Raw genomic sequence first — 57,671 nt, 5'->3', positions numbered from 1 at the left:
GGAATGCTGGTCAGCGTTGGCGCGTATATGTTGGGCGTCTGGCTGAAAAAGAAGACCGGCTGGGCGATTTTAAATCCGCTGCTGGTTGCAATTATAGTTGTGATTGCATTTTTATCTGTTTTTCATATAGAATATAAGGAGTATAACCGCGGTGCGGTGTATCTGGGCTATTTCCTGACACCGGCAACGGTCTGTCTGGCGATTCCGCTGTATAAGCAGCTGGAGCTTTTGCGCCAGCACCTGATTGCGGTTGCTTCTGCAATTGTGGCAGGGGTAGCGGGAAGTGTCGGCAGTATCTATGTGATGTGCCGTTTCTTTCAACTGGAGCATACGCACTATGTGACATTGCTTCCGAAGTCCATTACGACGGCGATTGGCATGGGCGTCAGCGAGGAAGCGGGAGGTATCGTGACGCTGACGGTTATCAGCATTATAATTACAGGAATTTTGGGAAATATTATAGCCGACTGGCTGTTTCAGATATTTAAAATTGAAGAGCCAATCGCGAAGGGTCTGGCACTTGGAACAGCAGCCCATGCGATTGGAACGGCAAAGGCGCTGGAATTAGGCGAGATCGAGGGTGCGATGAGCAGCTTGTCAATTGCGGTCGCCGGTCTTTTGACCGTAGTGGTAGTACCACTGATGTCGGGACTGATTTAAAGGTGGTGCTGAAACGGTCAGAATTTGTATAGAAATTGGAATGCACATAGAGAGGCAGAGAAAAAGATACTGCGGGTCATGCGCATGATAACGGCAGCAAAAAGATAGGAGGGGAGCAGGTATGATGAATTTGTATGAGGCGATAGGATGTCGCCATTCAGTTCGAAAATACACCGATCGGGAGGTCACGGAGAAGCTGCGTGGGCAGATCCTGTCCTATTTTGATAAGACCTCCCGGTTAAATGACCGGATCCGGGTTGAGGCAGTGATATTCGACAATACAAAGAAAAAAGCCGATGTCCACGGACTCTGGAAGGTGGATGCTCCCTACTATCTGGCGATCTATTCGGACCAGGAGGAAGGCTGCGAGCGCAATGCCGGTTATCTGATGGAGCAGATGGTGCTCTATATGACGGCAAAAGGGCTTGGAACCTGCTATTTGGGCAGCGTGCAGCCGGCGCAGAAGGTGCGCGGCGGCAAACGCTGCCTGATGATGGTCGCATTCGGCTACCCGGAGGGCAAGCTCTACCGTGAAAGCCCGCTGGCAAAGCGCCTCCCGCTCAATGAACTCTGTATTTTCAAGGAAGAAGCCGGAGAGCAGATGAAGACGATTCTCCGTGCGGCGCGTCTCGCACCGTCCGCGATGAACACCCAGCCGTGGCGCTTCATCGTCTATTCCGACCGAATCTATGTGTTCGCCCTAAAAACCCGCTTTCCGGGCAAGAGCTTCCATGCGATGCGCGAATTCAGCATCGGCATTATGCTCTCCCACATTATGCTCGCCGCCGAAGAACTCTGGATGGAACTTCAGACGGAGACGGAGGAACATTTTGCGGCTAAAAGTTACAAAAATGGAGATTATGTGGCGACGTTGACGCTGCATTAGATGCATTGATTCATTGTGTTAAATGTTGAAATAGTTTATATTTAAGCAAGAAAAACCAATTTTGCAATTTTAAAACCAATTATTCAAAGAAACGATACACTCAAGAAAGAAGCGCGCCAGCCGTCCGATGCCGTGACAGCTGGCGCGCTTCTTTCGGGGCAATCAAAAGGGCATAAGCAAAAACCCTTTTTTCCTTGCTCCGTGCCCTTGAAAGCGCCCTCCACTTATGATAAAATAAGTTGATTATTTATGAGAGATACTCTGGAGGAGAACGTGATGGTTAGTAAATTGATTGAGAAGATTCAGAAGACAAAGGCACCGATCTGTGTAGGACTGGATCCGATGCTTGGATATATTCCGGAGCACGTGAAGGAAAAAGCATTTGCGGAGTTCGGAGAGACCCTGGAAGGAGCGGCAGAGGCGATCTGGCAGTTTAACTGTGCGATCGTGGATGCGACGGCTGATCTGATTCCGGCGGTCAAACCGCAGATTGCGATGTATGAGCAGTTTGGCATCGAAGGCCTGAAAGCGTATGACCGGACTGTCAAATACTGCCAGCAGAAGGGCTTAATTGTCATCGGAGACATCAAGCGCGGCGACATCGGTTCCACATCGGCTGCCTACGCAACCGGTCATCTCGGCAGCGTGAAGGTTGGAAATACGACCTGTTCCGCGTTCAATACCGAGTATGTGACGGTCAATCCGTATCTGGGAACCGACGGCGTGAAACCATTTGTGGACGAGTGCAACGCATCCGACCGCGGTATCTTTGTACTGGTAAAGACTTCTAACCCATCCAGCGGCGAGTTCCAGGATCGTCTGGTGGACGGCCGCCCGCTTTATGAGCTGGTAGCGGAGAAGGTCGTTGAGTGGGGGGAGGCTTCCATGGATGGCGACTACAGTAATGTAGGCGCAGTTGTGGGCGCAACTTACCCGGAGATGAGCAAGATTCTGCGTAAGCTGATGCCGAAGACTTACTTTCTGGTTCCGGGTTATGGCGCACAGGGCGGTACGGCCGAAGACTTAAAATACTGCTTCAACGAGGATGGACTGGGCGCGATCGTCAATTCTTCCCGCGGTATCATCGCGGCATACAAGAAAGACGCATACGCCAAATTCGGTCCGGAGCATTTTGCGGATGCATCGAGACAGGCTGTCATCGATATGATTGCGGACATCGGACGCGTACTGTAAGGAGGAGCTCATGGCACAGAAGAAAGAGACAGCAGTTGTATATAGTCAGGAAGAACTGGCACCTGGCATTTTCAGTATGTGGATCGTGACGGACATAGCGGACGAGGCAAGACCGGGACAGTTTATCTCGGTCTACAGCCAGGACGGTTCCAGACTTCTTCCGCGCCCGATCAGTATCTGCGAGGCAGATCCGGATGAAGGACGCCTGCGGATCGTATACCGGATTGCCGGTAAAGGAACGGATGAATTTTCCAAATATGTTTCCGGAGACCCGATCGACATCATGGGACCTCTGGGAAATGGTTTCCCGCAGGAGGGCGAAAATGTATTTCTGATCGGCGGCGGTATCGGTGTTCCGCCGATGCTTGAGATGGCGAAACAGTTAAACTGCGAAAAACAGATCATTTTAGGATACCGGGATGAAAATCTCTTCCTCCGGGATGAATTTGAGGCATATGGAGAAGTCTTTGTGGCGACCGAGGACGGAAGCGTCGGCACGAAGGGCAATGTCCTGGACGCGATCCGGGAGCAGAACCTGACGGCGGATGTGATCTACGCCTGCGGACCGACTCCGATGCTGCGCGCCATCAAGGAGTATGCGGCAGAAAAGGGAATCAAGTGCTATATTTCCCTGGAGGAGAAGATGGCATGTGGAATCGGCGCCTGTCTGGCATGTGTCTGCCAGTCGAAGGATGTAGACCACCACAGCAATGTACACAACAAGCGGATCTGCAAGGATGGTCCCGTATTTTTAGCCGAGGAGGTAGAATTATGAGACAGATGGCAGTCAATCTTGCGGGTGTAGAGCTTAAAAACCCGGTCATGACGGCATCCGGAACCTTTGGTTCAGGGGCAGAGTACGGCGAGATGGTCGATCTGAACAAGCTCGGCGCGGTTGTGACCAAGGGTGTGGCAAATGTGCCGTGGCCAGGCAATCCGACCCCGCGTATTGCGGAGGTGTACGGCGGCATGATCAACGCGATCGGCTTACAGAATCCGGGGTATGATTTATTTGCATCGAGGATATCCCGTTTTTACGTCAGTATGATACGAAGATTATCGTCAATGTATGTGGAAAAACGACGGAAGATTACGTCGATGTAGTGGAAAAACTGGCGAGCCAGCCGGTCGATATGCTGGAGATCAACATTTCCTGCCCGAACGTCAAGGAGGGCGGCATCGCATTTGGACAGGATCCGAAAGCAGTGGAGGCGATCACCCGCGAGGTAAAACGCCATGCGAAACAGCCGATTATCATGAAGCTCAGCCCGAATGTTACCGACATCACGGAGATGGCGAAGGCAGCCGAGGCAGGCGGTGCGGATGTGCTGTCCCTGATCAACACACTGACTGGCATGAAGATCGATATTAACCGGAGAACCTTTGCGGTAGCCAACCGTACCGGCGGTCTGTCCGGTCCGGCAGTGAAACCAGTGGCAGTCCGCATGGTTTACCAGGTGGCGCAGGCGGTCAAGCTTCCGATCATCGGCATGGGCGGTATCATGAATGCGGACGATGCGATCGAATTTATTCTGGCAGGCGCAAGCGCGGTGGCAGTCGGTACGGCGAATTTCCATAATCCGTATGCGACGGAGGAGATCGTGAAGGGCATCGACGCCTACATGGCAAAATATGGCATTGAAGATATACATGAACTGATTGGTGCGGTTCGGTAAGATAGGAGAGTATGATGGAACAGTATAAGCAGGAATTTATCAATTTCATGGTAGAGAGCGAAGTGCTCAAGTTTGGCGAATTTACCTTAAAGAGCGGACGTAAATCTCCGTTCTTCATGAACGCGGGTGCATATGTAACCGGTACGCAGCTGCGCCGTCTGGGCGAGTATTACGCAAAGGCGATTCATGACAACTATGGTCTGGATTTCGATGTCCTGTTTGGACCGGCTTACAAGGGAATCCCGCTGGCAGTTGCCACCTCGATGGCGATCAGTGAGCTGTACGGCAAAGAAGTACGTTACTGCTCCAACCGGAAAGAGGTCAAGGATCACGGCGATACCGGCATCCTTCTGGGAAGCAAGTTAAAGGACGGCGACCGCGTCGTTATCATCGAGGATGTAACCACTTCCGGTAAATCCATCGAGGAGACCTTCCCGATCCTCAAATCCCAGGCAGATGTGGAGATCAAAGGCCTGATGGTATCTTTAAACCGTATGGAGCGCGGCAAGGGAGAAAAGTGTGCGCTGGATGAGATCAAGGAACTGTACGGCTTCCCAACCGCAGCGATCGTATCGATGTCAGATGTCGTAGAGTGCCTGTACAACAAGGAGTGCCAGGGCAAGGTCGTGATCGATGATACACTGAAAGCAGCGATCGACGCATACTATGAGCAGTACGGTGCAAAATAGAGATTTGGTTCACGGAGCGGCATGCTTGAAATGGGAAATGCCATGCGACGGAGTGTAAGAAGGAGCGGATCGATATGGAAAAGATCTACAAAACGATGCAGGGAACCGGTGTGATTAATATCGTGATTGGAAGCGTGATCATCACGGTAGGGCTGGCAGCCGGTGTGATGGCGATCGTCAGCGGTGCGTTTTTACTGAAACGCAAATCAGATATTACATTCTAAAAATTGGATTTGAAACAGGGCAGATATGCCCAGTCGAAAGAGAAAAACCGTATGACCGGGGACGGTGTACGGTTTTTCTCATTTCTGGCAGTTTATGTGGGGAATTATGTGGAAACGGACAAAAACGCATCAGAAGGTGTGCTGGATATTCTTTGTCGCATACCTGGTGCTTCTTATATATTTTATGTTTTTTTTCGGACGGATTCGGGCGCGCGCCGCATGTGGAGTATGCCTATAATCTCGTTTTATTTAAGGAAATCAAACGGTTTTATATTTATCGTGATATAGTGGGGACGGAAGCGTTCCTGTTAAATACGGCTGGCAACGTGGTGTGCTTCATGCCGTTTGGATTTTTCCTGCCGATCATCAGCCGAGATTTGGAAAATGGTACCTGATGTTGATTTTGAGCTTCCTTCTGACTTTGAGCATCGAGACGATTCAGCTCGTATTCAAGGTGGGAAGTTTTGATGTGGATGATATGTTTTTAAATACGTTAGGTGGAATTGCTGGCTACCTCTGCCAGTGGATTACACGTGCAATTGGGAGGTGTCTGCGTGGGACGTCAAACAGATAACCGGATTTCTTATATCCGCAAGCCGATGGCAGAACACGGCTATCTCTGCCTGGGACTGGCGGGAGTCGGTCTGCTGCTGTGCGTGGCAGGGATGGCATTCAGTGTCCGCAGCCAGGGCAATACGCCGGTCGGCGCGCTGTCGATGTGTTTTTCGAGCATATTATTTTCCGTGGCGTCGCTGATGTACGGATGGAAATCTTTTAAAGAAGAAGAAAAAAATTATATATTCGCGAAAATTGGTACGATTTTGTCGGGGCTTCTGGTCATCTGGTGGATTGTGACGATTTTGATTGGCATCCGGGGCTAAGAATGAATGGTTTTTATGCGTGGCTTGCCTGGAATGCCGGACCAATGGAACGCCGGTAAGAGCCTTTGCGGCGGGCGTGGTTTGAAAGTAAAATTTGGCGATGGCAGAAGGAGGGAAATATCTGAACATGGAATATTGGGAACTTTTGAAAGAAGAAAATGAGGCGGTTGCGGAGCGCCATGAGCTCGCGATGGAGCGCATCGGCCATATGAAAGAAGAAGCGACGGTTGGCGAGCCATACCGGGCATTTTTTGAGCGCACCGTCCAGTTTATCGAGCTGATAGAAGAAACCTTCCAGAAACAGATGGATGGGACGCTGGCGGCGATGAGCCAGAAAGAGGCAACAGAATTTAACCGGACGCTTTATGCGGATATACTTTCTGGGGCGTATGGAAAGAGCTTTGCGAACCCGGACTATGCGGCAAAAGAGCTGGGAGAGAACTATGGTCCGTGGCTGTCATTTCTCTATACGGAGATCCGCAGCGCGATCGTTTACGCCTATGAGAGCCGTCTGGTGGATGTGACGGTGTTGGAGGAACTGTTTATTGAGGTTTACAACCTGTTTGAGGACGGGACGCCGGAGGTGGCGGAGCTTCGCGAGCCGCTCTACTATTTTGTCAGTGATTATTGTGACAGGATGCTTCCGTGGCGGGTGCGTGAGACGCTGGATCCGTCGCTGGATTTTGGAAAATCGATCATTATGGACAGTGATTTAAACGATCTGCGTTATCTGTACCGGTTTGGCGAATATATCTCGGAGACAGAGCTTGCGACAGCACGTTTTATGAATGAGCTGCCGGAGGAGACGGTACGCCGGATGGCAGATACCTACACAGAAGGCTACCGCAAGGGATTTGCGGCGACCGGACGCAGCTATGAGGGCAAGAAAACGGTGCAGATCCGTTACCACATCGGATTTGAGCGCATGATCCGGATGGCAGTGGAAAATTTCCGCGAACTCGGTCTGGAGCCGATCATTGCCCGCGCCTCCATCGGCACGGTGAACCGGATGGCGGCGCGCACGAACGGTTACTATGGCACACCGGCGAACCGCCAGTACGAGTATGATCACCGCTACGACAATGCGGTTTACCTGGACAAGGCCTTTCGTGAGCGGAAATTGTCTATTTTAAAGGTGGCATATGAGACATACAAGGATCTGGCGTCGGTATATGCCGGTCCGGCAGTTGTGGAAACCTTCGGCGAGACCGGATTTGAGCCGGTCAATGCAGCAGCAGCCTTTTCTTTAAGTGAAAAACAGGAGAAACTGCTGTTATCCTACAGCAATGAGGCGATGCAGATTGTGGACGCGTATATTCCGGGAACGGAGACGAGCTTCACAATCATTGCATTCCCGCTTCCGGAGATCGGAGCGGAGTTTGAGGCGGTTTTTAAGGAGACGATCCGCATCAATACGCTGGACTATGAGCTGTACCGCGACATCCAGCAGATCATGATCAACGAACTGGATCAGGCATCGCAAGTCCACATCAGCGGACGCGGCGGCAACCGCACCGATCTGACCGTACAGCTTCACACGCTTGCTGAGCCGACGAAACAGTCGAATTTCGAAAACTGCGTGGCGGATGTAAATATTCCGGTTGGAGAAGTCTTTACCTCCCCGCAGCTTTCTGGGACAAACGGGCTTCTGCATGTCGGCAGCGTCTATATCGGAGAATTTCAGTTCAAAGATCTGGAAATCCGGTTTGAAAATGGTATCGCTGTCTCCTATACCTGCAAAAACTTTGAGACGGAAGAGGAAAATAAGGCGTTAGTGAAACAGATGATCCTCAAAAACCATGAGACGCTGCCGATGGGCGAGTTTGCGATTGGCACCAACACAACTGCGTATGAGGTAGCGCTGCGCTACGGCATTCTCGACAAATTCCCGATTCTGATTGCCGAGAAGATGGGACCGCACTTTGCGGTAGGCGATACCTGCTACAGCTGGATGGAGGACTGCCCGGTCTTCAACCCGGATGGACGCGAGATGGTGGCGCGTGAGAATGAGATTTCAGCAAAACGCAAAGAAAACCCGCAGGAGGCATATTTTGGCTGCCATACGGACATTACAATCCCGTACTCCGAGCTGGATACGATCGAGGCGATTCATCCAGATGGAACGAGTGTAAAGATCATCGCGGGCGGACGGTTTGCGCTGCCGGGGACGGAGAAGCTGAATGAGCCGCTGGAAAAATAAAAAGAAAAAGTCATAGAAAACAGGTTTATTCTCATATAATCTCCTGAAAAGGGATTCCGGAGCAGCCGGATGGGAGATAGAATCAGAAAATGGATAGCCGTTCTGCTGGCAGGAAGTATACTGGCGATGATTCAGTTGGTTCCGGCCGGCGGGGCGGTTTTTGTTCGTGAAAACATAGAAAATAAAGAGATTCTGGGAGAGAAAGAGGCTTCTCTACAACAGCCCCTTCACGCCCGCGCCTGGGTTCTCATGGATGCGGACAGTGGGCGTATTCTGGCGGGGAAAGATGCGGATATCGCTTATCCGATGGCAAGTACGACGAAGATTCTGACCTGCATTCTCGCACTGGAACAGGGAAATCCCGATGACTGGGTCAAGGTATCAGAGAAAGCGGCCTCCATGCCGGATGTCCAGCTCAATATGCGGGCGGGGGAGCGGTACCGCCTATCGGATCTACTCTATTCCCTGATGCTGGAATCCCACAACGACAGCGCCGTGGCGGTGGCGGAGCACATCGGGGGAAGTGTGGAAGAATTTGCGGAGAAAATGAACCGGAAAGCGCGGGAGATAGGATGTAAGAATGTTTGTTTCGTGACACCGAACGGTCTGGATGTTGCGGATGCGGATGGAAACGAACACAGCGCTTCGGCGGCGGATATGGCGCGGATCATGCGTTACTGCGCGTTCCAGTCGCCGTGCCGCGAAATATTTCTGGAAATTACCCGTACGGCATCACGGACGATTCAGGATGAGTCGGGAAACCGTTCATTTTACCTGGCAAACCACAACGCGCTTTTAAGCCAGTGCACGGAGGTGCTGTCGGGCAAGACAGGATTTACCGGGAAAGCCGGGTACTGTTATGTAGCGGCGTTAAAAAAAGAGGGAAAAGCATTTACGGTGGCGCTTCTCGGCTGCGGGTGGCCGCCGCACAAGACGTACAAATGGGCGGATATGCGGAAACTCGATCAGTATGCATTTGATACATATAACTGGTATGATATATTTGACCGGGAGAAAACATTTCCGGAGGTGGAGGTGAGGCGGGGCGTGAAAGGAACGACGGCGCTCACACTGAATCTGCCATCGGAAAAACAGACGTTTCTGATGCTTCTGCGCGCGGACGAGAAGCCAGACATCCGTTATGAATACCCGACCGAGCTGGAAGCACCGGTTCATGAAGGACAGGAGGTCGGGCAGGCATCCTATTATATTAATGACGAGCAGGTGGCTGCTTATCCGATCTATGCGGCAGAAACAGTGGAGAAGATTGATTATGGGTGGTGTTTAAGACGGTGCATTTCGTATTTTGAAACAGAATTCAGATCAATATGGCAAATTCCTGCTGCCACCACGTTTTCTTACGGCACTTTCGATTCCAAAAGTGCCTACCCGTGAACAGTAGCGATTTGTTCATAATAGTTTTACAAAAATCTGCTTTATTTTGCTGGTTAATTTTGTTATAACTATAGATAGTGTGAATTACTGAGAATCATGAAAAGGATGTATTTTTTGCATAGAAAAATATTTCCAATCAGGACTCAAACAAGGATCCGGACACGGAAACGTGGAAGGAGAAAGAGAGGCACGGAGGATGAAACAGACATCACTGAGCAGAGAACAGGGGCTTGCGCTCCTTCGCAAGTATAATAAAGAACCATTTCATATTTTACATGGACTGACCGTGGAGGGCGTCATGGAGTGGTATGCTGAGCAGCTGGGATACGGGGACGAAAAAGCATTCTGGGGCATGGCGGGACTGCTGCATGACATTGATTTTGAACTTTATCCGGAAGAACACTGCCAGCGGGCACCGGAGCTTCTGCGCGACGGAGGCGCAGAGGAAGATTTAGTCCATGCGGTTGTCAGCCACGGCTACGGCATACGGGTGGATGTGGCTCCGGAACATGAGATGGAAAAGGTGTTGTTTGCAGCCGATGAGCTGACAGGGCTTATCTGGGCGGCGGCGAAGATGCGCCCGTCCAAGAGCACCAAGGACATGGAGCTTTCAAGTCTTAAGAAGAAATTTAAGGACAAGAAATTTGCGGCTGGATGTTCCAGAGACGTGATCCGCCGCGGGGCTGATCAGCTTGGCTGGGAATTAGACAAACTGATGGAACAGACGATTCTCGCCATGCGCTCCTGTGAGGATCGGGTCAACAAAGAGATGGAGGAACTGGAGTTTTGAGAGAAAATAAACCAATGAAACTGTTGTCGGTAGCGATTCCGTGCTACAATTCGGCGGCATATATGCGTAACTGCATCGAATCCCTGCTGCCGGGCGGCGATGAGGTGGAGATCCTGATCGTGGATGACGGTTCCACAAAAGATAATACGGCGGAGATTGCCGATGAGTATGAGAGAAACTATCCGGGGATTTGCCGGGCGATTCATCAGGAAAACGGTGGTCACGGTGAGGCCGTCAATGCGGGACTGCGCAATGCGACGGGCGTCTATTATAAGGTCGTGGACAGCGATGACTGGGTCAACGAAGAGGCATATATGGAGGTTCTGGATACGCTGCGCAAATTTGTCCATGACAATGTGACGCTGGATATGCTGATTACCAACTTCGTTTATGAGAAACAGGGCGCAAAACACAAAAAGGTCATGAACTACAACATGGCGCTCCCAAAACGCCAGCTCATCGACTGGAACGGTGCAAGAGGCTTCCGCCTGGGACAGTATATCCTGATGCATTCGGTCATTTACCGTGTGGAAATGCTTCGGAACTGCGGCTTGGAACTGCCAAAGCATACGTTCTACGTGGATAATATTTTTGTATATCAGCCGCTTCCACACGTAAAATCCATGTACTACCTGGATGTGAATTTCTACCGCTATTTCATCGGACGCGACGATCAGTCGGTCAATGAAAAAGTCATGATCAGCCGTATTGATCAGCAGATACTCGTCACGAAGCTGATGCTGGGATATTACGATGTGACCAAGATCAAGAATCCAAAGCTGCGCCACTACATGGTCCGCTATCTGGAGATCATGATGACAGTTACTTCAATTCTGGCGATCCGCTCGGAGACAGAGGAGAATCTGAAGAAGAAAAAAGAACTGTGGCAGTATCTGAAACAGCAGAATTTCACGCTGTATATGCGCCTGCGCTGGGGCTTCCTCGGACAGGGCGTAAACCTGCCGGGAAAAGGCGGACGGAAGGTGTCGATCGCCTGCTATAAGATTTCGCAGAAGTTTTATGGGTTTAACTAAAAATAGGGCGGATTAGAAAAGAAAATCAAATCTGTCAAAAAATGCAAATTAAAAATCCGATCGTCTGGAAAATGGAGTGTTTCCAGATGGTCGGATTTTCTGATTCTTTGTCAATCATTAGATATGATTCGATAAGGGATTACCACGTGATGAATGTTAGAGACCTAGTTTTCGTAATGGCTGCGGCAAGGGGGATTTATCGCAGATAAAAAGCTGGCACCTGTCATACTTTGGCGCCAGCTTATGTTTACTTGTCTTGAGAAATCCTTTAGCGAATATATTCCGGTTCGTTCTCTGTCTCTTCCTGCGTGCTTCCCGCATATACTAACGGATAGATAGCTGCGCTTAAAAGAATCGCGCCTGCGACGTCCAAAACCGAGTGCTGCTTCAGCGAGACAGTTGCCATGCAGATAGCGGCCATCAGGATACCGGAAAGAATCCGGATTACTTTGTGCTTTTTCAGAGACTCACTCTTCATGACCGCGATGTGGGTTCCGATGGAATTGTACACGTGGATGCTTGGAAATACATTCGTGTTCGTGTCAGCCTGGTGGAGCATATAGACCAGACGGGAACAGAGGTTCTTGTCCGGGTCTACGGCGGTCCGCAGGTCAGTTCCATTCGGAAACAGGGTGCAGATTAAGAGTGACAGCGTCATGCCGGTAAATAAAAATGCACATAACCGGTAATATTCTTCCTTGTTCTTGAAGAACAGGTATGCAATCGCAGCGGTCACATAGGCGAACCACAGTAAATATGGGATGACGAAGTATTCATTAAACGGAATCATATCATCCAGCGATGAGTGCATGATATGGTAATTGGAGGTCACGGTTTTTTCCAGATGCATAAACCACGGAAGATAGATAAATCCGTATCCCAGAATCCATATATGCCCGTATTTCTTCAGGAGTTCCTTCAGAAAATGTTTCATATCAATCAACCTCGATTTTCTTTTTATCATAAATAAATTAACATTATTTTAACATCTCTCCAAGTTCGTCTGATTATAGCACACTCACCCGCCAACTTCAAGGCTAAATAGGGATTGTTATAAATATTAAGAAAAAGGTTATGGAATGTGAAATTTGTTAAACAAAAATTTTATGGATGGACAGGGACTTTGGATTTATATATTTTATGCGGCTGTATATATGTGTCAACCGTGAGGGTATATGCGCTATCGCCTTTCACATAGGAAGTTAGTTTTAGAGTGAATTTAGGCAAAATAAAAACAGCTTGCTCAACTGCAAGCTGCTTTATCAATAGCGAGAGGGGGATTCGAACCCTCGACACCGCGGGTATGAACCGCGTGCTCTAGCCAACTGAGCTATCTCGCCATATTAAATTTTAAAAAGTGGGACCTACAGGGCTCGAACCTGTGACCCTCTGCTTGTAAGGCAGATGCTCTCCCAGCTGAGCTAAGATCCCAGATAAAATAGCGAGAGGGGGATTCGAACCCTCGACACCGCGGGTATGAACCGCGTGCTCTAGCCAACTGAGCTATCTCGCCATATTAAATTTAGAAAAGTGGGACCTACAGGGCTCGAACCTGTGACCCTCTGCTTGTAAGGCAGATGCTCTCCCAGCTGAGCTAAGATCCCGCTGACACTCGCACAAATCACGACTGCTTTGCAAGTATAATATAAATTTTCAAGATTGTCAACACTTTTGAGAAAATAATTTATAGAAATTTTCTTATCATTTAAAAGGAAGTATGGTATACTTATCTCATGCAAAATTGTAATGGCGCTGTATCCTGTGACAGGTATTCTGGCAGGGTAAAAGATAAAATATAACGCCCCAGCAGGGGAGTTTCTGTATTTTCGGAAAGCAGGGGACGTTATGGCAAAATATGAGGATGGAGTAATGTATTATTTCATTATTAATCCCGCTTCACAGAGTGGCCGCGGCTATAAGATATGGAAGAAAATAGAGCAGCGGCTTGTGCGGGACGGGGTTGAGTATCAGCATATTTGACAGAATATGCGGGGCAGGCGACAGAGTATGCAAGGAAGCTGACGTCCCACTGCAAGGAGGCACGGGTGATTGTGGTCGTGGGCGGTGACGGGACGATGAATGAGGTCGTGGACGGAATCGTTTCCTGCGACATGGTGACGCTGGGCTATATTCCGGTGGGGACAGGCAGTGATCTGGCGCGCGGGCTCCGGCTTTCGAGAAGACCGATGCGCGGACTGCGCCGGATTTTTAAGGCGCGGCGGATCCGGCAGATCGATTATGGTGTGATTGCATATGGCGATGATGTGCTCCGACATCGACGTTTTATCGTCAGCGCGGGGATTGGGCTGGATGCGGAAGTATGCCAGCATATGCAGCGTTCGGCGATCAAAAATATCTGCAACCGGATTCATCTGCGGCGATTGTCGTACCGGATACTGGGATTTATACAGTATTTGAAGGCGAAACCGATCCGGGGGTATATTTTGCTCGATGGAACGCGCCGGGTGGAATTTAATTATATTTATTTTATCAGTACACAGATTCAACCCTGCGAGGGCGGCGGATTCTGGTTTGCGCCGAAGGCGGACAGTAGCGACGGCAACCTGGAGGTCTGCATTGTCAGCCATGCCTCGAAGCAGCAGGTGCTTGGAACCCTGCTCCGGGCGTTGTTCCGGCGCTCCCACAACCGGGGGCTTCGGTGCTTCAGCTGCCGGGAGGTCCAGATCTACACGGAACGCCCGATGGCAGTTCACGTGGACGGCGAGGGCTGTCAGTACCAGAGCAATCTGGAAGTCCGCTGTATTGAGCGTAAATTAAAAATTGTTGGATAAGTGTATATTTTTCAAAAGTATAAAATAATTTATCAAATAAAGTAACTGCGGGCAGTCCGGACAGTTACAAAATGACCAAGAAAGGAACTGGAATACGATGAGAATAGGACAGGGATATGATGTGCATAAACTTGTTCCAGATCGGGAACTGATTTTAGGCGGCGTGACGATCCCGTATGAGAAGGGGCTGTTAGGACATTCGGATGCGGATGTGCTGGTGCATGCGGTGATGGATGCGCTCTTAGGGGCGGCGGCACTGGGCGACATCGGACAGCATTTTCCGGACACGGATCCGGAATATGAGGGTGCGTCGAGCATCGAGCTTCTGAAAAAGGTAGGGAAACTTCTGCAGGAACGCGGCTATGTGATTGAAAATATCGATGCCACGATCATTGCGCAGCGCCCGAAGCTGGCTGCATACCGCCCACAGATGGCAGAAAATATTGCAGATGCGCTGGGGCTTCCGGTCAGCCGCGTGAGTGTCAAGGCGACGACCGAGGAAGGGCTTGGTTTTACAGGCAGCGGCGAGGGTATTTCCTCACAGGCGATTACCCTGTTGACGGAAGTGGAGAATTACTGTTATGATAGTGAAATGATGACGCAGGCAGCGGCTTGCGGTGGATGCGGCGGCTGTGGCGGCTGTCAGGCAGCACCGGAAGCAGATTTAAAATAGAAGAGGAGTAATGAGGTTATGAAAATTTTCAACACATTGTCCCGCAGAAAAGAGGAGTTTGTGCCGATCGAACCGGGCAAGGTTAAGATGTATGTGTGCGGACCGACTGTTTACAATTTTATTCATATTGGAAATGCAAGACCGATGATCGTATTTGATACGGTCCGCCGGTATTTTGAGTACAAAGGATACGAAGTAAACTATGTATCTAACTTTACTGATGTGGATGACAAGATCATCAGGAAAGCCATCGAGGAGGGCGTGGATGCGGAGACGATCTCCAAGCGCTATATCGCAGAGTGCAAAAAAGATATGGAGATGATGAACGTCAAACCGGCGACGAAGAATCCGCAGGCGACTCAGGAGATCGGCGGTATGATCGAGATGATCAATACGTTGATCGAAAAAGGACATGCGTATGTGGCAGCTGACGGCACGGTTTATTTCCGCACCAAATCCTTTAAAGAGTACGGAAAACTGTCCCATAAAAATCTGGACGATCTGCAGTCCGGCTTCCGTGAGATCAAGGTAACCGGCGAGGAAGGCAAGGAAGATCCGACCGATTTCGTTCTCTGGAAACCGAAAAAAGAAGGAGAGCCGTTCTGGGAGTCTCCGTGGTGCCAGGGTCGTCCAGGCTGGCATATCGAGTGCTCCGAGATGTCCAAGAAATACCTTGGCGAGTCCATCGATATCCATGCAGGCGGAGAGGATCTGATCTTCCCGCACCATGAAAATGAGATCGCGCAGAGCGAGTGCGCGAATGGCAAGACCTTTGCCAACTACTGGATGCACAACGCATTCTTAAATATTGATAACCGCAAGATGTCCAAATCTCTTGGAAACTTCTTTACCGTGCGTGAGATCAGTGAGAAATACGATTTGCAGGTTCTGCGTCTCTTCATGCTGAGCGCCCAGTACCGCAGCCCGCTCAATTTCAGCGCGGATTTGATGGAAGCTTCGAAAAACAGCTTAGAGCGCATCCGCACTGCGGCAGAGCATCAGGCAGACTGCCTGAAAGCAGCGAAAGAGGGCGAGATGACGGCAGAGGAGAAGCAGAATCAGGCAGCAGTCGAGGAGTTGGTTCAGAAGTTCGAGACGGCGATGGACGATGATTTCAACACCGCAGATGCGATTTCAGCTATTTTTGAGATTGTACGCCTGAGCAACTCCACGATTTCGGAAGCATCGACGAAGGCATACGTTTCCTATGTTAAAGAGACGATGGATAAACTTTGCGATGTGCTCGGTATTATCACGGAGAAGAAGGAAGAGATTCTGGACAGCGAAGTAGAAGACTTGATCGCAAAACGCCAGCAGGCGAGAAAAGACAAGAATTTCGCACTGGCGGATGAGATCCGTGGACAGCTTCTCGATATGGGAATTATTCTGGAAGATACGAGAGAGGGCGTCAAATGGAAACGGGCTTAAATGCGTTTAAGGAAGCGCTGCATTTAAAACATGTTGAGGCGGGGGAGTATTCCCCGCTGGCGCTGGCGTATATCGGCGATGCGGTCTATGAGCTGGCGATCCGCACCCTTGTCATGAACCGCGGCAATATGCAGGTCAACAAGATGCACAAGAAGACGGCGAACCTGGTCAAGGCGGACGCACAGGCACATTTTTATCTGCTTCTGGAGGAAGAGCTGACGGATGCGGAGAAGGCGGCATACCGACGCGGACGCAATGCGAAATCTTTTACGATGCCGAAGCACGCGACGATGAAGGATTACCGGATGGCGACCGGATTTGAGGCGCTGATGGGCTATCTCTATCTGACCGAGCAGTTTGACAGGATGGCAGAACTTCTGGGAAAAGGGCTGGAACAGATGGGAGAATTAATATCGTTATAAATCATGATGAGGAAAATAGATGGAACAGGAAAATAAGCAGGAAAATAGATTTGAAGAGACGATGATCGAAGGCAGAAACGCCGTTTTAGAGGCATTCCGTTCGGGCAAGACGGTGGATAAGCTGTTTGTGCTGGATGGCTGCCAGGATGGACCGGTCAAGACGATCACGAGAGAGGCAAAAAAGCAGAATACGATCATCCACTATGTGGCGAAGGAGAGACTCGACCAGCTTTCTGAGACCGGCAAGCATCAGGGCGTGATTGCACAGGCAGCGGCATACCGCTATGCAGAGGTGGAAGATATGCTAAAGCTGGCAGAAGAGAAAGGCGAGCCGCCGTTTCTCTTTATTCTGGATGGCATTGAGGATCCGCACAATTTGGGTGCGATCATCCGTACTGCCAATCTGGCAGGCGCACATGGCGTGATCATCCCGAAACGCCGCGCAGTGGGACTGACATCGACGGTTGCGAAGACCTCGGCGGGAGCGCTGAATTATACGCCGGTAGCGAAGGTAACCAATATTTCAGCCACGATCGAGGAACTGAAAGAGAGAGGACTCTGGTTTGTCTGTGCCGATATGGGAGGAGAGAGCATGTACCGCCTCGACTTAAAAGGACCGATCGGTCTGGTGATTGGCAATGAGGGCGAAGGTGTCAGCCGTCTGGTGCGGGAAAAATGTGATTTCATCGCATCGATCCCGATGAAGGGAGATATCGACTCCCTGAACGCATCGGTGGCAGCTGGCGTGCTGGCATATGAGATTGTGCGTCAGAGAATGATGTAGGGTAAGTGAAGGTTATCGGTCAACTGATTCCGCTGCTCCCCTCCCCGTTGGAATCATATAGAAATATGAAAAGATAGGAAATGAGAATCGGATGTCTGCGAATGAAAACGGAGGCATCCGATGAAAAAAACGGGAAATTTAAAAAAATAAAAAAAATTCAAAAAAACCGTTGACAAAACGATTGTATCATGATAAACTAATCGAGCTTAGAGATGAGCCAAAAACAAAAAGATGCTGCTGTAGCACAGTCGGTAGTGCGTCGCATTGGTAGTGCGGAGGTCACGGGTCCGATTCCCGTCAGCAGCTCTGCTAGAAAAGAACGGAAGCCTTTGATTTACAAGGGTTTCCGTTTTTTTTATTCTCTACTTGCAATTCATTCCAGTTGTGCTATAATGATAACAGTTTGGACGGGGACATAGCTCAGCTGGGAGAGCGTTGCGTTCGCAACGCAAAGGTCGCGGGTTCGAATCCCGTTGTCTCCATGATAGAGAAAGCCTTGAAAACACTGGTTTTTCCTTTGTTTTCAAGGCTTTTTTGTGTTTTTAAGATTTCAAGCGGAACAAAATATTCCGTTATAGGTACAAACTTTTCGGTACAAGGATCACACGAAAGATCACACGGACTTTCAGTATCGATGAATTTGCCGCACATTTTTTAAAAAAGAACTTTCGAAAAAATTCAAAAAAATAAAAAAAAACTCTTCCATTTTGAACTACCCTATGTTATAATAAACTCACTTGTGAGTCAGAAAGACAAGCAAGCGGGCATGGCGGAATTGGCAGACGCGCCAGATTTAGGTTCTGGTACGAGAGTGTGCAGGTTCAAGTCCTGTTGCCCGCACTAGAAATTACGCAGAAGTGGCGGAATTGGCAGACGCGCACGGTTCAGGTCCGTGTGATGGCAACATCATGAGGGTTCAAGTCCCTTCTTCTGCATGATTAGCTGCAGAACCTGAGTGCAGCGTGGAACTCCCAGAGATGATTTCTCCGGGAGTTTTTCTTTTTCTATACAAGGAATCAAAAAGGGGCAGACGCGCAAGCGAAAGCCCCTTTTGTAATTCGAATTTGTAATATAAATCAAAAAATTAGAATTTCTGAAATTCTTCTACATTTATTACAAATACGGTTGCTCCGCCGACTTTCATGTTCATCGGAACGGTCATATTAACGGTCGGGCAGCAGTTTCCGGCCATGGTCGGCGGCGTGTATACAAGCTGCTCGCGGGCACCGGACATTTTTTTGATGATGGAGATGGCGTCCTCGACGCGTTCATCTTCGACACCGAGCATCAGGGTTGTACTTTTCTTTTTCAGAAAGCCGCCCATCGTGGAAAGCTTGGTGACAAAGAAGGAGTGCTGGTTTAATTCATATACTAAATCATCGGCGTCCTCACTGCCAATGATTGCGATAATCATTTTCATAAGCGGTACCTCCTGAAAAATTTTCTATTATTGTACCATTAATTTATGAAAATGGAAATAAAAAAATGAGAAATTTATGTTAAAATATAAATGATTATGATTGCTTGCAGGTGAGAATTTTTTGGACTGAAAATTCCATCTGCCGCAGGAATGGCGGCAGATTTGCGGGATGAGAGAAAGGCAGAAGTATGATTCGAAATATAGTATTTGATATGGGAATGGTTTTACTGGAGTATGATCCGGTCAAGGTGTGCTGGGAGTACACAGATAATCCGGAGGATGTGGAGTGGATGCACCGCGAATTGTTTGATTCGAAGGAGTGGTCGCTTTTAGACGAGGGAACGCTGACGGATGCACAGGCGCTGGAGCGGGTGCAGAAACGCCTGCCAAATGAACATCTGCGCTGGCTGGCGAAGGAAAGTCTGGAACACTGGCATGAGTACAACATCTGGCAAAGCCGGGGATGGGAGAGCTGGTGAAGGAACTGAAAGAAAAGGGCTGCGGCATCTACCTCTGCTCGAATTGTTCCGTGCGCCTGCGTGTGTTCGAGTATGAGATTCCGGGCATTGAATATTTTGATGGCACGCTTGTCTCAGCGGAGGAGAAGCTGGCGAAGCCGAATCCGGCGATCTATGAGAGATTGTTTGAAAAATTTCATCTCAAAGCGGAAGAATGCTTTTTCATCGATGACCGTCAGGATAACATCGATAGCGCGAAGGGCTGCGGCATGGATGGTTACTGTTTTGCGGACGGGAATGTGGAGAGGCTGCGGGCGTACATGGAGGAGATGGAAATATTATAGAAAAGCAGTGCAAGGTGGCCGATAAAAAGATTATTTTCCTAAAAAACACCGGGAGAGTCATAAGCTGATGAAAAGAAAGTGAAAAGGTTTTGGAATCAGGCACTTATGGTCTAAAAAAAATACAAAATCAGCAAGAAATTTGATTGATAATAATATCACAATATGAGATAATGAAGAAGAATGGGGAAAGATGCATTTTTAGTAAATTCCCCTGGAAGATGCATGTGAACAGGCAGTTTTTTGACCGGGAATCTCCGGTGAAAGGCTGCGTCTGTTTTATAACGGATAGTGAGGAGGTCATTATATGAGAGTATCGATTTGTATCGGAAGTGCCTGTCATCTGAAAGGATCCCGTGAGGTAATCCAGAAGCTGCAGAAGCTGGTTTCAGAGAATCATCTGGACAGTGAGGTAGATTTAAATGGAGATTTCTGCAGCGGCAACTGCCGTAAAGGTGTCTGTGTGACGATAGACGGAGAACTGTATTCCGTAAAACCGGAGACAACCGAAGAATTTTTCCAGAAGGAGATTCTGGGACGCCTGAACGCGTAATCGTTTACATATAACGGCAAAAAGAGAGGGAGAGTCTATGCCGATTATTGATTTTAAGGCGACGATGTGTAAGCATTGTTATAAATGTGTGCGGGGCTGCGAAGTGAAATCAATCATGATCCGGGATGGTCATGCATATATCATGCCAAATCGCTGTATTCTCTGTGGGCAGTGCCTTTTGAACTGCCCGCAGTCGGCAAAACGTGTTCCGAGCGAACTTTCCAAGGTCAAAAAGCTGATTGAGAGCGGCGCACCGGTCATTGCATCGCTGTCGTCTTCCTATATGGGGGTTCTGCCGTATAAAAAGCGGGGGCAGGTCAAGTCAGCATTAAAAAAGCTGGGATTTACGAATGTTTGTGATGCGGCGGAGGGCGCCGCGCTGGCGACGGAAGAGTATGTCCGTTTATTAGAGCAGGGCGAGATGAAAAATATCATCACAACTGCCTGTCCGAGTATCGTGAACCTGATTGAGATTCATTATCCGGAACTCATCAAATATCTGGCACCGGTGCTGATTCCGTCGGGGATCCATACGCGCATGCTGCACGCGGAGTTCGGCGAGACGGCGAAGGTAGTTGTGATCGGACCGTGTATCGCGGAAAAAGAGAAAAACAGGGTTGTGAAGCCGGATGCAGTCCTCACATTTGAGGATTTAAAACAGTGGCTGTCAGAGGAACAGATCGAGATCGAAGCATGTGAGGAAGAACCGTTCGAGGATCGTGAACCGGGCGCGAACCTGCGTTATCCGGTCAGCGGCGGACTGCTCACGGCGGTGACGGCGACCCAGAAGAAACCGGACAAGTACCGCAAGTTCTACGTCAGCGGCGTGAAGGACTGTCTGGATGTCTGTGAGGCGATGAAAACCGGCGAGGTGGCTGGCTGTTTCATCGAGATGAACGCCTGTCATGGAGGCTGTGTCAATGGACCGTCCACGGCGACCTCGGTGTCGAGTTTTAAAGTTAAGCTGGATCTGGAAGCGATGCTTCCGAAGGAACCGGCAGATTTGTCCCTGATGCATGAGGCGGCGCGTCAGGTAGAGATTCACCGGACGTTTGCGGACCGTTCTCAGAAGGAGCGGATTCCGACCGAGGAAGAGATCCGGGAGATCTTGAAAAAGACGGGCAAGACGACACCAGAGCAGGAATTAAACTGTGGTGCGTGCGGTTATCCGACCTGCCGGGAGAAAGCGATCGCCGTTTTCCAGAAAAAGGCGGAGGTCGATATGTGTATTCCGTACCTGCATGACCGGGCGCAGTCGCTGTCTCATCTGGTGATGGATACGTCCCCGAACCTGATCATGATCATCGACGATGATATGCGGATCCGGGAGTGTTCGGTGGCGGCAGAAATGTATTTCGGCGTCAAACCGGAGGCGATCAAGGGAAAACCGCTGGAGGACTTTATCAACGCCGAGGATGTACGCGAAGTATTCCGGACGCACACAAGCGTCCACAGCCGGAAGGTGATCTATCCGGATCGGAATCTTGTGACGCTTCAAAACATTGCGTATATCGATGACGGCAATTTTGTCATTGCCACGATCATTGATGTGACGCGCGAGGAAAAACAGGCAAAACAGGAATATGCCAAGAAAAAGGCGACCATTGATCTGGCACAGAATGTCATTTACAAACAGATGATGGTTGCACAGAATATTGCCGGACTCCTGGGTGAGACGACGGCGGAGACGAAGACAACCCTGATGAAGCTTTGTTCCCTGATTGACGATGAGAGCGAAAGTGAGGTCCGATAAATGGGAGTAACCGTAGATGTCACGTTTAAAAGTCTGAATAAGTATTCAGAGATCCTGTGCGGCGATACGGTAGAGTGCCTGAAAACGGAAGATTCGGACGTTATCATTCTGGCGGATGGCATGGGAAGCGGCGTCAAGGCGAATATTCTTTCGACGCTGACGGCAAAGATTCTGGGTACGATGTTTTTAAATGGAGCCACGCTGGAGGAATGTGTGGAGACGATTGTGCAGACGCTTCCGATCTGTCAGACGAGACAGGTGGCGTATGCGACGTTCTCGATTCTCCAGATTTTCAACAACGGCGAGGTATATTTAGTTGAATATGATAACCCGCGATGCATTTTTTTGCGCTGTGGTCATGTGGTGGAGCTGCAGAAATACAAGCGTCTCGTCAAGGACAAGGAGATCAGCGAGTGCCGGTTCCAGGTTCAGAAGGGTGATGCGCTGGTACTTGTCAGCGACGGCGTGACGCACGCGGGAGTCGGAAAGAGCGGCAAATATAAATTTGGCTGGCCGTGGGAGTCGGTGGCAGAGTTTGTTTCGGAACAATGCCTGACCTCTCTTTCGTCGGCACGTATGGCGGCGGCACTCTGTGCGGAATGCAGCCAGATTTACGAGGGAAAACCGGGCGATGATACGACGGTTGTGGTAGCCCGGATCATTGACCGGAAACCGGTCAACCTGATGACGGGACCGCCGCTCGACCGCAACGACGATGAGACGATCACGGCGGATTTTATGAAAGATGAGTCGGCAAAGCACATTGTATCGGGCGGAACCAGCGCGACGATCCTGTCGCGGGAGCTGGGACGACCGCTGCGGGTATCAATGGATTACAGCGACCCGGATATTCCGCCGATCGCTTTTATGGAAGGCATCGATCTGGTGACGGAGGGAGTCCTGACGCTGCGAAAAGCGATCGAACTTCTGAAACGCTATCTGATCGAATGCGATTTAAGTTCTGAGTTTTTCAGCGAGTTGGACAAGAAAAATGGTGCGTCCATGATCGCGAAGATTTTGATTGAAGACTGCACGGAATTACATATGTTTGTGGGAACGGCGGCGAACAGCGCCTACCAGAATCCAGGGCTGGCGTTTGATCTGGGAATCCGCCAGAACCTGGTCAAACAGCTAAAAGAAGCAGTCGAAGGTATGGGAAAGAAAGTTACGGTAACGTATTATTAATAAGGAGGATAAACCATGGTAACGAATGACGCGACAATTCTGCGCATCAAACATGAGATACTTTACGAGGTAGCAAAGCTTGCCTGGAATGATCAGTTAGAGGACGGAAGAGACGATATTCCGTATAAAATCAGTCCTGGTCCGCAGGCACAGTACCGCTGCTGTGTATACAAGGAGAGAGAGATTGTCCGCCAGAGAATCCGTCTGGCAGAAGGTAAGTGTCCGTCTGACCGCAATACAAACAACGTCGTACAGGTTATCAATGCAGCCTGTGAGGAGTGCCCGATTGCGTCCTACACAGTCACCGATAACTGTCGTAAATGTATGGGTAAAGCCTGCCAAAACTCCTGTCCGTTTGGAGCGATCAGCATGGGAAATACCAAGGCGCACATCGACCCGGATAAATGCCGCGAGTGCGGAAAGTGTTCCCAGGCATGCCCATACAATGCGATTGCCCATCTGGAGCGCCCGTGTAAGAAGGTCTGCCCAGTGGATGCGATTACCTACGATGAGTATGGTGTATGTGTGATCGATGAGAAAAAATGTATCCAGTGTGGCGCCTGCATCCATTCCTGCCCGTTTGGTGCAATCGGTTCCAAAACCTTCATGGTCGATGTGATCCGCCTGATCAACGCAGGCAAAAAGGTCGTAGCGATGCTGGCACCGGCGACCGAAGGCCAGTTTGGACCGGACATCACGTTTGCAAGCTGGAAAACAGCTTTAAAGAAGATTGGATTTGCAGATATGATCGAGGTTGGTCTGGGCGGCGATATGACCGCGGCAGCCGAGGCAGAAGAGTGGGCGGAAGCTTACAAAGAGGGCAAGAAGATGACGACCTCCTGCTGTCCGGCATTTGTCAACATGATTAAACAGCATTTCCCGCAGCTGCTTGACAATATGTCCACGACGGTTTCCCCGATGTGTGCGGTCTCCCGCATGCTGAAGGCTCAGGATCCGGAGGTTGTCACCGTCTTTATCGGACCGTGTATCGCGAAGAAGAGCGAGACGCTGGATCTGAATATCCAGGGCAATGCGGACTATGCGATGACTTACGGAGAGATCCGTGCGATGATGCGGGCGAAAGATGTAAATCTGGAGCCGGAAGAGAACAGCATGCAGGAAGCCAGTGTATTTGGAAAACGCTTCGGCAATGGCGGCGGCGTAACAGCGGCGGTATTAGAATGTCTGAAAGAGTCTGGTGAGAATACCGATATCAAGGTAGCGCGCTGCAACGGTGCGGCTGAGTGTAAGAAAGCCCTTCTTCTTCTGAAAGTGGGACGTCTGCCGGAGGACTTCATCGAGGGTATGGCGTGCGTCGGCGGCTGTGTCGGCGGACCGAGCAAGCACAAAGCCGAGATGGAGGCGAAGAAGTCGAGAGACAAACTCATCGCCGAGGCAGATGCAAGAGAAGTACATGAGAACCTGAAGGCGTATGATATGTCGTCGTTCTCGATGCATCGGCATTGATGCGGGATGTTCTTGGGAGAATGTGCGTGTTCTGAGAATTTGGCTGAGATAAAATAAACTAAAATTTATATATGAGTTAGTGGGAAAGTGCCTGCTCTGGAAAATGAAATTTGGAATGTGAATTTGACTTTCTGGGGCGGGCGTTTTTCGTTGTGAAAATTCCAAAAGAGTTCTTGCATTTAGAGAATAGATGTGTTAGACTCAATATATCTTATCGAAATGAACTGCGGTCGCAGGTGGTTTCGTTCTAATTTATCTTTTTATTCTGGTAATTTGTGAGGTGCGTTTCGCACAGAATTCGATGATTTAGGAAAATTTGGGAGAATCGGATAACTGTATCGTTATAAAAAATGTGCAATATATTATATGATATATGCAATGCAAAATGAAAGCTTTTTATATACAGAAAGAACCGCTGTCTGACTCAGAGTGAGAGTGTGTTTTGAATCAAATTAGAACTTATATAGTTACTGTTCACAGGTAGGCACTTTTGGAACCGAAAGTGCCGTAAGAAAACGTGGTGGCAGCAGGAATTTGCCGTATTTAAATGCGAAGCCACGGCAAATTCCGTTACTGGGCACGTATGCGTGAACAGTAACCTTATATAACTTGCGAAAGAGGATAAGAAAAGAGATGTGAAAAAGGTTTGAGGGGGGAGGTTTGAGTTGTTAAAAATAAACATGGGGGCTCATAAAGGGCGTCGCTGCCGGAATGGTACCATTTTGGGAATATCACTGATATTGATATTTTCATCCGGTAGAATGGCGCTGGCAGCTGAAAATGCAGTGAAACAGGCAGAAACAGCTGTCATAGTCGGCTACAGCGTCTCATTTATAGATGCTGAGAATGCAAATCATCTTATATTTCATACGCAGACGGGCAAAGTTTTGGAGGGAACTTCCCTGAACGTATCTTTCCCAGAGCAAATCATAGGGAGCGACGGGCATATCTGGAAATCAGCGGTACAGTCACCGCAAATATTTGAATTGTATGGAACAGGAACTGAAAAAATTTATATCAAATATGAAAGAGGCGGCAAGGCTCCAGAAATGGGAGCAGAGGAGGATGCCGCCATGCTGGCACTTCGGAAACGCCTGGAACGATGGAAACAGAGTGCATGGGAGGCGGAGTGCGCCATATTTGGGCGCGAGGATGCGGCGGTATCGGGCAGCGGTTCCGGTCTGACCGTTCAAAATCAGTCGGAAAATGATGCCAGGATCCGGAATCTGGTATCTGCGATCGGGGATGCAGCGTGGCATGAATTTTATCTGATTGGTCAGGATTTTACACCGTCGGCAAAAACAATCGGGGTGGAATACGACGCAGTTTATTCTGAGGTGGAAGAGGATTCCTTTTCGGTGGATGGAAAGGAATATATCATCACGCGCATCCGGGTGCGGAGAAACTGGGATGACCGTACTTGTACGCATCAGTGGAGCCAATGGGAGTGGGAGGAAAATGATTGCTTAAAGAATGGGCGGGCAGTGTATGTCTGCGGACGATGTCAGAAAGAAAAGATAGAGCGCCTTCCGGCGCTGGGGCACCTGGATGAAAACGGGGATCAAATCTGTGACCGCTGTGGAAGCGTGGATTGGAGTGAAAGTGAAATGCCCGAAAAAGTGATCTGGAAGGAGGGCGATGTCCAGCTGCGCGAGGTGGGCGGAGAGATTTTGTCATTTACCTGTATCGACGACGATTACCATGACTGGCAGAATGAACACCGGAAAGCAGCGCTGTTTCTCTGTGACCGCGTGATCCGGGCGGATGTGGACACGGCACCGGGAAAAAAGATGAAGATTTTCTCGTTTGGCAAAGACAATAATTATAAAACTTCGCAGGTGCGCGCATGGCTGCAGAAAAACAGTCAGAACAGCAGCTTCTGTCTGGAACCGATCCATACGGGAATCCAGACCGCGTACATGGGAAGCACGGCGGCTGGTGCATTTTCGCAAACGTCCGGGCGGGAACTGGCGCGTCATGATATTGGTTTTCAGCTTATGAACGACCAGCTTTTCTGCCTGTCATTGGAAGAGGCACTTGCGTACCGGGAATATCTATGGCGGTTTGATTCCGGGGATGATAACCCACAAAGTCAGGTCAGTGCCTATTCACAGGGATATTATCTGCGGACGCCTTTTTATTTGCAGGATGAAAACGGGAAATTCATTTATAATCAGCAGATTTATGGCGTTGATCTGGTAAATGGCTGTCTGCGTCCGGTGAGGACGGACAGTGAGACATATGGAGTACGTCCGGCATTTGCACTGTCACAGATGTAAAAAAGAATACTTGTTGAGCTTGGAAAGTGGGAGTGAAGCTGTTTGGCAGTTTGATTAGGAGAAGAGATTGGACAAGGGGAAATCAATCTAATGTTTGGGGAAAGAGGGGAACGTGTATGGGGAAAAAGAAGATGAAAAAAGTGATTCCATTTGCGGTGATGACGACGATGCTTTTGTCGGCGACGCTGCCGGCGTTTGCGGCGAGCGGGTTTGTGTTTGAGGATTGGGATTTGGGGATTGTTTCGGAAAGAAAGGAAAAGTTGGATGATACAGACGATGCCATAAAAAGGCAGAAAGAATGGCAGAAACTGGCTGCATCGTCCAGTGAGCTTATGAATGCGGATGTGAGGGCAACTCCCTCAGAATTACGTTCTTCCAAAGTCATAGAGGCAACTCCTTCACAATTAATCATGCCGCGCGTTAGCGTCAGCGCCAGCCTCGGAAATCTCTGGGAAAACTGGGATGTGGCGGATTTGAGCTTTCTGGATGGAACACATGGACTTGGAACGAAACAAAAACCGTATCAGATACGCACGAAACATCAGCTGATGGGACTTAGCTTCCTGGCGGCGTTTGGCATGCAGCCGGATTACGGCGAGGTGGAAGAAGAGATAGTGGGGGATTACCGGGGCGCATGGTTTGAGCTGACGGCGAACATCGATCTGGGAGGAATGGACTGGAATCCGATCGGTTATTACCGGGATGATTCGGAATTTTCAGGGGAGGTGACGCACCCGTTTACGGCAAATCTGGATGGAAACGGTTATAAGATTTCAAATTTCCGGTTTGCAGGAGGCAGTTCGCCGAATGTTGGATTTTTTGGTGCGCTGGATGGGGCGGAGATCCGAAATCTGATGCTGGAACCAGGAAAGCCGGTCAAAGGAGTGCGTCAGGTGGGAATTTTGGCAGGAAATGCGAAGAATTCCAAGATTTTTAATTGTCAGGTAAAAGGCGATGTGGAAGGAACCGGAGCGGTCGGTGGAATGATCGGGCACATGGAAGGCAGCACGATGGAAAACGGAATGGCACAGGTAACCGTCCGAACGACGGGACGTGCAGCTGGAGCGCAGGCGTTTGCGGGCGGAATCGCCGGGGAAGCGGCGGATGATTCTCGTATCATTGACTGCCAGGTCCGCACCGGGGATAACAGTACCTCGCGGATTCAGGGAACGGATGCGACTGTCGGCGGAATCGTGGGGCTTCAGAATGGGGCGGCTCTCTACAATACCTATGTAAATGGCACGATCGGCGGTTCTGGCAGCCAGAATGTCGGAGGACTCGTTGGAGAACGAATCAGCGGAGACTTGAAAGTGGGGCGGTTTGAGGGAACGATCGGTCAGTCGGGAACCGGGGCTGCCGGACACAGAGGAACCTTCATCGGATACCGCGCACCAGCTAATTATTTTAAATATGGGGATGACATCGCGTACCTGTTTGCGGATACGGAGGCGAAAATCGCAAACAATGTCTGTGGAAGCGGCATTTCAGATGATAACCAGTATACATATGCGGCGCACATCGGATATTCCCACGCGAAGGACAATTTCTTCACGCTGGTATCCGGCGGTGTCACGCGGGATGTGGACGAGCGATATTTTTATGAAGAACTGGAACAGGGGATTCTCTCGATTGTGGATGAAGAGCTGGGCGGGGAGATGGATGCGGAGTCGGTCGGGTATGATCTTGACCATTTTGCACCAAATGATGCGGGACGCCCGGTCCGTGGTTATCTGATTACAATTCCGCAGGTCGATACCGTTTCCAATGGAACGAATTATTACGATGTGGCAGTGCTGGAAGCACGGGGAAATGGCGCGTATTACCGGACACTCGATAAAGAACACCGCGGTGCGGTGGCACCGGGAAAGACGGTGACGGTCAGCACCTCGGCAAAGCAGGCGGAAAAAGCATGCTTTCAGATGGAGGGAGTTCCGACGTACACGCGTGGGAAGAGCCGGAAAGATACTACTTATGTAAATGGCGGCGAGTATTGTTTTACGATGCCGGAGGAAAATACGCAGGTGTCGGCGGTTTATAAAAAGGTGGCAGTTTCGGTCGGTCTGACGCCGGGCGTGACGAAATTCCAGGTGGTGCAGGAGCGGACCGGAAACCGGAAACATCCGACGAAAGTCACACGCGTGATGGATGGAAATGGAAAATTAATTGCGACGTACATCCATGGAAATCTGCAGGAGGGAACACAGGTGCAGCCGGTGACGGTGCGGGCGATTGTGGATCGGAATAATGATGTGGCGGATGCATCGGTGCGCTGGAGTATCGATGATTCAGATTTGATTACGTTACTTCCAAATGACGATGAGGAAAGTGGTTATACGAAAAAGAGCGCGTCAGTCCAGGTAAATTTAAATAGTTCGTTTATCACTGATATAGTCCGGAAACTGGAAAAAGAGCAGGCAGACCGCGGATACCAGTATGCGATCGGAAGCGACATATACGGAGCAGGGTATCAGAACGGCGGCGTAGCGGTGCTGACGGCAGAGACGAAACCGGCGGCGAGCTTTGATGGGAAGCCGTGCCGGGGAAATGCGCGGATTGAGGTTACGTTCCAGATCAAGGATCAGACCTATGTAGCCAATGAAGGTGCGGCACTAAATCAGGATCAGTTGAAATTTGAGGTGGTGCGGACATTAAACGGAAATCGGAAACATCCAGATGAAACGATCCAGGTTACGGCACCGCAGGTTTTGAGTGCGTCTTTCACACCCGATTATTTTGACCGGAAAGATATATCGTGGACCGTAGGTGACGCAGCACTGATTTCGGTGGACGGCGAGGACAAGTCGGCCGGTGTGCAGGCGAAAAAGGATGCAAAATGGATCCGGGATCTGATCGCGGCAGATCAGGGCAGACATGTGAATACACCATATGAAATACAGACAGCTTCCGGCAGCCGCACGACGAAGGTGACAGTGATCGGCGATGATATGCTTGGAAACCGGCAGACGGCATCGTGCAGAGTACAGGTGGATTTCCGGACAGTGGACGAATCGAAGATTTGTGTGGAAGGCATCAGCCTTATACCGAAAACGCTGCAATACGAGATCAAACGCACCCGGACGGGGGCGGGTTATCGTCCGGTGGAGGCATGGACGGGAACCGGTGCGAAAAAGCTGGCAGCGTCGGTATTTCCGGCGCAGGCGTTTAACCAGAAAGTGACATATCAGGCAAGTGATGATTCGCTGTATGTATCATCGGATGGAACCGTGACGGTCAATACGACGGCTTCCTGGATACAGGAGCTTGACCGTCAATACTTAAAATCAGGCAGCCATACGGCATATGTGACCGTGAAAACCGAGGATGGTGGCTTCACGGACCGGGCGGCAGTTACAATTCAGTATGAGGCGGTCGATCAGACATACAGCGGAGGTTCCCATTCGGGCGGAGGTTCTCATTCGGGCGGCGGCTTGGGTGGAGGCTCTTCTTCTGGAAAGGGGGCAGCGGCAGGAAGCAGTGCAGCGAATGCAACCGGACCGGCATCGGGGTTCAGTGATTTGACAGGAGCGGGTATTGGAAATCTGACAGAAGGACAGGCAGGCCCCGGGCAGAATGCGGATGCGGCAGCCATACCGGAATATGTAGTAGCTGGAAACTGGCGGAAGAATGCAGATGGAAGCTGGCAGTTTGAAGCGGGCGGTAGAAGCTATGCTTCTGAATGGGCGGCTGTCTACAATCCATATGCCGATCCGGCAAAGGGGCAGAGTACGTTTGACTGGTTCCGATTTGATGCAGATGGCAGGATGGTGAACGGCTGGTATACGGATGTGGATGGAAACACATATTATCTCTGGACGGAAATGGATGGAACACAGGGGCGTATGCTGACTGGCTGGAACTGGCTGCCGGGAAGCGATGGAGTGTTTCATTGTTACTATTTTCAGGAAAAATCTGATGGAATGAGGGGACGTTTGTATCGAAATACGCACACCCCCGATGGGAATTTAGTCAATGCGGATGGTTCCTGGGTGCTGGACGGAATAGTACAGACGAGAAGCTGAGAGAGGAGGATAGAAGAAAACAGAGACAAACAGGAAAATGAAGTGGAATGACACGGAAAGAATAAAAAATGGGGGTATAAAAAAATGAAACAGGATAAGAAAACAACCAATAAATCGGGATGTACAGCCGTACTGGCAGCAGCCATGATCGCAGCCGGAGGTTTCAGCGCTTATGCAGGCAATCAGGGGACGCATGGCGGTGAATGGAAGGACACAGAGAGTCTGAGATGGGAGTGGCAGAATGGAGAGATGAGTTTTTATGGAAATGGAAGTATTTTTTCAGAGCAGCACCCAGAGATCAGCGATCCGGAATATTACCTGAAAGAGGCAGTCCGTTATCCGGGGGAAGCAAATCCAGGGTGGAATACGAAGGGAGAACCGAAAGCAAATTATAGCTGGGCTTCGGTCGAAGAACTGCAGAAATTTGTCAATAGTTTTGACTGGATTCATTTGGATGAAAAAACGCGTCTTCTGTATGTGCATAACCGGATTGCAAACGGAGAGGGAGGTTTTAACCAGAATCATTACGGTTCGCCGGAAGAGGCAAAGGATTTCCCGGTTTTGGAAGGAGGCGTTGGCGTCTGCCGGGATTTCGCGGAAGAATTTCAGTTCCTATGCCGGATCGTAGGGCTGGAGTGTGTGACCTACACGCCGGAATATCTCCATGATGCGTGCCTGGTGCGGATCGGCACACAGTGGTATGCGACGGATCCGACCTCCAGTCTGCCGCTATTTTCAAATGCGAAAACGTACCCGGTTGACTTTGAGACGGAGTTTTACCGCTATGAAAATAAGGAGCGGGAGCAGAGAAGAAAGGACTATGAAGCGGATCCAGACAGTCTTGCCAATGTGCTGGCGCTGACCTTGAGTATGCGGGGAGAGGGGACGATTTCCGAGGCTGCCTGGGAGAAAATACAGGCACCGATGGGGCAGATAGAAGAAAAGTGGGGACGACAGGAAATACCAAGACAGGAGTATGAAACGGGGATTATCTCGCTACTGAAATCAGTTTGGGGAACTGAAAAATAAAGAAAACGAGGGACTGCCGGTGTTAAGGGGCGCGGGCAGTAAAAACGAGGAGGAAGTTTATGGGGGAGTATCGGTACAGAGAGAATGTGAAACGGGGGATGGCGTTTGTACTGGCAATTATATTGGGAGGAATGGCTTTTTTGCCAGGATTCCCGGTTTTTCCGGCGAAAGCGGCACCTGCGAGCGGTCAGCAGACAACACTGACGACAGCCCATGGCGATACGCTGCTGGGACACAAGCTTTATTGTATCGATAAGGGCGGTTATGCGATCTGGGGAATTGCAGAAAAAGGGGATCTCTATGAAGCACACCGTCCCTCCCAGGCATCCGTTCCGCTGAGCAGTCAGGAACAGAAATATGTATTTTGGGCGATGCTCTCGCTCAGAGCAGCGCTGGGGGATGAAAAGGCAAATACATTTATCCGGGCGATCAATGTGGCAGCAAAAGCGCAGGGAAAACCGGAAATTATCAAGATGGTGTCCGAGGAAGATCTGAAAACAATCCTCTATGTTCCAGCTGTGCGGGCAAAATATCCGTGGCTGGAGGCAGCTGCGTCAAATAGTGAGGCGTACATGCAAATGGGAGGAATGCTGTCTGGCGGAGGCAGCGGAAAGGAAAATACCGGTGTCGGCGGCGGAAAGATTCCAAATGTGATAGCTTCCAGCACCTCGCTGGGAACGGCAAAACAGGTAGATGCGGCGACTCTGACGCTGTCGTTTGCGCCGGATGGCTCGGATTGGGATTTTATCCGTTCTGTACCGCTTGAATTTTCAAACAATAACGGTGTTTCATTCAGTCCGGTTCCGACCGATGGATGGACGTATACAAAAACCGACTCGCAGATTGTATTTAAAAATCCAAATCCAAAACCGTCGAAAGCCCTGATTCGTTTCCGGGTGGAAGGAACCCCATACGCTTCGGGCGGCGGGGGATATGCTTCGGCGGAGGAGGCGATTGACCAGTCGCTTCAAATCTGGGAGTGTGTGACCTGTTCGGGGACACACGGAGGCGGAACGCCTGCCAAAAGTGATCCGTGGATTCATCAGCGGATGGCATGGATGGAGCTCGGAATGGTTCCGGTCAATTATTTTGCTGCATTGGCGGGCGATCCAACCCCGGTACCGGAGCAGGGAGGCATTCAGTTTGAGGTATTTAGGCATGAAGAGGATTTTACTTCCACCTATAATCTGCAGATGTATAAATACGATCATGAGACAGGGAAAGCGCTGAAAGGGGCGCGGTTTGGCTTCTTTGAGCGCTTTGACGATAAAAACAGGGTAAATACTGAGCGGGACGGAGCTGCCGAATTGTATGAGGGCGGAGAACCATATGCCAGTCATTATCAGGATGAGCCGGTTCTCTGGGATGGTTTCAGACAAGCGGGTTCGGTGGTAACAGATGGCGATGGCTACGCCTCCCAGACAGTGGAACACGGTTATCACTATGATAAGACGTTCTGTGACGGTCATCCGGCACCGGCCTTTGTACCTGTTCCAGAGGAAGAGGAGGACGAAGAGGGAGAAGTCATCAATGAGGATGAGATTGAGGCGGCGCAGGCAGAAAATATCCGCCTGGCAAATAGCTGGCTTTTGTGTGAAGAGGAATGTGAAGGAAAGGCGGGCGGAGACTTTGAGGGCGTCCATTTCCACTGGATAATGGAGGAGGTCGATGCAGGGGAGATAGAAGGTATCGCGTCAGACGGCGGCTCCGAGGGAGAAACACCCGATGCGGGACCGACGACAGGGGCAGACGGGGAAACTTCGTATGCAAAGTCTGGCTGCCAGGAGGACTGTGGGCAGACGTATGAGAAGTTCATTTCCATGAAGTACAGTTATACTTGGAAAGAATTTAAAGCGCGGGATGGATATATTCTGCATGATGGACATGCAGATGACCTGCCGATTGAGATTATCACAACCGATGCATCTGAGCATGGGGCAAATGCAGCCTTTGGAGGCGGATATTCGCGTGATGTGGTGCTGGGAACGAAGAGTGTGAGAAAGAGTCAGGGCATCGGAGAGGCTTCCGAAAATCAGAATGGAGAAAGTGCGGGGAAGGCAGGATTTTTTGGAAAAATTGGCTTAGACGATCAAAGTGCGCTTGGTGGGACGATTTGGGAGAATCTAACGACTCTACTAGGCGAGGACGCGGTATTTCCAGAGTCTTTAAAAATGCGTGTTTTGCCGCAGCGGATCGTTTTGTTTACAGCATTGGATGCAGCGCTTCTGGGAGAAGCAACTGCCTCGGAGCTGAAAGTATCTATTTCGGACCATCTGGTAAATCGCGTCCAGAAAGGTTTTGTGTTTATTGATGAAGCGGATGATGATTTAGAAGAAGCAGAAAAAGCGGAACGTGAAAGTATTCGGCGATATATAGCAACCGGCTCAGATTTATTGACAACCGAGGCAGGTTTTTATACAAGCTGGCATTCACCTTCTTCGTTGTATCAAAATCCGCAGTTGTCACAAAGAATGGAAACACTGGCGGGGGCGGCAGCAGAGTCACTATTTTTCCCTGCCTATGAAGCGGCGCTTGTTTCCGCGAGTGTGGGTTCAGCGATAGAGCCGGGAAGTGCTGGCAATTTCAGCCATTGCAATGGGGCAGACGGCGAGAAAGATGCCTGGATGATCTACGATCACCGGACAGAGGGCGAGGTACATATCAATAAAAAGGATCTGGATCTGAAAAAGGGCGAAAATGAGTCTTACAATGCGCTTGGGGACGCACAGGGGGATGCAACGCTGGAAGGCGCAGTGTATGGCTTGTTTGCAGCAGAAGATCTGCTGCATCCGGATGGGAAAACAGGGGTAGTTTACCGGGCCAATCATCTGGTGGCGGTGGCGACGACAGACAAAAATGGAGATGCCTCGTTTCTGGCATGTACAGAGGCGCCGGGGCGAACCTATGATTATTCGAAAGGGTCGATTGTGGATGCAGCAGATGGATGGCGAAAGAAGGCGCCGGGAAATCTGTATACACAAGATGCGGCGATCGATGATTATACGGCAGATAAAGCCTGGGAGCGGATTTATTATAACAATACGTCAAAGAATGGGAATGCCTGGATTGGACGCCCACTTCTGATGGGGGAATATTATGTCAAGGAATTAAGCCGATCCGAGGGCTTTGAACTTTCGGTTGGAAATAAACTTCACGCAGTTACAAACCTAGGACAGGATCTGGAGGCGGCGGTCCTGGAACCGGGAGAAGGATATGCCCATATTTCCATGCAGATGTATGGGGAAGAGCAGGCAGGCGATGGCGGAGCTGATACGAATGAAATTTTCTTTTCGGCAGAGTCAAAGGACACGAAAGAGGGAGTTTATGAGATTGTGGTGTCAGGGCTGCCGGAGGGCGTGAGCTTTTATCGAAAAGACGAGGGAAGAGGAACGGTTTCGGTGGAAGCTGGGACAGGTGAGTATGAAAAAGTTTATACCGGGGAACTGGCAGTGGCAGAGAACGACTATCAGTATCCAAAGTACAATGCGGATGGCACGCCGATGAATAAAAAGGTTCCGATTGAGTATGCGGCGGGGTGGATGCGCCAGGTCCGGGTGCAGGAACTTGTGCCGGAGACAGTGGAAGCAGTTCTTTTGCAGGCAGAAACGGGAATGACAGAGGAAGAAAATGCGGACAAGCTGGCAAAGACATTTGATGTGGATGACTTTTGTTATCTGAAAGGGAAAGCTGAGCGGGTACTCCGCAGACATACGAAAACAACGCCGAGGACACCGGGAGCAGGAGAAAATGCATATTCCAGTATCTATACCGGCGTATTTGACCGGGGTGTCCGGGAAGGAGAGCGGGACGTGTACGGCGTCAGCGGTGTGACGCCGGGAGAAAAGGCAGAAAAAACAGTGTATGGTTCTCCGGTTCAGACGATTGCGGTGCCGAAAACAAAAGATGGAATCTCAATGACAGTGGGAGACGCGATCACTTCCATTCTGGATTTTTATCATACCCATCCATATATCAGCTATGGCGGTCTGGACGCGGTGCATGAGTATTCGGATTCGTTTGAATTTACGGTATATGCAGGAATTTTAGGAATACCGGAAAATTTTATGGTACTGGGAAGTGATCCGGAGAAAGACAGCTTGATTTTTCACCGGGCAGAGTGGCTGCCGGATAATATGGAAATGTGTCCGCGTTATGTGTATATACCATATTCAAATAATCGCGAGCGGGACGCATTTGGAACGTATACCGATTACAGGGAAACAACTGCTGGAAATCAGGTGATGGCGTCGGCACTTTTGCAGACAGATGCTGTGATTGAGGGAGATGGTACGATTGTTCCAGAGGAAAATGAGGTAAATGTCTATTACAAAACCGGGGAAATTCCGTATGATGCGGATGGGCAGCCGATCCAGGTAGTTGTTTACCGGGAAAAGACAGAAACACAGCAGCGGGAGATAACGGAGACAAAATGGGGTCATCAGGCAGCAGCCCGGAATGCAGATGGGAGATACATACTGCGGGTCAACGCGAATTTTACCGACAGTTTTGGCGTGAAAAAAACAAATGCAGGCGTGCTGGAAGAGCTGGGATTTAAGGCGGTATTGAAAGAGAAGAAGGTTACACTGAACGAGGAAGAAGCCGCAATGCTGGGAAATGGTTTCTTTGCCGGCCACCAGATGAACAGTTCCAGCTATTACACGTGGATAAAACAGGCGCGGGCAAAGGCATATGTCGATTCTGGAGGTTCTGGCTTGACAGGGGATGATTCCTATGTGGTCCCGGTGGCACTGGCGTACCCTGGGCAGGAGACCACCTATCAGGATGCCGGGACAAGGAAAGAACCGCTGGGTGTACTGGAGCGAGTGATCCGCCAGAAGATAAAAATCGTCAAAAATATAGCGACGACACCGGAGGGCACCTATGCACATAACACTTATGCGGAAAGTGGACATACCGATCTGTTTACGGAAAAAGAGGGAGGGAAGGAAAATGTCGCTTCAGCACTGCCAAATTTCCGCTTTAAGCTCTATTTGAAATCCAATCTGGAACGTCTGTACCGAAATACGGATGGCGAAATCGTGTGGATGAACCGGGATGGGGAAGTCGTCTCGTTGCCGGAGGTAAAAAAGAATTTTCCACTGCTTAGAGAATCCTTTGCTCCGGTTCAGAAAATTTTCACGCAGGTAATTCATAAAAAAGATTCCCAGACGGCTGGTTCTGTCAATAACAATGTCTGGGACAGCGCAGTGACGGCAAAGGAACGTCTGTACGAATATGGAAAAGACGGGCAGATCGCGGATTCGAAAGAGGTCAATCAGGGATATACAAGACTTCTTGAGACGGTCATGCGGACCAAGGAAGATGGAGCGGGAGCGGTACGGGAAGTTTCCGGCTATCAGTATGAGAAATTTTTCGATGCGATGGCGGTGGCGAACCGGGATAAATGGCAGCGGGCAGATGCAGCAGATACATCCTTTAAGCCGTTTGCGTGGATCCGTACGGGCATTTTTGGAACCGGTGGCGGAGAAATAAAAGATCCGGTGCATCATAACAATGCGGCGATACAGAACCAGAGCCGTACGTCAGAAGCAGCCATAGAAAATGCAAAACGGTCGGATGCTGTCCGTCAGTTTGCGATGGACTGGTATTTGAAGGATGAGGTAAAGAAGCAGAACATTCAAGCATCGGGCGGACAGGAAGGCTACCCGGATTATATCTATGATGAAGCATTACATCAGGCAATTTTAAAAGCAGAGGAATATTTGAAGCCGTTTTTCTCCTATGATTTGGACGATTTATACGCGATTGAGTGGGACAGCGCGGAAAATGGAGGTTCCGATCGGGACAAAACAACGTTGTCAGCAGAAAAATTAAAAAAATCCGAGGAAGGTTATTATTATGGCGTTTCGAAATACCTTCCTTACGGTACCTATGTGGCAGTCGAGCAGCAGCCGTATTCGGGAGCACTGGAAGATTTCAAAAACCAGCATTATCGGATCGACCAGCCGAAAGAAATAGAAGTCCCGTCGGTTTATGAGGCAGGTGGAAACCTCGTATCTCCGGAAAAAAAGTCAGCGGATTATCAATATGACGCCTCGGCATCGCCGGAAACGCTGGCGGCGAACTATCAGATCCGGATGAATGAAGAGTGGGGAGATACAAATCAGGCGGATTTGAGGAAATATGTGATCCGCGCACATGGACAGGATGGAAATTATGAGATTTATAAGTATGGTCTGGATGCGGATAAACGGCAGGGAACGATCTCCTATCCAGGCGGAAGCTATGACTACAGCGGATTTTCGCCCGCTCAGAGGGAAATGGCACCGTACAAGGACATTTATCGGTCTGAAAATGCAAACAGCCGGTACCGGAGCAACGAGAAGGTAGAAAGCTATTACCGCTATGGTCGATCTCAGAGCAGGCAGGGTGGGCAGATTCAGTGGAATATCCGTATGGAGAGAAGACGGATGATAACAATCCGGCGGGATTTTATCTGAAAGATCATGTCAGGACAATCACCGGGGCGCTGACCGGGTTTGACGGGCGGTATTTTCAGGGATTGGTGCCTTACAGTGTGACAGAACCGGCGGCGGAGTCCGCCTATGATGCGTTGGGATTTACCGGCTACGCGGATGGAAAATACCGGAATACGTTTTATGCTGCAAAGCTTCGGATTGAAAAACTAGATTCGGAGACGGGAGAGAATATTCTGCATGATGATGCGGTGTTCGCTATTTATGCCGCCAGCCGGGACACGTCGAAGTACAGCGAGGGGGAGGTGCAGTTTTATGAAAAAGATACACAGGTGACAGCCAGCCGGGAATTTTTGGAGGCAATGGGGGCAAAGAAAATCGCGCCGGTTGATTTGAAAACGCTAATTCCGTCAAAATACCCCTGGAAAGCACCTTATACAGGAAAATATACAGGCATAATCCCGGCAGGAACTCCGATTTGCAGTGAAACCGATCAGGTGGTGATGCAGGATGCCTTTGGGACGCGGACGGGCACATTCCAGGTTTATTCGACGCTGCAGGATTTTGGTGGTTTGGGGGAAACTCTGCCGTCCAACCAGAATACAGGATATCTGATCACGCCGCAGCCGCTGGGAGCAGGAGCCTATGTGTTGTGTGAATTATCTGCACCGGAAGGATACGTGAGAACGAAACCGATAGCGGTGGAAGTGTATTCGGATGAAGTGACGTATTATCGGGACGGAGAGCGCGGTCAGCGGGTGGCAGCTGCCGTGTATGGAGAAATGGTAACCCGGATAAGCAGCAACGGAGAAGCAGTCCAGAACCCGGATGGAACGAAGTCAAATGGCAATAAGCCGCAGGACCGGGGGGATGTGGCGCGGATTTATGTAGGAAATACGCCGATCCGGCTGGAAATCGCGAAAGTAAAACAGGAGGAAACGGAGATTTTGTTTAAGTTGAGCGATCGGCGAGAGGGAACTTTGACCGAGCTTTCGAACCGTTATGGTCTTGAAAATCTGGAACTGGCGTACAATGCGTCGGGAACGTTCCTTGGGTATGGGTGGTCAAAGGGCTGGCTGGATAGTCTGAGGCAAAACAGGAAGCCGGGGAGAGGATTGACCTGATTTATGAGGATCAGGTTTTTACTGGAAAGGCGATCTGGCATCGTGTTCCAGATACAGCGCACGCATTCAACCGATATCTTCCAGGTGCATCGATGCGCCTGTATGATGCGATCGAGGTAAAGAAGAACGGGGACAGTGAGGACCGGGCGTATGCCGGTGTCAATGTGGTGCGCGATTCGTTTGGAAATGTGACCCGGATGTATGTGCAGAAAGGCTATGCGGGAAACCGGCTTCTGTATGTGAGGGATAAAGATCAAGAGGGGGAAGATAGCGAAGGAGAAAATAACAATTATACACGATATACGCAGGATGACCGGTTCAACGACCAGGGAAAAGGCAGATGGATTCTCAAGCGGGTTGAACGCGAAGATACAGACATTTTATATTACGATCTCGGGGCTCTGGAGGTATTTACGACACTCCGGGGCGTGCGGTATGCCTATAACGAAAAAGGCGAACCAGTGCGTCCAAAAGACAGCGAACCGATCTATGCGATGAAAGATGGCGTTCCATTTCTGGAAATTGTAAGCCCAAGCTATGAAGAACTGGCGTACAGCCGGAAAGAAAGGCGGTTTGAATACGTTCCGTCCGGGACGAAATTCTATCATCTGGCATCAGACGGAAGCCGGGACAGCGAGGTAGAACCGTACACGGGAATGGCATATGTGACGGAGGAGAAAACCGGTAAAACATTGGTGTGGGTGATCCAGGTATCTAAGGATCACTATGGAAATGTGATTGCCAGGGATAAGGTAAAGACCGGCCGCGTGGCAACGATGTATGCTGATACGGAACAGGAGTACACGATTGGAACATATGACGGAGGTCTGCTGCAGCCCCATGTCAATCCGGTTTTGAATGAAAATGGGCTGCCGGTTTATTACCAGCGTTCCGATCAGACCTATATCAAAGGATATCCCGTTTATGATCGGGATGGCGATTATGTGCGTTACCGATACAGCGATCTTCTCAGAGCTTACAATGCCAATGCATGGGATCTGCAGTTGAAGGCAGCGCTCTATGATATTGGAAATGATCCGGAAAACCGGGAAGACGATCGACCGCTGTACCACCGTCAGGGGGAGGCGTATCTGATGGAAAACAGCTGGATAACCGGGGATGAAACGCCAAACGATCCGTTCCATACACGGATCAGAGATGGGCAGGTGGACGTTTTAAAACGCGTTCCGGTGGGAGTGTATATTTTAGAGGAGACGCGTGCCCCATCCGGCTATGCGAAACGGATGCCGACAGGTCTTACGGTAGAGGAAACCTGTGAAGTACAGGAGCTGCGCCTTACTAACCGCCCGATCACGGTGCAGATTGAAAAGATCGACGCGCCAGAACAATATCAGCAGCCAGTCCGGGACTATGATCGCATTTTGAACGAATCGGATTCTAAGACCTGGGAGGAAGGAAAAGGAGGTTATACGTTTTCAAGTGTGGAAGGAGCCATGTTAGCGCTCTATCCAGCAAAAAGAATTGCGAGTGATGATTTGGAAGCACATCCGTCCGGGTATTATCTGGAAAAGAAAGGGGAACTTCCGGCGAACTGGACGGTACTAGATGAGAGAAACCAGAAAAAGACAGTGACTGCCAAATGGACCGTCGGAAAGACGCCAATGGCATGGGAGGGGATTCCGGCAGGCGATTATATTCTCGGGGAGATAGAGACGCCTCCGGGATATCTGACAAATCAAATGGAGGTGGAAATCCGGGAAACTTCTAAGCTGCAGCTCATCACGATGCAGGAAGATCATATAAAAACTGCCTTTTTCAAATATGAGGAGAAGGATGGAAAAAAAGAATGTCTGCCGAATGCATATGCGGCGGAGCTGACCCTGTACGAGGCAGTGACAGATGAAAATGGAATTGTCATGGAAGCGGATGGAACACCGCGCTATGACCGGGAAAAACGGGTGACGAGCTGGAAGACCGAAGATGCGAAAGCCTACAGCCAAGGAAGCGACAGCTTTGCAGCCCGCTATCAGAAGCTGTATGCAGAATATCATACAAGGTTTAACACGGTTACATGGTGTGGATATACCGCTGAAAAACAGGAAGAAACGGCGACAGAACAGGGCGAATCAGTGCGTCAGCTCTGGAATCTGGGAAATGGTTCACAGGTGCTTGTTCAGGTGACGAAAAATTTGCAGCTAGATGGAAAAGTAGGCTACAGCTATGATTTCCGATGGAATTACCAGGCGGAGGGAACTCTGGTCAGTTATGATACCTCCGATGGGATTCACCGAATTGATTATTTACCGCTGAATCCGACGAAAAATGATTTGGCTTCGAACAGAAAGAAAGGCTATTACGTTCTTGTGGAGACGAAAATACCAAGCGGCTATCAGAAAGCAGCACCGAAGCCGGTAATTGTCGAAGAAACTGCTGAAATTCAGCTTTACGGGCTGGAAAACAGGGCAAAGTCTGTCTATATTTCCAAGCTGGGAAGATCAGGGGAGATATCCGAAGAGGCAATTTATCTGGCAGGCGCAGAGCTTGCTGTTTTCCGGGCGGCACAGGATGGAAGTCTGGTGCAGGAAAAAGAATATTTAGTGGAACGTTGGATTTCTGGATCGGATGGAAAGTTTACAGAGGAAGAAGCAGAAAAACAGGAGATTCCGGCAGGCTGGAAGGCAGGGGACTGGAAGCCGCATCGGATTTCTCCGATTGCCTATGGAGCTTATTATTTGGTGGAATTTTCGGCACCGGCAGGTTATCGGCCCATGGAACCTAGGAAATTTATTGTGGCTGCTGCTTCGGAGGAGACAATCGAAGCGGTTAATACGCTGAAACAGGGGCGAGTTCGGGTTGAAAAGGTGGATGAGAGAAAGCCAGAGGAAAAACTGGCAGGTGCGGTGTTTGAAGTGAAAAACAGAGAGACGGGAGAAAGGGTTCAGATGGAGACAGACGAGAGCGGTCAGGCGGAAAGTCCGTTTCTGCCAATCGGAACGATAGGGGAGAATGGAGCTGGATTCCGTACCATTACGAAGTCCGTGAGACGATGCCGCCGGATGGATATCAACTTATTCCGCGCGTGTACGAGGTGCTGATAGAAGATCAGAAGGAATGCGAGGTGCTAACGTATGATCTGACGGTGCCGAATGAAACAACGAAAATCAAAATTTCCAAGCTGGATTTCGATACGGGTCTCTTTGTGTCAGGAGCAAAGCTGGCAGTGTATGAAGCCGGATTTTTGGATGGTGTGTACACTGAAGCGGGTGAGGCATTGGAAACCTGGATCTGCGATGGGAAAACACACGTGATAGAAGGAAAGCTGATTGCCGGGCACACGTATCTTCTGAAAGAACTGGAAGCGCCGGATGGATACACTGTGCAGAAACCGATGATTTTCACGGTGTCAGATACAGGCAGGGGGATTAATGCAGCCAGAGATGGTGCAAATGCGCTGGAGACAGAGACAGCAGACGGTTTATTTGACAGCATAACGTCTCTGCGGGTGCAGGGAAGAAAAGCACTTCGTCTGGTGAGAACACTGTGGGATTTGGACAGTGGGGAAGAATTTGTACTTTCTTCACTGATGGAAGCTTCTGTGCCTTATCTGGAGCGAGAAAAATGTGAAAAAGAGGGGGTGGCGGAAGGACATCGTTTCGAACTGCGGGAGATCATTGAGTTCAGTGACGGCAGCCGCCGGACGATAGGAAAAAATACATTCCGCCTGAATTGGGATGAGAACGGACATTATCCGCTGACGCTTCGAACATTAAAAGGAACGAGGTATCGTCTGGAAGAATATCATCAGAAAGAGACAGATGGCAGGGAAGTGGAAAGCTGGATCCCGGAAAACAGAGATGGCCTGGGATATATCCATGAAATACGAAATCCGGAATACAGCGACCCATGTGGCATCCGCGCCGTTTCCCCGATTGGAAAAGACGGAGCAGCGGTGCTGCCGGGAAGTGTAATTGTATATGAAATTACATATCGGAACCAGTCAGATAAAAAAGAAAATATGAAGATTGGACTGGAAATTCCAGCTGGGTGTGAACTAATGACAGCGGCTTCGATGGGCGGAGCGGAACAAATAGGTGAATCCTGGTATTGGAATATAGAGAATGTGGCAGCCGGATCAGGAGGCATTTTGCGGGTGGCTGTTCTGGTTGGAGAGCATATAAATGAAAACGGACAGGAAAATCATTCTGGTATGACGGTAACGGCAACGATATGGGGAAAAACGGGCAAAAGCTATGAATCCTTCCATCCAATTCTATCTCCGGGCGCAATTGCTATCGCCGGGCGGGTGACGGGAACTGCTGCGGCGTTGTTAAGGCAGGTAGATATAACATATACGTTATACTTAAAGAATGCGGAGGGAAAAGAGCTTCCAGGCTTGATTTCGTACACAGGTTCTAAATCGGGAACGCTGCGAAGTGGAGGAAGCCTGACGCTTTCTTGTGGCGAATCGGTTGTTTTGACAGGAATGCCGTGGGGAACAAACTATGAGGTTCGGGCACAAGTTCCGGCACAGACTCCGGATGGACTGCCGATCGAGTGGAAGAGTACAGGAAGCACGGGACGGACCTCTCGGCAGGGAAATACAGTGCTCTGGGAATTTCATCAGAATGATCGGTCGGTGCGCGAAGTGCTCAAACGTGGGAATAGATACCGCCTGGTTGAACTGCTGGAACTGGACGGTGGAAAAACGGAAGAGGTGGAGTCGAATCAGATGATTTTTTCTCTGGGGAATGATGCACAGATAGACGGAATTGGAATGATAGATTCCCCGACAAAGCTGGTCTTTTCAAAGACAGATCTGGGCGGAACGGAGCTTCCGGGTGCTCAGATAGAGATTCTGGATCAGTCTGGAAATGTAATCGAATCATGGATTTCTGCGGATCATCCTCATGAGATAATTGGAACGTTGACACCGGGAAAGAGTTATATAATGCGCGAGACGGGAGCGCCGGATGGATTTGCGTATGCGGAAGAGATTCCGTTTACTGTTTCCGAGGATGGAACGGTCGAGCGGATTTCCATGCAGGACAAGCCGACGCACGTGGAAATCACAAAATACAGTGTGACGGGAGAAAAGGAACTGCCGGGGGCGCGGATGGAACTCTGGGAGGAGAAGGAAGGCGGAACCTTGGTTGATTCGTGGGTATCTGATCGGGGCGCCCATGTGATAAAAGGAAAGTTAAACGCTGGAAAAAACTATGTGCTGGTAGAAAAAATAGCGCCGGATGGGTACTGGAAAGCAGAAAAAGTGACATTTACGGTATCACTGGACGGTCGAGTCGATCAGGTGAAGATGTATGACAGACCGACGGAAGTGCAGGTGGAGAAGCGGAAATGGAGGGAGCAGAAAGGAGATAGCGAATTTATAAAAGGTGCCCTCCTGAGGATTTCTGATGAGACTGGAAAGGTAATATTGGAATGGATTTCTGAAGAAAAGGAGAAATGTATACAGGGCATTTTAAAGGAGGGCTGCCGCTATATTCTGGAAGAGCTGGAAGCGCCGGAGGGCTACGAAAAAGCCGAACCAGTTTCATTTACGGTTTCAGAGGACGGAACGGTGACGGTTGTGCGGATGTATGACCGTTTGAAGCCGGAGAAGCCAGGGCGACCGGGACATGGTCAGCCGGAATATCCAAAGAAAGTGATAGAAGAGCTGAAAGAGGGCTATTTAACAGTTCACGTGCCAGAGTCGATCTGTGGAGAGGGGAAAATTGTTCTCGACAGCAGACAGATGAAGCCGCTTCCGAGGATGGGATATGGAGAATCAGCCACCTGGGGAGTGGAAGGCGCTTATCAGATTGAGGACGAAAAAGAACGTCTGAATGAAGTGATTTCACTGATTTGGAAGTGGAAACTGGTGATTGGACTGATATGTATGAGCGTTGGGACAGGACTGGCGCTCGCAGAGCGGCGAAGAAAGGAGGAAAATATAAAAAAGAATATGGAGAGGAATGATAAGGGCAAGGAGGAGTAAAAAAATAAGAGAAAAATGAACAGAAGAAAGATGTACTCTCGGAGTCTTTTCTGCACTTGCTTTTGCGGCTAACAAAAAACATTTCACAAAATCAAGCACAGAAAGATTTCGAGAGTACATAAAGTGGGAGAGGAGGGATTTTATGGATCAGATGGCGAAAGGGCTGCTCTTCGGAGCAGCCGTACTGAGCTTGGCGGCTGCGGGATGTTTTCCCGCTGCCGCGGCATCCATCAATCAGGTCAGGATTCGGCTGGCAGCAGAAGAGTTTGATGAAATGGGAATGCCTGTTTTGGAGGCAGAAAGCCGGGACAGGGCATATAGCGTCACTGGTGTGGAACGAATCTCCGGTGATTCGGCAAGCGGACCGGCGATGGATGGGGCAGAGGTGGAAAAAAAAGAAAATGAACAATATAAAGGGAGCATACAAGCCGACTCTGAAAATATAGGTACTAAAGAAGTTTCTTTAGAAGAACGAAAGATAGAAGAAATCCATGCAGAAGAACCTGCTCCGGAAATTCTATACGAAATAGAACTGGAATCCGACGCAGATGATTCTTTTTCCGTCCTTCGCCAGGAGGACATCCAGTTTTCAGGGCTTGGCGCGGTATGCAGCAAGGCAGTTCGGAAAGATAATGGCACTACGTTGCTTTTGACGATCGAATTACAGGATGCCGGAGAGATAATAGGAACGGTGGATGCAGCAGGCTGGGCGGAAAGAGGAATTGGCAGGTGGAAGAAAGCGCCGGGGGCTTCGGCATATTTGGTGATGCTTTACCGGGATGCGAAGCGTGTCGGACATCCGCATCGGACGAGTGCTGAACAGTACGATTTTGTACCGTTGATGCAGACTGCGGGTGTATATCATTTTAAAGTGATTCCTCTGACAAAGCAGGGAAAGCGTGGTCAGGCAGCAGAATCGGCATGGAGGAAAGTGACGGAGGCAGGGGCAGCTCAAAACCGGGAAGAATGGGGAGGGAAAAAGCCGGGATGGCAGCCAGAAGGGGAAATTCCATCGTATATTTTAAAAGATGGTGCATACCCGCAGATGGATTCTCTTTTGATTGGGGAAAAGTATGAGCAGTTTAATGAAAAGGGGGAAAACGTGTCGCGAACCGTAATATTTTGAGGATTTTCGTATAATTTATAAAAATCAGTTGAAAAAGCAGAAGAAATGTGATAGCATACCTCACATAAGTTCGTTCCTGTTTACTGAACCGTCCTGACGAGTGATCGAAGGTCAGTCAGGCAGGGACACTCTGGAGAGTCTCCAAGAAGGAGCGCCGAAGGTGTAAGACGGATGCACGTCCATGGTATTCGTTGATCTCTCAGGCAAAAGGACAGGGCATACAACCAATCACAATGGAACCAGGGGATGAGTTCTATTGTATGCATATGTTCTACTCTTTGGAGAGCTGATTTGTATCAGCTCTTATTTTATTACTCGATCCCGGATTTACAAAAGAGCCGGAATCGTAACGAAAACATAGAGGAGGATAAAAAATGGACACGATTTTGACACTGGTAAACAAAGGCAATGATTTTCTGTGGAGTTTTCTTCTGCTGATTCTGCTGTGTGGAACGGGCATCTATTACACGATTCGTCTCAAATTCATTCAGGTAAGAAAATTTGGAGAGGGCTGCAAGCATGTGTTTGGACATTTCAGCCTGAACGGAGAAAAACATGAAAAAGGGGAAATGAGCCCGTTTCAGTCGATCATGACGGCGATCGCAGCACAGGTTGGTACTGGTAACCTGGCAGGTGCGGCGACAGCGCTGTTTGGCGGCGGTCCGGGGGCAATCTTCTGGATGTGGCTGAGCGCGTTCTTCGGAATGGCGACCATCTACTCCGAGGCGGTTCTGGCACAGACCTACAAGACAGAGGTAAATGGTGAGGTGACAGGCGGACCTGTCTACTACATCAAGGCGGCATTTAAAGGTAATTTTGGAAAGGTATTATCCACTCTGTTTGCTATCTTTATTGTTTTAGCACTTGGGTTTATGGGCAATATGGTACAGTCCAACTCGATCGGTGCTGCGTTTACAGAGGTATTTCAGGTATATGGAATCAATATTCCGCCGATCACGATCGGTCTTGTGCTGGCAGTACTGGCAGGATTCATTTTCATTGGTGGAACCAAACGTCTGGCAGCTGTGGTAGAGAAGGTTGTGCCAGTTATGGCAGGCGTTTACATTGTAGGAAGCCTGATTCTGATTGGTCTTCATATCAATCACGTGCCGACAGCATTTATGATGATCATCAAGGGCGCGTTTGATCCGAAAGCGGTAATGGGCGCTGGTGCTGGTATCACCGTCCGCGAAGCAATCCGTTTTGGTGTAGCGAGAGGACTTTTCTCCAATGAGGCAGGTATGGGTTCCACACCGCATGCTCACGCACGTGCGAAAGCAGAAAGCCCGCATCATCAGGGGCTTTGTGCGATGATCAGTGTCTTTATTGATACATTTGTTATTTTAAATCTGACCGTATTTGCAGTCCTGACAACGGATGCGATGAGCTCCGGCAAGGATGGTACAGCGCTGACGCAGGCGGCATTCATGCAGAGTTTTGGAAACTTTGGTTCTATTTTTATTGCGATCTGCCTGCTGTTCTTCGCATTTTCGACGATTCTGGGATGGCATTTCTTTGGCCTGACGAATGCGAAATATCTGTTCGGCGAGGGGGCGGCAAAGGTTTATTCCTTCATCGTAGTGATTTGTATTGTCATTGGTTCTATGTTAAAGGTAAATTTAGTATGGGCTCTGGCAGATTTCTTCAACGCGCTGATGGTTATTCCGAACGTTTTGGCATTACTTGCATTGAGTCATGTGGTTGTGGCGGCTGATCGGAAAACGGAAGCGATCACGAAAAATGTGACCCAGGCATATCAGATTGCGGAAGAAAAGTAAGAGCAAATAAAAAGAAGATAAAAGGTAACTGTTCAGTAGGTCTGCGCGTGACTGTGAAGGTACTGAACAGTTACGATAGAAGTGAATTGTAAGCGTAAAAAGCGAGCATTAAACAATCATTCAAAAAAAGACCTGCTTATGTAGTGAAATACATAGGCGGGTCTTTTTTAAACATAGGAAACTTCGTTCTATGACAAAGAACGCTCCGCGGGATGCGCACTCACGCGAAGAAGAAAGATATCGCAAGCGACCGCGCTCGGCGCGAGAATGTGCCAAGGCACATTCTTTATTCAAAATGAAAACAAATAAAAACCCAAAAGTCCCTAAACAGCTGCCATTACCTTCCGCTCTCTGTAAAAATAAGGAGTTTCTCTCTTTGCTGTCTGCTTTTTAAGTGTTTCATCGGTCAATTTGCGGACAGACTGCAAAATCCTCAGATGCGTCTCCAGAGGGAGTGCATCAACGGTCAGTTCCGCTTTTTTCGTGCACCCATCCACACCGCCTGCTGCCACAACCCGGCGGAGCAATTCTGTCTCGGTGCGGTCAGAGGGGAGAAGATTCCGTCCCAATTCCAGGGAGAGCAGGGAGGCAATGCCCCAGCCCCACCAGTTGGAAACGCCGCTTGCCAGCGTCAGGTCTGCTGCTTCTGCGGTGCAGATAAGTTCGCCGTGTGGAACACCTGCGAGAATTTCACGGCGGAAGGTCCCCATTCCCATCTCGTTGCCGCCATCTCCGATGGAAATGACCGTGGCACCAGCTTCTCTGGCAGCAGACAGGAAAAGAGCCGAATCCGTGATCATGTCGTCGAGCTGTTCACCGCGCATGCTGTGATAATGTCCGTTTTCAGCTTTACCTGGGCGCTCCAGGCTGATCAGATGGGTCGGTTTTGCATCACGGATAAAGGTGCGGATAAAGTTATCCGTATTCTGTTCCGGCAGACGGATCAAGGTTGCCTGCGGAGCGCGGAAGCGGAGAGCCGCTTCCAGATGCGGATAAGAAGACCAGTCGGTTACGACTGACACGCCGCAGCCAGCTGCCGTCAGCGCTGCTGCGAGGTTGGCAGTTCCGGAAGGTCCATCCGTCTCGCCGGTAATAGAACCGTCTGGCATTCGAACCGGGAAACCGGTCAGAAGAACGGCTCTTTTCGCATGGGCGAGAGAAGCAGACACAGCCGCAAGTGGGGAAGCAGGCAGAGATGCTAAAAGTCCGCGACCGCCAAAATCCTGTTTCATAATTGAATCTAAAGTTTCATAAAAAGTCATGGTATCAATCCTCCAGGTATACTGCATTGTGCAGAAATTGACAGGGGATTTTCTATCTGGATGATCCGAGCGCTTATTTACTGGATAATTTCCAAATCAAAAAAGATTGAAAGCAGTCCGGTATGGTAGCTGTATCGGAATCATGTGCAATAAAAAAAGACCCACGTATCCTGTAAGATTCATGGCTCTTATTTACGAAGGGAGCATCCGGGCAGGAGTCCCGATAAATAAAAGAATCTGTTTTGTTATAATTATATTGTAAATGAAAAATATCAGACTGTCAATTCCAAATTTATTTTACGGCTGACAGAAAGCAAAATTTGGAATATAATAAAAAAATGGGGTAACTGTTCAGTAGGTCAGCGCATTTACTGCGCTGACCGTACGAAAATATGGGTCAGCAGGCAAAAATCCCATTGCCGTAGGCAATTTTTAATGGATTTTTGCTTGTGGCTGTGAAGGTACTGAACAGCTACAAAATAGGCATATAAACAAGCTCAGAAATAAAAGCAGACAAGAAAATGGATAGAGAGAATGAAACGAGAATCAAATGAGATAAAAAAAGAAAATGACCGCGCCGCATCGTTCATGCGCTTCTGCGAGGTAGTCCGCCATCTCCGTGCCGAGGACGGCTGTCCGTGGGATCGGGCGCAGACGCATACATCGCTGAAACCGTACTGCATTGAAGAAGCGGCAGAGGTGATTGGCGGTATCAATATCTGGGAGGCGACCGGCGATGCGGAGAACCTGAAAGAAGAACTGGGGGATTTAATGCTGCAGATTCTTCTTCACGCGCAGATCGCGGAGGAAGAAGGACTGTTTACGATACGGGAGGTCATGGATGGCGCCAGTGAAAAAATGATCCGCCGCCATCCGCACGTGTTTGGTAAGTCGATGCTGTCCGAACAGGGAGAACCGGTCACGGATTGGGATGCAATCAAGAAGCAGGAAAAAGCCGGAAAAGAGTGGACGGAAGCGTATCTTCCGGGAGCGCTGGAAGAGGCGGGGAAACTGCTCGAGCGGGCAAAAGAGCGGAAAGGCATCAAAAAATAACATTTGAGATGCTTCAATACTGAAATAAATAGAAAAATCTATATATAAAAAGGCATTCGGTCAAAATGGAATGCCTTCGTTCATTTATAAATGCTAATTCGTACTTTTCGGCAAAGACTGACTTTCTTTTACCAGATCTTCTAAAGTAATATTATAGAAGAAATTGTGTACAACCTGATCAAAGCGTTTCCACATCGGCAGGGTCACGCAGCTTGTCTGACGTTCGCACGGCGGCGCATCCGGTGCAAGGCAGGCAACGGAAGAGAGAGAGCCTTCGGTCAGTTCCAGAATCTCTCCGGCGGTATATTCATTAATCGGACGGGTCAGACGGTAACCGCCGCCTTTGCCGCGCTGTCCTTCCAGTAATTTATTTTTGACCAGAACCTTCAAGATGATTTCCAGATACTTTTCAGAAATCTGCTGACGGGTGGCAATTTCATTCAGTGGTATATATCCAGCAGAATTTTGTTCCGCCAGATCGATCATAACGCGCAGGGCGTATCTTCCTTTTGTTGATATCATTCGGTAACCTCCTTACTATTAACCAATTATAACGCAAGGTAATAGGACTTTCAAGGAGAAAAGCGTGGAAAACAAAGAAAAAAAGTTTTTTCCTAATACCTATTGAAAAAGTTGGTTTATAAGAGTATCATTAAGCCATCGAGTTCGGAAAGAACATGAAAATGAAAAGGAGGCAGATACAATGGCAAGACAGAATATTGTATGGAATGGAAATCTGATGTGTTGTTGTCGAATGTGTAATTCCCGGGCATTTTATATGGTCAGGTAAATTTGCATATCTGCCGTTCAAGAGATGACAACGATTTAAGATGCAAGCCATTTGCCCGGGAGCTTAAAGAAGATTAAGCGGTCCGGCTTTTTATTTGCCCAAAAAGCCAAATATACATTTGCATAAGCAAATATAATAATGCGGAAAAGCAATTATTTTATAGAAAGCTTGAAAATAAATGGAAAAACGCTTGCTCAAATAAAAAAATGAATATAAAATAAAAACGAATTTACATACTAGGAAATAAACTTTCAGAAAAAGAAAGAGAGGTATTTTGAGATGGGAAACTATAGATTTGAGACTCTTCAGTTACACGTAGGTCAGGAGCAGCCGGATCCGGCAACCGATTCCAGAGCCGTTCCGATTTATCAGACCACTTCTTATGTATTTAAAAATTCCGCTCATGCGGCAGCACGTTTTGGTCTGGCAGATGCCGGTAACATTTACGGACGTCTGACCAACTCCACACAGGATGTATTTGAGAAGAGAATCGCAGCACTGGAGGGCGGCGTTGCAGCACTGGCAACCGCATCCGGCGCAGCTGCTATTACATATACAATCGAGGCACTGGCAGCAGACGGCGGTCACATCGTAGCACAGAAGACCATCTACGGAGGCAGCTATAACCTTTTAGAGCATACACTTTCCCATTTCGGTGTATCTACAACTTTCGCAGATGCTCATAATCTGGAAGCGGTAGAAGGTGCAATTCAGGAAAATACCCGTGCTATCTATCTGGAGACTCTCGGAAATCCGAATAGTGATATTCCGGACATCGATGCGATTGCTGAAATTGCACACAAACACGGACTTCCGTTAGTCATTGACAATACATTTGGCACACCGTACCTGATTCGCCCGATCGAGCATGGCGCAGATATTGTCGTACATTCCGCTACCAAGTTCATCGGCGGACACGGAACCACTCTGGGCGGCATCATCGTAGATTCCGGTAAATTTGACTGGAAAGCAAGCGGCAAATATCCGGCAATCGCAGATCCGAATCCGAGCTATCACGGCGTATCTTTCGTAGAGGCAGCAGGTCCGGCAGCATTCGTCACCTACATCCGCGCTATCCTTCTGCGTGATATGGGCGCTACGATTTCCCCGTTCAACGCATTCCTGCTTCTTCAGGGAACTGAGACACTGTCTCTGCGTATCGACCGTCATGTAGAAAATACCAAGAAGGTTGTTGAGTACCTGTCAAAACATCCGTTAGTAGAGCACGTTAATCATCCGTCTCTGCCGAATCATCCGGATCATGCACTGTATGAGAAATATTTCCCGAACGGCGGCGCTTCTATATTCACCTTTGAGATCAAGGGCGGACAGGCAGAAGCTCATAAGTTCATCGACAACCTGCAGCTCTTCTCCCTGTTAGCAAACGTAGCAGATGTAAAGAGCCTGGTTATCCATCCAGCAACAACAACCCACTCCCAGCTGACTGACGAGGAGCTGGCAGATCAGGGCATTAAGCAGAACACCATCCGTCTGTCCATCGGTACCGAGCATATCGACGATATCATCGAGGATCTGGAGCGTGGATTTGCAGCTCTGAAATAAGTAAGAGTGTGTCGGGCTGAGAATCCGAGCATATACATAATAAATGGTAAATTGATAAAATGCGGTGTCATCTGCCAACTCTTCTTTAAGCAGGGAAGAACGGCAGATAACGCTGCATTTTTACTATTCCATTTTGGAAGAAAACGGCGTAGAAAAATTCATGCCAAACTGCCTTTTACAGGGTAAAATGCTGAATTGTTGGGATTTAAGGGGGAAACGGGGAGGCGAGTCTTGACAATAAGGGCGGATAAGTGGTAATTTATCAGATAGAAGGATACAGAGCTGTACATTTGTGATATAGGGGGGCTCTGGATTCCACCATAAAATTTAAGAATGAGGTGCGAAAAATGCAGGAGATGAAACCGATTAAAGAAGGAAAAGTCCGTGAAATCTATGACAATGGAGACAGTCTGATTATGGTTGCAACGGATCGTATCAGTTGCTTTGATGTTATCTTACATAATGAAGTGACAAACAAAGGCAAGGTACTGACACAGATGTCCAAGTTCTGGTTTGACCTTACGAAAGATATTATCCCGAATCACATGATTTCTGTAGATGTAAAAGATATGCCGGAATTCTTCCAGCAGGAGAAATTCGAAGGAAAGAGCATGATGTGCCGTAAGCTTGAGATGCTTCCGATTGAGTGCATCGTCCGCGGTTATATCACAGGAAGCGGTTGGGCAAGTTACCAGAAGACCGGAAAAGTTTGTGGGATTGAATTGCCGGAAGGCTTAAAAGAGTCTGACAAATTGCCAGAGCCGATCTACACACCGTCCACTAAGGCAGAGATTGGCGATCATGATGAAAACATCTCCTACGAGCAGAGCGTAGATCATCTGGAAAAATACTTCCCGGGCAAGGGAAAAGAGTATGCAGATAAGCTGCGTGAATACACGATTGCACTTTACAAAAAATGTGCGGAGTACGCACTGGAAAAAGGTATTATCATCGCAGATACCAAGTTTGAGTTTGGTCTGGATGAGAGTGGCAACATCGTTCTTGGTGACGAGATGCTGACTCCGGACAGCTCCCGTTTTTGGCCGGCACAGGGCTACGAGGCAGGACATTCTCAGCCGTCTTTCGACAAGCAGTTTGCACGCGATTGGCTGACCGCTCATCCGGGCAATGACTGGACACTCCCGCAGGAGATCGTAGACAAGACCATTGAAAAATATCTTCAGAGCTATGAGATGCTGACCGGCGAAAAGCTGGCATAAGCGGATCGCTCGATGCAGCCAGTCAGGCAGCGGAAGAAAGTGCATTGAATAAAAGTAAAAAAGCTGCTGTGAAAAGGATGAAATTCTTGTTTCGCGGCAGCTTTTATATATGGAAAATAGAAAACAAATATATCGATAGTTCGCGATCAGCAGCAGAGGGACTGTTTACAGATGGGGGCTTTTGAAAGGGGAAATGAAAGATGCGCGATTTTATGGATTTATTTAGCTTAAAAGGGAAAAAAGCGATCGTCACGGGCGGGACCAGAGGGCTCGGCTATGGCATGGCAGAGGGACTGTGCAGAGCGGGGGCGGAGGTTGCCATTTTGGGAACAAGTGAGAAGGTGCGGGAGAGCGCAGATGCGCTTGCACGGATAACCGGGGCGGTGGTTCACGGAATAGTGGGAGATCTGGTAAGAGAAGAGGAGGTTCCGGATATCTATAAGCACCTGGTGGAAAGCCTTGACGGTCAGGCGGATATATTGGTAAACTGTGCGGGAGTTCAGCACCGGTGCGTGGCAGAAGATTTTCCGATGGAAGAGTGGAATCGGGTTCTGCGAGTAAATTTAGGTGCTATGTTCCAGATGTCTCAGCTGGCGGCGCGGGATATGCTGCAGCGTGGATACGGCAGAATTATTAATGTGGCATCGATGACATCCTTTTTCGGAAGTGTGATGATACCGGCATACGCGGCAAGTAAGGGTGGCGTGGCGCAGCTCACGAAAGCCTGCTCTAATGAATGGTCGTCGCGTGGTGTGACCGTCAATGCGATCGCACCTGGTTATATGGAGACAAAGCTCACATCGGATATGAAAGCCAAAAATCCGGGTCAGTATGAAGAGGTAACGGCGCGGATCCCGATGCACCGCTGGGGAAAGGCGGAGGATCTGGCAGGAATTACCGTGTTTTTAGCGAGTGACGCGGCAGAATATATAACGGGAGCGGTAATCCCGGTGGATGGCGGCTATCTGGCGAAGTAAACGAGAGAAAAGGAAAGAAATATGAATCTATTTGATATAGTAGGTCCGGTGATGGTCGGACCGTCCAGTTCCCACACAGCGGGCGCGGTTCGGATTGGATTTGTGGCGCAGAAGCTTCTTGGGGAACCGGTTAAGCGGGCAAGGATTGGTCTGTATGGCTCATTTCTGGCAACGGGAACCGGACACGGAACCCAGAAAGCACTGATTGCGGGACTTTTAGGGATGGCGCCGGATGACATGCGGATTCCGGACAGCTTCCACCTGGCAGAGGAGAAGGGGATTGAGTTTTCCTTTGATGAAGCCAATTTAAAAGAGGCGCATCCAAATTCGGCGGAACTGGAGCTTGAGGGCGTTTCTGGGCGCAGCCTGACGGTAGTAGGTGAATCCCTGGGTGGCTCACGGATTAATATTGCGAAGGTTGATGGGATCGATGCCAATTTTTCCGGCAGTTATCCAACCTTGGTTGTCCACAATGACGATCAGCCGGGACATGTGGCGGATGTGACGGCGATGCTGGCGCACAAATCGATCAACATTGCGACGATGCAGCTCTACCGTGCGGCGCGCGGCGGCATGGCAGTGATGGTTATTGAGTGTGATCAAGAGATTCCGGAAGAAGGGCTTGTGTGGCTGCGCCGCCAGGAGGGCATCAGGAAGGTAACGTATTTAAGTCTTCGATAGGAAGAGTTCATATAAGAAAAGGAATGGAACGGGAAAATGGAAATGTTATATCATTCAGTGAATGATCTGATCCGCTTAGCGAACGAATATCAGATTCCGCTTTGGAAGGTGGTTCTTCTGGCGGATGTGCAGGAACGCCAGGTGACGGTGGAAGAATCGTTTGAAACAATGCGGCAGATGTATCAGGCGATGCGCCAGGCAGATCAGGGATACGATGGCTCGATTGTCTCGGCGAGTGGAATGGCTGGCGGCGACGGAGAAAAACTGCACGCATACAATGCCTCCGGTCGCAGCCTGGCGGGCGGATACATGGGGCTTGTGATGGAAAAAGCGGTGAAAATGGGAGAGTCCAACGCCTGTATGAAACGAATCGTGGCGGCTCCGACGGCGGGCGCATGCGGGGTGATTCCGGCGGTGTTTTTGTCGTATGAGGAATATTGTAAGGAAACGGAGAACCGGATGGTCGAGGCGCTCTTTGTCAGTGCAGGAATCGGTGCGGTTATTGCAGAAAATGCGAGCATCGCCGGTGCATCGGGTGGATGTCAGGCGGAGATTGGTTCGGCGAGTGCGATGGCAGCAGGGGGGCTGGCATATCTGCAGGGGGGCGACGCGGAGTGTATCGCGAATGCAGCGGCATTTGCCCTCAAAAATATGTTGGGATTGACCTGTGATCCGGTCTGTGGTCTAGTTGAAGTTCCGTGTATCAAGCGGAATTCCGCCGGCGCCGTCAATGCGGCGGTCAGTGCGCAGATGGCAATGGCGGGAATCAAGAGTGCAATCCCGGCAGACGAGGTCATAGATTCCATGCGTCGGATCGGCAATGCGCTTCCGGCTGCTTTACGCGAGACAAGTGAAGGCGGTCTGGCAGTGACCGAGAGTGCCAGAAAGATAGCGGAACGGATGGGAAAGAAGGAACACATTGCTAAGAAAACCCGGGAAAGCAATGAAAATCAATAGAACCAGACAGCACGCGATTGCAGAACCTGTCAGAACAGTTCCGGTTGCTGATGAGAAGATAAAATTGTAGAAGAAAGAGCAGCAATATAGAAAAAGCTCTGTTTAAATGATGCCAGAATATTCTTAAAAATCACAAAAAAATATATAAAATAGCAAATTTAGAAAAATGCTTGACTTTCTGGGAATGCTCTGGTATCATAACATACGTCCTTGAGACAAGGACAAAAACAAAACACGAAACGAAAGAAATGATTTGAAGATTCTTGATAAGCTCAGAAAAAATTTCAAAAAAAACGTGGATTTGTAAAAAAAATAAAAAAATGTTGACAAAAGCAAAAACTTTTGATAAACTATAAAAGTTGACGCTGAGACAACAACAAAGAACCTTGAAAACTGAACAGTATGTAAAACCCTGAAAATTCTAAGAACAAAGGCTTTTGGTTAAGCCTTGAAGTTCAAGAGAACATTCAGAACAAAACCAAAACAACAGTAATAACGGTTAAAATTAGCCAAGCGAA

42 protein-coding genes, 8 tRNA genes, 2 pseudogenes and 1 riboswitch (1 of these 53 running past the window's edge) are annotated in these 57,671 nt (G+C 49.3%); of the genes and pseudogenes, 44 read left to right on the top strand and 8 right to left on the bottom strand.

What is annotated here, in order from left to right; genetic code table 11:
• The 13 genes and pseudogenes from DWX76_RS04275 to DWX76_RS04220 all read left to right on the top strand — a co-directional run.
• A protein-coding gene (locus DWX76_RS04275; protein ID WP_107000487.1) for an LrgB family protein crosses the window boundary here: on the top strand, positions 1-660 show its 3' portion. The gene continues 33 nt to the left of window position 1, outside the view; only the last 660 of its 693 coding nucleotides appear in the window; the start codon falls outside the window, past its left edge; it ends in the stop codon at positions 658-660.
• A 121-nt stretch (positions 661-781) separates the two neighbouring features.
• Entirely contained in the window at positions 782-1,546 is a 765-nt protein-coding gene (locus tag DWX76_RS04270) for a nitroreductase family protein (RefSeq protein WP_333489839.1), read from the top strand.
• A gap of 276 nt (positions 1,547-1,822) precedes the next feature.
• The gene (gene pyrF / locus DWX76_RS04265) at positions 1,823-2,740 is read left to right on the top strand and encodes an orotidine-5'-phosphate decarboxylase (protein ID WP_022359361.1); all 918 of its coding nucleotides are present in this window, start codon (positions 1,823-1,825) and stop codon (positions 2,738-2,740) included.
• A 10-nt stretch (positions 2,741-2,750) separates the two neighbouring features.
• Complete coding sequence (locus DWX76_RS04260; RefSeq protein ID WP_107000486.1) at positions 2,751-3,515, top strand: dihydroorotate dehydrogenase electron transfer subunit; 765 nt, start codon at positions 2,751-2,753, stop codon at positions 3,513-3,515.
• Positions 3,512-4,416: pseudogene (locus DWX76_RS04255) on the top strand (dihydroorotate dehydrogenase). Before DWX76_RS04260 ends, DWX76_RS04255 begins: the two are co-directional and overlap by 4 nt.
• Before the next feature lie 14 nt (positions 4,417-4,430).
• Positions 4,431-5,105 carry an orotate phosphoribosyltransferase gene (pyrE, locus tag DWX76_RS04250; RefSeq protein WP_107000484.1) on the top strand — a complete coding sequence of 225 codons (675 nt, stop codon included), beginning with the start codon at positions 4,431-4,433 and terminating at the stop codon, positions 5,103-5,105.
• 74 nt (positions 5,106-5,179) lie between these two features.
• The gene (locus tag DWX76_RS13900) at positions 5,180-5,329 is read left to right on the top strand and encodes a hypothetical protein (RefSeq protein ID WP_022359365.1); all 150 of its coding nucleotides are present in this window, start codon (positions 5,180-5,182) and stop codon (positions 5,327-5,329) included.
• 221 nt (positions 5,330-5,550) lie between these two features.
• A pseudogene (locus DWX76_RS04245) lies at positions 5,551-5,903 on the top strand (VanZ family protein).
• Positions 5,884-6,210 (top strand): hypothetical protein, encoded by a 327-nt coding sequence (locus tag DWX76_RS04240; protein ID WP_107000483.1) that lies wholly within the window; start codon positions 5,884-5,886, stop codon positions 6,208-6,210. The pseudogene DWX76_RS04245 and the gene DWX76_RS04240 overlap by 20 nt, the downstream one beginning before the upstream one ends.
• 127 nt (positions 6,211-6,337) lie before the next feature.
• On the top strand, positions 6,338-8,410 hold the full coding sequence (locus DWX76_RS04235) for an aminopeptidase (protein WP_118570173.1): 2,073 nt from the start codon (positions 6,338-6,340) through the stop codon (positions 8,408-8,410).
• A gap of 69 nt (positions 8,411-8,479) precedes the next feature.
• Positions 8,480-9,805 carry a D-alanyl-D-alanine carboxypeptidase family protein gene (locus DWX76_RS04230; protein ID WP_118570172.1) on the top strand — a complete coding sequence of 442 codons (1,326 nt, stop codon included), beginning with the start codon at positions 8,480-8,482 and terminating at the stop codon, positions 9,803-9,805.
• 196 nt (positions 9,806-10,001) lie between these two features.
• Positions 10,002-10,595, top strand: coding sequence for a hydrolase (locus DWX76_RS04225; protein WP_118570171.1), 594 nt, complete (start codon positions 10,002-10,004; stop codon positions 10,593-10,595).
• 14 nt (positions 10,596-10,609) lie between these two features.
• Positions 10,610-11,629 (top strand): glycosyltransferase family 2 protein, encoded by a 1,020-nt coding sequence (locus DWX76_RS04220; RefSeq protein ID WP_107000480.1) that lies wholly within the window; start codon positions 10,610-10,612, stop codon positions 11,627-11,629.
• Between the two features lie 268 nt (positions 11,630-11,897).
• On the opposite strand, the gene DWX76_RS04215 is transcribed toward DWX76_RS04220, so the two are convergent.
• The 5 genes from DWX76_RS04215 to DWX76_RS04195 all read right to left on the bottom strand — a co-directional run bounded on the left by DWX76_RS04215 (position 11,898) and on the right by DWX76_RS04195 (position 13,233).
• Complete coding sequence (locus DWX76_RS04215; RefSeq protein WP_118570205.1) at positions 11,898-12,563, bottom strand: phosphatase PAP2 family protein; 666 nt, start codon at positions 12,561-12,563, stop codon at positions 11,898-11,900.
• Between the two features lie 332 nt (positions 12,564-12,895).
• Positions 12,896-12,969: transfer RNA gene (locus tag DWX76_RS04210), tRNA-Met, on the bottom strand.
• 18 nt (positions 12,970-12,987) lie between these two features.
• Positions 12,988-13,060 (bottom strand) — tRNA-Val (locus DWX76_RS04205).
• An 8-nt stretch (positions 13,061-13,068) separates the two neighbouring features.
• Positions 13,069-13,142: transfer RNA gene (locus tag DWX76_RS04200), tRNA-Met, on the bottom strand.
• 18 nt (positions 13,143-13,160) lie between these two features.
• Positions 13,161-13,233: transfer RNA gene (locus DWX76_RS04195), tRNA-Val, on the bottom strand.
• Positions 13,234-13,474: 241 nt separating this feature from the next.
• Between DWX76_RS04195 and DWX76_RS14880 the strand changes: the two genes are divergently transcribed.
• The 10 genes from DWX76_RS14880 (at position 13,475) to DWX76_RS04150 (ending at position 18,663) form a co-directional block, all read left to right on the top strand.
• The gene (locus DWX76_RS14880) at positions 13,475-13,609 is read left to right on the top strand and encodes a hypothetical protein (protein ID WP_412693784.1); all 135 of its coding nucleotides are present in this window, start codon (positions 13,475-13,477) and stop codon (positions 13,607-13,609) included.
• Positions 13,606-14,421, top strand: coding sequence for a diacylglycerol kinase family protein (locus DWX76_RS04190; RefSeq protein WP_243022446.1), 816 nt, complete (start codon positions 13,606-13,608; stop codon positions 14,419-14,421). Before DWX76_RS14880 ends, DWX76_RS04190 begins: the two co-directional genes overlap by 4 nt.
• Positions 14,422-14,518: 97 nt before the next feature.
• Positions 14,519-15,094, top strand: coding sequence for a 2-C-methyl-D-erythritol 2,4-cyclodiphosphate synthase (gene ispF, locus DWX76_RS04185; protein WP_107000479.1), 576 nt, complete (start codon positions 14,519-14,521; stop codon positions 15,092-15,094).
• 18 nt (positions 15,095-15,112) lie between these two features.
• Positions 15,113-16,522, top strand: coding sequence for a cysteine--tRNA ligase (cysS, locus tag DWX76_RS04180; RefSeq protein WP_107000478.1), 1,410 nt, complete (start codon positions 15,113-15,115; stop codon positions 16,520-16,522).
• Positions 16,507-16,944, top strand: coding sequence for a Mini-ribonuclease 3 (locus DWX76_RS04175; protein WP_107000477.1), 438 nt, complete (start codon positions 16,507-16,509; stop codon positions 16,942-16,944). Before cysS ends, DWX76_RS04175 begins: the two co-directional genes overlap by 16 nt.
• A 19-nt stretch (positions 16,945-16,963) precedes the next feature.
• A complete protein-coding gene (gene rlmB, locus DWX76_RS04170) occupies positions 16,964-17,728 on the top strand; it encodes a 23S rRNA (guanosine(2251)-2'-O)-methyltransferase RlmB (protein WP_022358985.1) in 765 nt (254 codons plus the stop codon).
• 233 nt (positions 17,729-17,961) lie between these two features.
• Positions 17,962-18,034, top strand: a tRNA-Thr gene (locus tag DWX76_RS04165).
• A 103-nt stretch (positions 18,035-18,137) separates the two neighbouring features.
• Positions 18,138-18,210, top strand: a tRNA-Ala gene (locus DWX76_RS04160).
• A 278-nt stretch (positions 18,211-18,488) separates the two neighbouring features.
• Positions 18,489-18,568, top strand: a tRNA-Leu gene (locus tag DWX76_RS04155).
• An 11-nt stretch (positions 18,569-18,579) separates the two neighbouring features.
• Positions 18,580-18,663: transfer RNA gene (locus DWX76_RS04150), tRNA-Leu, on the top strand.
• 149 nt (positions 18,664-18,812) lie between these two features.
• Here the strand turns inward: DWX76_RS04150 and DWX76_RS04145 are convergent.
• Complete coding sequence (locus DWX76_RS04145; protein WP_022358984.1) at positions 18,813-19,148, bottom strand: cyclic-di-AMP receptor; 336 nt, start codon at positions 19,146-19,148, stop codon at positions 18,813-18,815.
• A 188-nt stretch (positions 19,149-19,336) separates the two neighbouring features.
• Between DWX76_RS04145 and DWX76_RS14875 the strand changes: the two genes are divergently transcribed.
• The 15 genes from DWX76_RS14875 to DWX76_RS04075 all read left to right on the top strand — a co-directional run bounded on the left by DWX76_RS14875 (position 19,337) and on the right by DWX76_RS04075 (position 48,650).
• Positions 19,337-19,627 carry a hypothetical protein gene (locus DWX76_RS14875; RefSeq protein ID WP_347474970.1) on the top strand — a complete coding sequence of 97 codons (291 nt, stop codon included), beginning with the start codon at positions 19,337-19,339 and terminating at the stop codon, positions 19,625-19,627.
• Positions 19,624-19,950, top strand: a complete 327-nt coding sequence (locus DWX76_RS14870) for an HAD-IA family hydrolase (protein ID WP_347474969.1) — start codon at positions 19,624-19,626, stop codon at positions 19,948-19,950. The genes DWX76_RS14875 and DWX76_RS14870 overlap by 4 nt, the downstream gene beginning before the upstream one ends.
• Before the next feature lie 304 nt (positions 19,951-20,254).
• On the top strand, positions 20,255-20,500 hold the full coding sequence (locus tag DWX76_RS04135) for a (2Fe-2S) ferredoxin domain-containing protein (protein WP_107000475.1): 246 nt from the start codon (positions 20,255-20,257) through the stop codon (positions 20,498-20,500).
• A 37-nt stretch (positions 20,501-20,537) separates the two neighbouring features.
• Positions 20,538-22,253: a [Fe-Fe] hydrogenase large subunit C-terminal domain-containing protein gene (locus DWX76_RS04130; protein WP_107000474.1), complete on the top strand. Its 1,716-nt coding sequence runs from the start codon at positions 20,538-20,540 to the stop codon at positions 22,251-22,253.
• Positions 22,254-23,438, top strand: a complete 1,185-nt coding sequence (locus tag DWX76_RS04125) for a SpoIIE family protein phosphatase (RefSeq protein WP_107000473.1) — start codon at positions 22,254-22,256, stop codon at positions 23,436-23,438. It abuts the gene before it with no gap.
• A 15-nt stretch (positions 23,439-23,453) separates the two neighbouring features.
• Positions 23,454-24,905, top strand: a complete 1,452-nt coding sequence (locus tag DWX76_RS04120; RefSeq protein WP_118491573.1) for a 4Fe-4S dicluster domain-containing protein — start codon at positions 23,454-23,456, stop codon at positions 24,903-24,905.
• 1,049 nt (positions 24,906-25,954) lie between these two features.
• Positions 25,955-27,184: a DUF6273 domain-containing protein gene (locus tag DWX76_RS04115; RefSeq protein WP_147353834.1), complete on the top strand. Its 1,230-nt coding sequence runs from the start codon at positions 25,955-25,957 to the stop codon at positions 27,182-27,184.
• A 116-nt stretch (positions 27,185-27,300) separates the two neighbouring features.
• Complete coding sequence (locus tag DWX76_RS04110; protein WP_118570169.1) at positions 27,301-31,203, top strand: Ig-like domain-containing protein; 3,903 nt, start codon at positions 27,301-27,303, stop codon at positions 31,201-31,203.
• Positions 31,204-31,287: 84 nt separating this feature from the next.
• Positions 31,288-32,232, top strand: coding sequence for a hypothetical protein (locus DWX76_RS04105; RefSeq protein ID WP_118570168.1), 945 nt, complete (start codon positions 31,288-31,290; stop codon positions 32,230-32,232).
• Positions 32,233-32,291: 59 nt separating this feature from the next.
• Complete coding sequence (locus DWX76_RS04100; protein ID WP_118570167.1) at positions 32,292-38,693, top strand: hypothetical protein; 6,402 nt, start codon at positions 32,292-32,294, stop codon at positions 38,691-38,693.
• Complete coding sequence (locus DWX76_RS04095) at positions 38,636-39,793, top strand: hypothetical protein (protein ID WP_118570166.1); 1,158 nt, start codon at positions 38,636-38,638, stop codon at positions 39,791-39,793. The genes DWX76_RS04100 and DWX76_RS04095 overlap by 58 nt, the downstream gene beginning before the upstream one ends.
• A 92-nt stretch (positions 39,794-39,885) precedes the next feature.
• Entirely contained in the window at positions 39,886-42,849 is a 2,964-nt protein-coding gene (locus tag DWX76_RS04090; RefSeq protein WP_118570165.1) for a collagen binding domain-containing protein, read from the top strand.
• Positions 42,801-45,746 (top strand): prealbumin-like fold domain-containing protein, encoded by a 2,946-nt coding sequence (locus DWX76_RS04085; RefSeq protein ID WP_118570164.1) that lies wholly within the window; start codon positions 42,801-42,803, stop codon positions 45,744-45,746. Before DWX76_RS04090 ends, DWX76_RS04085 begins: the two co-directional genes overlap by 49 nt.
• A 142-nt stretch (positions 45,747-45,888) precedes the next feature.
• The gene (locus DWX76_RS04080) at positions 45,889-46,872 is read left to right on the top strand and encodes a hypothetical protein (protein ID WP_118570163.1); all 984 of its coding nucleotides are present in this window, start codon (positions 45,889-45,891) and stop codon (positions 46,870-46,872) included.
• Positions 46,873-46,992: 120 nt separating this feature from the next.
• Positions 46,993-47,097, top strand: a riboswitch (glycine riboswitch).
• Between the two features lie 149 nt (positions 47,098-47,246).
• Positions 47,247-48,650 (top strand): alanine/glycine:cation symporter family protein, encoded by a 1,404-nt coding sequence (locus DWX76_RS04075; RefSeq protein WP_117796152.1) that lies wholly within the window; start codon positions 47,247-47,249, stop codon positions 48,648-48,650.
• 323 nt (positions 48,651-48,973) lie between these two features.
• Here DWX76_RS04075 and DWX76_RS04070 read toward each other — a convergent pair whose 3' ends face one another.
• Positions 48,974-49,912, bottom strand: a complete 939-nt coding sequence (locus tag DWX76_RS04070; RefSeq protein WP_118570162.1) for a DUF4392 domain-containing protein — start codon at positions 49,910-49,912, stop codon at positions 48,974-48,976.
• Positions 49,913-50,446: 534 nt separating this feature from the next.
• Between DWX76_RS04070 and DWX76_RS04065 the strand changes: the two genes are divergently transcribed.
• Positions 50,447-50,965: a MazG nucleotide pyrophosphohydrolase domain-containing protein gene (locus DWX76_RS04065; protein ID WP_182429723.1), complete on the top strand. Its 519-nt coding sequence runs from the start codon at positions 50,447-50,449 to the stop codon at positions 50,963-50,965.
• A gap of 93 nt (positions 50,966-51,058) precedes the next feature.
• Here DWX76_RS04065 and DWX76_RS04060 read toward each other — a convergent pair whose 3' ends face one another.
• Positions 51,059-51,487: an RrF2 family transcriptional regulator gene (locus tag DWX76_RS04060; RefSeq protein WP_022359441.1), complete on the bottom strand. Its 429-nt coding sequence runs from the start codon at positions 51,485-51,487 to the stop codon at positions 51,059-51,061.
• Between the two features lie 547 nt (positions 51,488-52,034).
• Between DWX76_RS04060 and DWX76_RS04055 the strand changes: the two genes are divergently transcribed.
• From DWX76_RS04055 to sdaAA, 5 genes are all read left to right on the top strand, one after another.
• Entirely contained in the window at positions 52,035-53,318 is a 1,284-nt protein-coding gene (locus DWX76_RS04055; protein ID WP_118570161.1) for an O-acetylhomoserine aminocarboxypropyltransferase/cysteine synthase family protein, read from the top strand.
• Positions 53,319-53,665: 347 nt separating this feature from the next.
• Entirely contained in the window at positions 53,666-54,538 is an 873-nt protein-coding gene (locus tag DWX76_RS04050) for a phosphoribosylaminoimidazolesuccinocarboxamide synthase (RefSeq protein ID WP_118570160.1), read from the top strand.
• Positions 54,539-54,738: 200 nt separating this feature from the next.
• On the top strand, positions 54,739-55,515 hold the full coding sequence (locus tag DWX76_RS04045; RefSeq protein WP_118570159.1) for an SDR family oxidoreductase: 777 nt from the start codon (positions 54,739-54,741) through the stop codon (positions 55,513-55,515).
• 21 nt (positions 55,516-55,536) lie between these two features.
• Positions 55,537-56,196 (top strand): L-serine ammonia-lyase, iron-sulfur-dependent subunit beta, encoded by a 660-nt coding sequence (gene sdaAB, locus DWX76_RS04040; RefSeq protein WP_118570158.1) that lies wholly within the window; start codon positions 55,537-55,539, stop codon positions 56,194-56,196.
• Between the two features lie 42 nt (positions 56,197-56,238).
• Positions 56,239-57,153 (top strand): L-serine ammonia-lyase, iron-sulfur-dependent, subunit alpha, encoded by a 915-nt coding sequence (gene sdaAA, locus DWX76_RS04035; protein ID WP_118570203.1) that lies wholly within the window; start codon positions 56,239-56,241, stop codon positions 57,151-57,153.
• Positions 57,154-57,671 lie beyond the last annotated feature (518 nt).

Source organism: Clostridium sp. AF21-20LB, assembly GCF_003478795.1.
GTDB classification, from domain to species: Bacteria; Bacillota; Clostridia; order Lachnospirales; family Lachnospiraceae; genus Otoolea; species Otoolea fessa.
This window is presented reverse-complemented; position numbering and strand designations above follow the sequence as displayed.

Excerpts from the sequence above, each read along its gene's own strand:
- DWX76_RS04270 (WP_333489839.1), top strand. The coding sequence starts at position 782 with ATGATGAATTTGTATGAGGCGATAGGATGTCGCCATTCAGTTCGAAAA.
- pyrF (WP_022359361.1), top strand. The coding sequence starts at position 1,823 with ATGGTTAGTAAATTGATTGAGAAGATTCAGAAGACAAAGGCACCGATC.
- DWX76_RS04260 (WP_107000486.1), top strand. The coding sequence starts at position 2,751 with ATGGCACAGAAGAAAGAGACAGCAGTTGTATATAGTCAGGAAGAACTG.
- pyrE (WP_107000484.1), top strand. The coding sequence starts at position 4,431 with ATGGAACAGTATAAGCAGGAATTTATCAATTTCATGGTAGAGAGCGAA.
- DWX76_RS13900 (WP_022359365.1), top strand. The coding sequence starts at position 5,180 with ATGGAAAAGATCTACAAAACGATGCAGGGAACCGGTGTGATTAATATC.
- DWX76_RS04235 (WP_118570173.1), top strand. The coding sequence starts at position 6,338 with ATGGAATATTGGGAACTTTTGAAAGAAGAAAATGAGGCGGTTGCGGAG.
- DWX76_RS04230 (WP_118570172.1), top strand. The coding sequence starts at position 8,480 with ATGGGAGATAGAATCAGAAAATGGATAGCCGTTCTGCTGGCAGGAAGT.
- DWX76_RS04225 (WP_118570171.1), top strand. The coding sequence starts at position 10,002 with ATGAAACAGACATCACTGAGCAGAGAACAGGGGCTTGCGCTCCTTCGC.
- DWX76_RS04220 (WP_107000480.1), top strand. The coding sequence starts at position 10,610 with ATGAAACTGTTGTCGGTAGCGATTCCGTGCTACAATTCGGCGGCATAT.
- DWX76_RS04215 (WP_118570205.1), bottom strand. The coding sequence starts at position 12,563 with ATGAAACATTTTCTGAAGGAACTCCTGAAGAAATACGGGCATATATGG.
- DWX76_RS14880 (WP_412693784.1), top strand. The coding sequence starts at position 13,475 with ATGGCAAAATATGAGGATGGAGTAATGTATTATTTCATTATTAATCCC.
- ispF (WP_107000479.1), top strand. The coding sequence starts at position 14,519 with ATGAGAATAGGACAGGGATATGATGTGCATAAACTTGTTCCAGATCGG.
- cysS (WP_107000478.1), top strand. The coding sequence starts at position 15,113 with ATGAAAATTTTCAACACATTGTCCCGCAGAAAAGAGGAGTTTGTGCCG.
- DWX76_RS04175 (WP_107000477.1), top strand. The coding sequence starts at position 16,507 with ATGGAAACGGGCTTAAATGCGTTTAAGGAAGCGCTGCATTTAAAACAT.
- rlmB (WP_022358985.1), top strand. The coding sequence starts at position 16,964 with ATGGAACAGGAAAATAAGCAGGAAAATAGATTTGAAGAGACGATGATC.
- DWX76_RS04145 (WP_022358984.1), bottom strand. The coding sequence starts at position 19,148 with ATGAAAATGATTATCGCAATCATTGGCAGTGAGGACGCCGATGATTTA.
- DWX76_RS14875 (WP_347474970.1), top strand. The coding sequence starts at position 19,337 with ATGATTCGAAATATAGTATTTGATATGGGAATGGTTTTACTGGAGTAT.
- DWX76_RS04135 (WP_107000475.1), top strand. The coding sequence starts at position 20,255 with ATGAGAGTATCGATTTGTATCGGAAGTGCCTGTCATCTGAAAGGATCC.
- DWX76_RS04130 (WP_107000474.1), top strand. The coding sequence starts at position 20,538 with ATGCCGATTATTGATTTTAAGGCGACGATGTGTAAGCATTGTTATAAA.
- DWX76_RS04125 (WP_107000473.1), top strand. The coding sequence starts at position 22,254 with ATGGGAGTAACCGTAGATGTCACGTTTAAAAGTCTGAATAAGTATTCA.
- DWX76_RS04120 (WP_118491573.1), top strand. The coding sequence starts at position 23,454 with ATGGTAACGAATGACGCGACAATTCTGCGCATCAAACATGAGATACTT.
- DWX76_RS04115 (WP_147353834.1), top strand. The coding sequence starts at position 25,955 with ATGGGAGCAGAGGAGGATGCCGCCATGCTGGCACTTCGGAAACGCCTG.
- DWX76_RS04110 (WP_118570169.1), top strand. The coding sequence starts at position 27,301 with ATGGGGAAAAAGAAGATGAAAAAAGTGATTCCATTTGCGGTGATGACG.
- DWX76_RS04105 (WP_118570168.1), top strand. The coding sequence starts at position 31,288 with ATGAAACAGGATAAGAAAACAACCAATAAATCGGGATGTACAGCCGTA.
- DWX76_RS04100 (WP_118570167.1), top strand. The coding sequence starts at position 32,292 with ATGGGGGAGTATCGGTACAGAGAGAATGTGAAACGGGGGATGGCGTTT.
- DWX76_RS04090 (WP_118570165.1), top strand. The coding sequence starts at position 39,886 with ATGCGCCTGTATGATGCGATCGAGGTAAAGAAGAACGGGGACAGTGAG.
- DWX76_RS04085 (WP_118570164.1), top strand. The coding sequence starts at position 42,801 with ATGCCGCCGGATGGATATCAACTTATTCCGCGCGTGTACGAGGTGCTG.
- DWX76_RS04080 (WP_118570163.1), top strand. The coding sequence starts at position 45,889 with ATGGATCAGATGGCGAAAGGGCTGCTCTTCGGAGCAGCCGTACTGAGC.
- DWX76_RS04075 (WP_117796152.1), top strand. The coding sequence starts at position 47,247 with ATGGACACGATTTTGACACTGGTAAACAAAGGCAATGATTTTCTGTGG.
- DWX76_RS04070 (WP_118570162.1), bottom strand. The coding sequence starts at position 49,912 with ATGACTTTTTATGAAACTTTAGATTCAATTATGAAACAGGATTTTGGC.
- DWX76_RS04065 (WP_182429723.1), top strand. The coding sequence starts at position 50,447 with ATGAAACGAGAATCAAATGAGATAAAAAAAGAAAATGACCGCGCCGCA.
- DWX76_RS04060 (WP_022359441.1), bottom strand. The coding sequence starts at position 51,487 with ATGATATCAACAAAAGGAAGATACGCCCTGCGCGTTATGATCGATCTG.
- DWX76_RS04055 (WP_118570161.1), top strand. The coding sequence starts at position 52,035 with ATGGGAAACTATAGATTTGAGACTCTTCAGTTACACGTAGGTCAGGAG.
- DWX76_RS04050 (WP_118570160.1), top strand. The coding sequence starts at position 53,666 with ATGCAGGAGATGAAACCGATTAAAGAAGGAAAAGTCCGTGAAATCTAT.
- DWX76_RS04045 (WP_118570159.1), top strand. The coding sequence starts at position 54,739 with ATGCGCGATTTTATGGATTTATTTAGCTTAAAAGGGAAAAAAGCGATC.
- sdaAB (WP_118570158.1), top strand. The coding sequence starts at position 55,537 with ATGAATCTATTTGATATAGTAGGTCCGGTGATGGTCGGACCGTCCAGT.
- sdaAA (WP_118570203.1), top strand. The coding sequence starts at position 56,239 with ATGTTATATCATTCAGTGAATGATCTGATCCGCTTAGCGAACGAATAT.